The sequence below is a fragment of the Desulfuromonas acetexigens genome (assembly GCF_900111775.1).
GTDB classification, from domain to species: Bacteria; Desulfobacterota; Desulfuromonadia; order Desulfuromonadales; family Trichloromonadaceae; genus Trichloromonas; species Trichloromonas acetexigens.
This window is the reverse complement of record NZ_FOJJ01000023.1, coordinates 287066-344736: the sequence shown is the minus strand read 5'-3', so window position 1 is coordinate 344736 and position 57671 is coordinate 287066. Positions and strand designations below refer to the sequence as shown.

Sequence of the window (57671 nt, the reverse complement as noted above, 5' to 3'; positions counted from 1 at the left end):
CGAGCGCTACCGTTTTCTCTGCGGCCATCTCGGCTACCTCGTCGCTCTTATTGGCCTGCTGCTGCTGGCGCCGCTCCCGCTCCTCCTCGTCTTCCCCGAAGACGCTCCCCTGCTCGGCGGCTTTCTCTTCCCCGGCCTGGGGCTGTTTCTGCTCGGCGGGTTTCTGCGCGTCTGCGCGCGCGTGCCGGAGGACAACCTCCTTTCCCTGGCCGAAGGCTCGTTGCTGGTGGTGCTGGCCTGGTTTGCGGCGATTTTCGCCGGCGCCGTTCCCTTCGTCTGGGCGGGACAGGGCTGGACGGAGGCCGTCTTCGAGTCCACCAGCGGCTGGACCACTACCGGCCTGTCGGTGCTGGATGTGGCACAAACCTCGCCCGTACTCCTCTTTTTCCGCAGTCTCATGCAGTTCGCCGGCGGTGCCGGGCTGGCGATTCTCATGCTCAGCGCCATGGCCGGTCCGGCCGGGGTCGGGCTGAGCGCCGCCGAAGGGCGCTCCGAACAGCTTGTTCCACAGGTGCGCCAGTCGGCGCGGCTGGTCCTGCGTCTCTACTTCGGTTATCTGCTCTTCGGCGTACCGGCCTTGTCTCTGGCCGGGATGGGCTGGTTCGACGCCCTCAATCACGCCTTCTGCGCCCTTTCCACCGGCGGCTTCTCGACGAGGGCCAACTCCATCGCCCACTGGAACAGCCCGGCCATCGAGGCGGTGCTGATGCTGCTGATGGGCCTCGGCACCCTGAATTTTCTCACCGCCTACACCCTGCTCAAGGGGCACTGGCGGGCCGTGCTCGGCAACGGCGAGGTGCGGCTGGCGGTGGTTCTCCTTCCCCTGGCGACGGTGGTTCTCTTCTTCGCCGGAGCCTTCCGGGTCTATCCCGAATTGCCCGAATATCTGCGGGTGCTCCTTTTTCAGGTCGTTTCCGCCCTCTCCACCACCGGCTTTCAGACCATCGCCTTCAGTGGCGGGGAAGACCTCGGCTATCTGGTCCTGATCCTGCTTATGCTCATCGGCGGCGGCGCCAACTCCACCGCCGGCGGCATCAAACAACACCGCATCTACCTTTTGTTAAAGGGCCTGCGCCGGGAAGTCCGGGAAGCCGCCCGTTCCCCCCGGGAGCGCTGCGAGGAGGGGATCTGGATCGGAGGACGGCGCCGCTTTTTAAATGAGAGCGAGATCCGCAAGGCGGCCGCCTATGTCGGGCTCTTTCTTTTCGTCTGGCTGCTCGGCGGCTGTGCTTTGACGGCCTACGGCCATTCCCTGGGCGACAGCCTCTTCGAGTTCGCCAGCACCCTTGGCACCGTCGGCCTATCTGTGGGCATCACCGGCGCCGACGCACCCGACGGTCAGCTCTGGGTGCAGATTTTCGGCATGCTCTTCGGGCGGCTGGAGTTTTTCGTCCTTTTCTGGGGGCTGGCCAAGCTGGCCCGGGACCTGGGAGCGGCGGGAAAAATCCCCCGATGAGATCGGCGGCTGTGATATTCTCATCTTTTAGTTGACGGCCCCATTCGGCGCTCACCCCGTCTTGTCGGATTCGCCATGCCCTTCTCCATGTCTAGCGCTCAAAATGGCCCTTGGGCAAAACGGCTGAAACAATTTTCGCCGGCCCAACTGCTGGCGCTCTTTTACGCCCTGGCGATTTTTCTCGGCGCCGCGCTGCTCGCCACCCCGCTCGCGGTGCGAGGGGAACCCCTCTCTTTTCTCGATGCGCTCTTCACCGCGACTTCGGCCCAATGCGTCACGGGCCTGACGGTGGTCGATACCGGCAGCCGCTTCAGCTTCTTTGGCCAGTCGGTCATTCTCGCGTTGATCCAGGTGGGAGGATTGGGGATCACGACCTTTTCGGTCTACCTCTTCATCTATCTGCGCATCGGCGTCGGTGCCAAGGGACGCTGGATCATCAACGAAACCCTCATGCACACCCCGGTCGGTTCCTGGCGGGAACTGATCCGGGGGATCGTGGTTCTGACCCTGGTCATCGAAGTCCTCGGGGCGGCGTTGCTGGCGGTGGTTCTGGTCCCCCGGCTGGGGCTCTGGCCGGGGCTCTACAGCGCGTTTTTCCATTCGATTTCCGCTTTCTGCAACGCCGGTTTTTCCCTGTTTCCCGACAGTCTGGTCGGTTTTCGCGACGATCCTTTGGTCAACATGACGATCATGGCGCTGATTATTCTCGGGGGGATCGGTTTTCTGGTGATCCGTGAACTCCTGGCCTGGGTTAAGGGCGGGGGGCAAAAAGCCCGGCGGCCTGTCCGTATCTCTCTGCACGGCAAGATGGTGTTGGTGACCTCGGCTTTTTTGATCCTCTACGGCGCTTTGTTCATCGGGTGGCTGGAGAAGGATAATGTTTTGGCCGGCATGTCTTTCATGGAAGGATTCTGGGCCTCTCTCTTCCAGTCGGTTTCCGCCCGCACCGCCGGCTTCAACAGCGTCGACTTGAACGAGTTTCGTGCACCGACCCTGTTTCTGATGATGTTTCTCATGTTCGTCGGCGCTTCCCCGGGATCGGCCGGTGGCGGGGTGAAAACCACCTGTCTGGCGCTCTTTTTCGCCGTTTTTTACAACCGGCTCAAGGGGAATCCCCATGTCAGTCTCTTTCACCGGACCATCCCCGATGAACTGGTGACCAAGGCTCTTTCCCTGGTTCTTCTGGCTGTTATCCTCATCAGTTGTGCGCTTTTTGCCCTCTTGATCGTGCAAAGCCCCGATCCGACGCATGAAAATCCCCGAGAGTTTCTTGCCTGCGCTTTTGAAGCGGTCTCCGCTTTCGGCACGGCCGGCTTGTCCATGGGCATGACCGGAAAACTGAACACAACGGGCAAGTGGATTATTATCGTACTCATGTTTGTCGGGCGGGTGGGCCTGTTGACCTTGGCCTTCGCCATTGCCGGAAGAACCCGGCGCTTTTCCACCCGTTACGCCGAAGAGAACGTCATGATCGGTTGAGTCAGGGAGGTTTTCCTGTGAAGAAAAAAAAGTTTTGTGTTATCGGCCTGGGCAGCTTCGGCTTTCATGTGGCTTCGACCCTCTATGCCGACGGTCACGAGGTGATCGCCATCGACTCCGACCGTGACAAGGTGCAGGCGGTGAAAGATTGCTCCGACCAGGCGATTCTGGGGGATGCCGCCAACAAGGAGTTTCTCGACGCGCAGGGGATACGGGAAGTCGACGCGGCGGTCGTTTCGACCGGTGAGCGCTCGCACCTGTCGACGCTGATCACCCTTTATCTCAAGGAACTGAAGGTTCCACGCATCCTGGTCAAGGCGATCAGCGAGGATCACGGCAAAATTCTGGACAAGGTCGGAGCGACGGAGGTCATCTATCCGGAAAAGGATATGGCGCGGAAGATCGCCCACAGCCTCTCCACCCCCAACATTCTCGAATTTATCCCCCTGGCCGAGGAATATTCCCTCTCGGAAACGGTTCCCCCTCGGCATTTTATCGGCAAGACCCTGGTCGAGCTCGATCTCCGCCGCAAGTTTCACGTCACCGTGATCGCCGTCAAGGATGTTCTGACCGACCAGTTCATCCCCGCGCCGCCCCCCACCCATGTGATTAAGGACAGTGACATTCTCATCCTCATCGGCAAGACCGCCGATGTGGAAAAATCCCTGGGCTGAACAGGTTACGACGATGGCAGATTCCGTCTTTTTCGGCCTGGTTCACAACGCCGTGCTGTTGCTGGCCCTGGCCCTTATCTACGACGTCATGATTTCCCGTGACGCGATCCGCGCCGGTTGGCCGGGGCGTTTGGGCAGCGGCGTGCTGATCGGGCTGCTCGGCGTCGTCCTCATGCTCAACCCCTGGCATTGCCTGCCGGGGATCTTCTTCGACAGTCGCTCGGTGCTCCTGGCGATTTCCGGTCTCTTCTTCGGCGTGGTTCCGACCCTGGTCGCCATGGCTGTGACCGCCGCCTGGCGTTTTATTCAGGGGGGCGCGGCTGGGACCGGGACGGCGGTGATTTTCGCCTCCGGCCTGATCGGGCTGGCCTGGGGGCGTTTTCGGTGCCGCCCTTTGTGGGATTTGAGTCCGCGGGAGCTCTATCTCTTCGGATGGGTGGTGCACGGCGTGATGCTTCTGCTACTGCTGACCCTCCCCGGGGAGGTGGTCTGGCAGGTTCTGGGGCGCGTGGCCCTGCCGGTTTTGGCCATCAACCCCCTGCTGACGATGCTGCTCGGACTGCTGATGGTCAATCGTCTGAAACGGCAGCAAATCGACAGTGAATTGCTGCGCAGCGCCGAGGAGATCCGCCGGCTGAACATCAGCCTCGAAGAACGGGTGCGTGAGCGCACCACCGAGCTCGAAGCCGCCAACCGGGAGCTGGAATCCTTCGCCTATTCCGTCTCCCACGATCTGCGCGCCCCTCTGCGGGCCATCGACGGCTTCACCCGGATTCTGTCCGAGGTGCAAGGGGCGAGACTCACCGACGAGGGGCGGCGACTCTGTGCCCTGGTGCGCGACAACACCCGACGCATGACCGCCATGATCGACGATCTGCTGACCCTTTCCCGCCTGGGGTGGGCCACGCCGCGTTCGACGAAGGTGGATATGACGGCCCTGGCCGGGGAGGCCTTTCGTGAGGTGACCCAGATGGAGCCGACTCAGCGCATCGATTTCCGGCTGGAGGATCTGCCGCCGGCCCTGGGCGATCCTCGCCTGCTGCGCCATCTTTGGAGCAACCTGCTGGCCAATGCCGTAAAATTTTCTTCCCGCCGGGGGCGGGCAAATATTGTCGTGGCCGCCGAGCGCCGGGGGGATGCCGTCGTCTATCGGGTGGAGGATGACGGCGCCGGTTTCGACATGCGCTATGCCGACAAGCTTTTCGGCGTCTTTCAACGCCTGCACGGCGCTGAGGAGTTCGAAGGGACCGGCGTCGGTCTGGCGATCTGCCGGCGCATCGTCGAGCGGCACGGAGGAAGGATCTGGGCCGAAGGGAGGCCGGGGCAGGGGGCGACCTTCTTTTTTACCCTGGGGTCCGAGGTCGCCACGAACGGGAGTGATTCTCTTCCGACTGCAATAGCCTGAAATTAGCGTATAATTTTAAAACCTCGTTCTGGGAGAACGCTTTTGCCGCTCGCTTTACGGATACTGTTGGTGGAGGATTCCTCCGCCGACGCCGAATTCAACGCCTATGAAGTTCGCAAGGTGCTCCCCGCCTGTGAATTCCGGCGGGTGGAGACCCGTGAGGACTATCTGGCGGCGCTGGCGGATTTCACTCCGGATGTGATTCTCTGCGACTACCATCTGCCGCGCTTCGACGGCCTCGCCGCGCTGGATCTGGCCCTGGCCCATTGCCCCGACGTCCCCTTCATTCTGGTGACCGGCGCTCTCGACGAGGCGACGGCGGTTTCCTGCATGAAGGCCGGGGCTTGGGATTACATCCTCAAGGATCATCTCTCGCGCCTGGGGCCGGCGGTGCTGGGGGCGCTGGAACAGCAGCGGCTACGGCTCGAGAACCGGCGGGCGAATGAGGAGCTGCGCCAAAGCGAGGAGCGCTATCGCTGTCTCTTCGAGGACAATCACGCGGTCATGCTGCTGCTCGATCCCGAAAGCTCGGAGATCGTCGATGCCAATCCGTCGGCCGCCGCTTTTTACGGCTACAGTCGCGAACAGCTCCGCAGCAAACGGATTACCGAGATCAACACCCTCGACGCCGACGAGGTGCGCCGGGAAATGGAACTGGCGAAAGCGGCCCAGCGCTATCATTTCAATTTCCGCCATCGCCTGGCCGACGGTTCGATTCGCGACGTCGAGGTCTTCAGCGCGACGATCAGCCTCTCCGGCCGAGCCCTGCTTCTTTCCATCATCCACGACGTTACCGAGCGCAAGACGGCGGAAACGGGCCGGCAGCTGGCGCAATTCTGTATCGATCATGCGGCGATCGGTATGCTGCGCATCGACGCCGACGGACGTATTCTCATGGCCAACGAGCGGGCCTGCCGAAGTCTCGGCTATCCCCACGGGGAACTGCGGGAACGCTCCCTTTACGATCTCGATCCCAATCTGACGGAGAGTCTCTGGCGCGAGCAGCGCCGTGCCCTCGACGGGCAGGAAACCCGCACCTTCGAAAGCGTTCATCGCCGCAAGGACGGAACGCTCTTTCCCGTGGAGGTGACCCTCAGCCGCCTCGATTACGAAGGGCAATTCCTCTATTTCGCCTTTGTCTACGACATCGCCGACCGCAAGCTCTATGAGGAGGAGATGCGCAAGCTCTCCACGGCGGTGGAGCAGAGCCCGGCATCGGTTATCCTCACCGATCCCTGGGGGCGCATCGAATACGTCAACCCCAAGTTTACCCAGATCACCGGCTATGCGGCGGAGGAGGTGCTGGGACGCAATCCGAGTCTGATGAAGTCGGGGGAAACGAGCGAGGAGGAGTATCGGCAGCTGTGGGAAACGATCACCGCCGGCGGTGAATGGCGCGGCGAGTTCCACAACCGGCGCAAGGATGGGTCGCTTTTCTGGGAATCGGCGGCGATCTCCGCCATTCGCAATGAATTCGGCGCGATCAGCCATTTTCTCGCGGTCAAGGAGGATATTACCGAACGCAAGGCCTACGAGGAGCAGTTGCGCCATCTGGCCACCCACGACGAGCTGACCGGTCTGGCCAATCGCACCCTCCTGCTTGACCGGCTGGAGCAGGCGATCCACTACGCCCAGCGGTCCCGGCGGCTGGTTGCGGTGCTGCTGCTCGATCTCGACCGCTTCAAGGTGCTTAACGACAGCCTCGGTCACAGCGTCGGTGACGAACTGCTCTTCAGCGCCGCCCAGCGCCTGCGCACCGTCGTCCGCGAAATGGACAGCGTCGCCCGGCTCGGCGGCGACGAGTTCGTGATTCTGCTCGGGGAATTGGCGGGGGAGGACGATGTCGGACCGGTGGCGCGGAAAGTGCTCGAACATCTGACGTTGCCCTATCAGCTCGGGGCGCGGGATCTCACCGTCACCGCCAGCCTCGGCATCAGTCTCTACCCCCGCGACGGCCAGGATGCCGAGACCCTGCTGCGCAACGCCGATGTCGCCATGTATCGAGCCAAGGAGGAGGGGGGCTGCTTCCGCTTTTACGCGCCGGAGATGAATCTGCGGGTCATGGAGACCCTGGAGATGGAGGCCGACCTGCGCCGGGCCCTGGAGCGGGAGGAATTCTGCCTGCATTATCAGCCCAAGGTGGCGCTGGCGACCGGTAAAATCTACGGGGCCGAGGCGCTCTTGCGCTGGCGCCATCCCGAACGGGGGATGGTGGCGCCGGGGACGTTTATCCCTCTGGCCGAGGAGACCGGGCTGATTTTGCCCATCGGCGAATGGGTTATCGGGGAAGTCTGCGCCCAGCTCCGGCGCTGGCGGGATGCGGGTTTGCCGGTACTGCCGGTGGCGGCCAACCTTTCCGCCCGGCAGTTCCGCCGGGAGGATCTGGCCGAGACTGCTCGGTGCTTTCTGCGAGAACGGGATCTGGAGCCGGGCCTGTTGGAGATGGAGCTGACCGAAAGCATGATCATGCGCGATCCCCAGGCCGCCGTCGCGACCATGCGTCAGTTCAAGGATCTCGGCGTCACCTTGGCCCTGGATGACTTCGGCACCGGCTATTCTTCCCTCAACTATCTGCGCCGCTTTCCCGTGGACAGCCTGAAGATCGACCGCTCCTTCATCAGCGACGCCGCCGACGATCCGAGCGCCGCGGCGGTTGTCACCAGTATCGTCGCCATCGCCCACAGCCTCGGCCTGCAGGCGGTGGCCGAGGGGGTGGAAACCCGTCGGCAGCTTGATTTTCTGCGCCACTGCGGCTGCGACAGCTTTCAGGGTTTTTATTTCAGTCGGCCCCTGCCGGCTGCGGATTTCGCCGCGCTGGCGCGGCAGGGGATCGCGGGCTAGCTACTCGCGGCTGGACCCCCGGCCGCTCCCGACGCCGCGTTTGCTTTCGCGGATGAAGTCGAGCATCAGGCGGACGTCGGCGGTGCAACCGGGATCCTCGGCTACCCGTTGTAGGGCTTCAGCGAGAGGCAGGTTGGCGCGGAAGAGGGTTTTGAAGGCTTCCTTGACGGCGCGGATGCGGCCGGCGTCGAAGCCACTCCGCCTGAGGCCGACAACGTTAATGGCGCGCAGCCAGTTGAGCCCGTCGTTGATGCAATAAGGGGGGACATCCTTGGCGGCGCCGGAGCCGCCGCGCATCATGGCGAAGGGGCCGATGCGCACGAATTGGTGGACCTGGCAGTTGCCGGAGATGATCGCCCGGTCGCCGACTTCCACATGGCCGGCGAGGAGGGCGCCGTTGACCAGGATGACGTGATTGCCGATGACGCAGTTGTGGGCGATGTGGCTGTTGACCATGAAGAAGTTGTGGTTGCCGACCCGGGTCTGGGTGCCGGGACGGTTCCCCCGGTGGATGGTCACCCCTTCGCGGATGATGTTGCCGTCGCCGATCTCGGTCCAGGCCTCTTCCCCTTTGTAGCCGACATCCTGGGGATCGTGGCCGACGACGGCGCCGGGATAGAGGGTATTGTTGGCACCGAGGCGGGTCCAGCGACCGATATGGGCGCCGTGCAGGATGCGGCAGCCGGGACCGATGGTGACGTTGGCATCGATGAAAGCGTGCGGGCCAACCTCGACGTCGTCGGCGAGACGGGCGCCGGGATCGACCACGGCGCTGGGATGAATCTGGGGCATGGGAATCTCCTGGGTTGAATGAGCGCCCATTCTGCAACGCCCATCCCCCTTTCTTCAAGGGAATTTCTTTTAACGCGAAGGAGTCACCGAAAATGCTGACGATCAATCCGGAATCGAAGAGTGAATGGGTCGAACGGGCCGCGGAGCTGCTCTGCGCAGCGGCGCGCACCGCCCCCAAAGGACGGGGGCGGGATCTGCTGGTGACCGCCGTGGTCAGCGGCGTTGAGCTGGGTCGTATGGCCGATACCATGCGCATGATCGCCGAGCGCGACCAGGTGGGTTTTTTCGCCCGGGATGCGGGTAATCTTGCCCTGGCGTCGGCGCTCGTTCTCATCGGCACCCGCATGGAGCCCCTGGGCCTGCCCCATTGCGGCTACTGCGGTTTCGCCGACTGCGCCGCGATGCAGGCGGCCGGTGCTACCTGTGCCTTTGCCACCGGCGACCTGGGGATCGCCGTCGGTTCGGCGGTAAGCCGGGCCGCCGACCTGCGCCTCGATAACCGCGTCATGTACAGCGCCGGCAAGGCCGCCATCGAGATGGGGCTGCTCGGCGAGGGGGTGCGCATCGCTTACGCTATCCCCCTGTCGGTCAGCGGCAAGAGCCCCTTTTTCGATCGGGGTTGAGAGGTTTCAGGGCAGGGCCAGGGGGAGGGTGAAGGCGAAACAACTGCCGGCGCCGTCGGCGATCGGGCTTTCCACCCCGATGTCGCCATGATGCAGACCGACGATCTCCTTGCAGATGGCCAGTCCCAGCCCGGTCCCCTTGCGGTAGACGGTGGCGCTGGGCAGCTGCTCATAGCGGTCGAAGAGGGTTTTTTGCTGTTCGGGCGGAATGCCGCAGCCGCTGTCGCTGATGCTGATTTCCAGGGCTGGTTGTTTCTGGCGGGTGGTGGCGGGAGCGGCGGCGATACGGATATGGCCGCCGTCGGGGGTGAACTTGACGGCGTTGCTGATCAGGTTGGACAGAACCCGGGTCAGCTGTTTTTCGTCGGCCATGACCTGGGGCAGGTTTTCGGGCAGCTCCGTTGCGACCTGCAAACGATGCTCCTGTAGCTGGAGGGAAAAGGAACCGAGAACCTGGGTGAGCAACGGGGCGAGGTCGAGGGGGCGCGGCGACACCTGCATCTTGCCCGCTTCCAGTTTGGAATAGTCGAGAATATCGTCGATCAGCGTTAGCAGCCGGCTGCACCCTTCCTGGATATTTTTCAGGGCCGCCCCCTGGTCGGGGGAGACCTGCCCGAGAATCCCCTCGGCCAGGACATTGGTGAAACCGCTGATGCCGGTCAGCGGCGAGCGCATGTCATGCACCAGCATCGACACCAGATCGGCTTTGACATTTTCGATATCCTTGATTTTTTTCAGGTAGCGCGCGACAATCAGCAGCCGGCCGGCGATTACGTCGAGGGCGTGGCTCATCCCCTCGGTCAGCCGCCGCTGGCCGCTTTCAAAGAGGGTCAGTGACGCCAGGAGCTCGTTGCCGTCGTGGATGGGCAGGGAGCTCAGCACCTGGAAGCTGACCGGCATCGCCCGTCCTCCCCCAGTATCCTGTTCGATCAGAATAAAACGGTACTTGCCTGCGGCTTCGCGGTCGAGTCCGGCCTGGTGCAGCATCTCTTTGCGTGCATGTTCGATGAATCCATCCGAGACCGGCTCCATCAGTTGCAGAAAAATTGAATATTTGTCCGCGCCTTCCCGCAGCAGCAGGCCGGCCGCGCTGTAGCGGCAGATGAGGGCGAGAAAATCGAAGAATTCTCGGGCCAGGGCTTCGCTGTCGTGGGCGAGTCCGGTCAGTTTTAGGATTTCGTTGGAAATCGTCGACTCGTAAAGGAGGCGATCGAGCAGACCGGTAATTTGGTTGCGGATCGCCTTACCGTCAAGCCCCCGGGTGCCTTTCGCTAGGGGCTCCGTCTCTTCCTTGCGCTCTTTGAGCAGGTTCTCGATGGCCGCCAGGATGCGGGGGAACTCGGCGGTCTTCTCCAGGAAGGCATCGGCCCCGGCCTTTTCCCCCCAGAAGCGATTGTGCGGTTCCGCCTGGGAACTGAAGAGAATGATCGGGATGTTCTGGGTCAGGGGGTCGTTTTTGAGGATGCGGCAGAGGTGGTAGCCGTTGAGTTCCGAGATGGGGATGTCCGAAAGGATCAGATCCGGGGGGCGCTGATAGATGGCGACGATCGCTTTCATGCCATTGTCGGCGGTTCGCACCCGATATCCGGCCGCTTCGAGAAAATCCCGCAGGGGGGCGATCTGAGGCAGGTTGTCGTCGACCAGCAAAAGGGTGAAGCGACGGTTCATCAAGGCCTCCTCGCGCCGGTGGCGGAGAACGCCAGGGCAACCGTGCGGAGTCTGTTTCGAAACGGTCTGATCTTAATTATATATTTATTAACAGTCAAGTCTTACGACCGGCTCGCGGCACTCGTTGGCGATTTTACTGGTGCCCCCAGAATCTTTGTGCTGCTTGTGGATTGGGCATCCGTGCCCCTGGGGTGCCTAAAAAATAGGCCGATTTCTTTCGCGGCAGGGAAGGGTCTTTCGGAGGAATCCTTCCCCATGAAATTTCCCCATATAAAATCAGATAGTTGAAGTTTATTTTCGCAGTCGGAAAAAATGGCAGGTTCTTTGCTAAACCGTTTGGTCAAGAACGCTGTCCTTTGTCGATAAGGCGGGTGCGAGGAGCGAAACCCCTCGCGTACTTGACACGCCAGATCCTTTTCGGGAGGTGAAGAGATGAGAAAAGTGGAAGCCGTTATCAAGCCCTTCAAGCTTGACGAGGTTAAGGAGGCTCTGAACGAAATCGGCATTCAGGGCATTACCGTCAGTGAAGTGAAAGGGTTCGGTCGGCAGAAGGGGCACACCGAACTCTATCGTGGTGCCGAATACGTGGTCGATTTCATCCCCAAAATCAAGATGGAGATCATCGTCAGTGACGAGATGGCCGCCAAGGTTGTCGACGTCATCGCCGAGGCCGCCCGCACCGGGCGCATCGGCGACGGCAAGATCTTCGTGACCAGTGTCGACGAAGTGGTGCGGATCCGCACCGGCGAGCGTGGCGACGACGCCCTTTAAAGCGTCGCACGCGAGATCTTTTCCCTTCACGCCGGCCCGCTCGGGGAGGCCGTGGCTTAAAAAATCATCCAGTCAAAGGAGACATCAATGACACCCAGGGAAGTCGTGGCTTTTGCCCAAGAGAACAACTGTCAGATGGTCGATTACAAATTTCTCGACTTCGTCGGCATCTGGCAGCACTTTTCCGTCCCCATGAGCGAATTCGGGGAAGACACCTTCGAGGAAGGCATCGGCTTCGACGGCTCCTCGATTCGTGGTTGGCAGCCGATCCACAACAGCGACATGCTGCTGATCCCCGATCCGACCACCGCCAAGATCGATCCCTTTATCCAGGTCACGACCCTGAGCCTGATCTGCGACATCATCGATCCGATTACCCGCGAGGGCTACACCCGCGACCCCCGTTTCATCGCCAAGAAGGCCGAAGCTTATTTGAAATCGACCGGTCTCGCCGATACCGCTTACTTCGGCCCCGAGCCGGAATTCTTCATCTTCGACGACATCCGCTACGCCTCCAGCGCCAACGAGTCCTTCTATTGCATCGACTCGATCGAAGGCGCCTGGAACAGTGGTCGCGAGGAGTACCCCAACCTTGGCTACAAGCCCCGCCACAAGGAAGGCTATTTCCCCTGCGCGCCCACCGACTCCTTCGTCGATCTGCGCAACGAGATGGTGCAGGTGCTGCAAAGCGTCGGCATGCGCATCGAGGCCTCCCATCATGAAGTTGCCACCGGCGGGCAGAACGAGATCGACATGCGCTTCGACAGCCTGTTGAAGATGGGCGATACCCTGCAGTGGTTCAAGTACATCATCAAGAACGTCGCCTTCCGTAACGGCAAGACCGTGACCTTCATGCCCAAGCCGCTCTACGGTGACAACGGCTCCGGCATGCACTGTCATCAGTCCCTGTGGAAGGACGGTCAGAATCTCTTTGCCGGTGACGGCTACGGTGGCCTCTCGAAGATGGCCATGTACTACATCGGCGGTATCATGAAGCACGCCAAGGCCCTCTGCGCCTTCACCAATCCCAGCGTCAACTCCTACAAGCGTCTGGTTCCCGGCTATGAGGCACCGGTCAATCTCGCTTACTCGAACCGCAACCGTTCCGCTTCGCTGCGAATTCCGGTCACCAACAATCCGAAATCGAAGCGCGTCGAATATCGTACGCCCGACCCGTCCTGTAACGGCTACCTCGCCTTTGCCGCCCAGCTCATGGCCGGTCTCGATGGCATCGAGAACAAGATCGATCCGGGCCAACCGCTGGACAAGGACATCTACGGTCTCTCCCCCGAGGAGCTTAAGGATATCCCCAACGTCGCCCGCAGCCTGGAGGACGCCCTCAACCATCTGCGCGAGGATCACGCCTTCCTGCTCAAGGGGGATGTCTTCACCGAGGACGTCATCGAGAAGTGGATCGAGTACAAGATGGAAGCGGAAGTCAACCCGACCCGCATGCGTCCGACCCCGATGGAGTTCGCCCTCTACTACGACTGCTGATCCGAGCTCTCCGTTCAACGCAAAAAGCCCCCGGTTTCGCCGGGGGCTTTTTGCGTTGATGGGAGCTGAAATCCTGAAGCGTTACAGAGCGTGGGTCGCCAGATAATTTTTGATTGCGGTGGTGTCGGCATCGATGGTCTCGCAGCGCTTTTCACGGTCTTCGATTCCCGCCAGGGAGGCGGGGCGGGTTGGCTCCTGGCCGATCGCCAACTGTACCGCCTCACCGAACTTGGCGGGATGGGCGGTGGCCAGGCAGACCGTCGGGGTTTGCCCGTCGCCGAGGTCGAGAGCGGCGCGGACGCCGACGGCGGTGTGCGGATCGAGCAGGTAGCCGGTCTTGCCGTGGAAGTCGCGGATGGTTTCCAGGGTCTCGGCGTTGGAAACGGCCTGGGCGAAGAAATTCTGAGCGACCTTTTCCCGCTCAGCGGCGGTGAAAGCGAGGCGGCCGGTGCTGGCCAGTTCGCTCATGGCGTCACGCACCCGCCCGCTCTGCTCGTCGTAGAGGTAGAAGAGGTAGCGCTCGAAGTTGCTCGCCAGCTGGATATCCATGGAGGGGGAGTAGGTCTGCGACACTGCGCCGATAGAGTAATCCCCCTGGCGGACGAAACGGGTGAGGATGTTGTTCTCGTTGGTGGCGAGAATCAGGCGACGGATCGGCAGGCCCATCTTCTTGGCGATGAAGCCGGCGAAGATGTCGCCGAAGTTGCCCGTCGGCACCGAAAAACAGATTTCCCGGCAATCGGTCTTTTTACGCACCCGGCCCCAGGCATAGAAATAGTAGACGACCTGGGCCAGCACCCGCGCCCAGTTGATGGAGTTGACCGCGCCCAGGGCATACTTGGCCTTGAAGTCGAGGTCGCCGAAAATCTCTTTGACGATGCGCTGACCGTCGTCGAAGGTGCCGCGAATCGCCAGGTTGAAGACATTGGGGTCGGTGACCGTGGTCATCTGCAATTCCTGGATGGGCGAAACCTTCCGGTGGGGATGAAGGATGAAAATATTGATGTTCTCTTTGCCACGCACACCGTAGATGGCGGCGCTCCCCGTATCGCCGGAGGTGGCGCCGAGAATGTTCATCTTCTCGCCCCGCTCGGCGAGCAGGTATTCGAAGAGATTGCCGAGAAACTGCAGTGCCACATCCTTGAAAGCCAGGGTCGGGCCATGAAAAAGTTCGAGGATGTGCACGCCGTTGTGATGCACCACCGGGGTGATGTCGGGATGGGTGAAGCTGGCGTAGGAACGGTCGATGAGACTCTTGAGGTCGGCCGAGGGGATGTCCCCGACGAAACGGGAGAGGACCTGGAAGGCCAACTCCGGATAGTCGAGCATTTCCAGGGCGGCGATGTCCCCCGGCGTCAGTTGCGGGATCGACTCGGGCAGCAGCAGCCCGCCGTCGTCGGCCAGCCCCATCATCACGGCATCTTTAAAGGACAGACTGCGGACGCGGCCGCGGGTACTGAGGTATTTCATGGGCGCTTCTCCTGAAAAAATATCCACGTATTTTAGCAGGAATGGCCGAGGCAGGGAAGGGGAAAGCGGTGGTAAAAAAACGGGGGCGCCTGGCGCCCCCGTTGCGGTATCTTTCTGAATCGCAGCGATTATCCCTCTTCCTGCACATCGACTACGGCGACAGCGGCCATGTTGACGATGTCGGCGACGTCGTCGCCGCGCTGGAGCACGTGAATCGGCTTCTTCGTCCCCATGAGAATGGGGCCGACCTGCTCGGCGCCACCGAGCTTATGCAGCAGTTTGTAGGAGATGTTGCCCGATTGCAGGTCGGGGAAGATGAAGACGTTGGCGTTCCCCTTGAGTTTGGAAAAGGGGTACTGGCGCTCGACCAGGTCGGGGTCGAGAGCGACGTTGGCCTGCATTTCGCCGTCGATGATCAGCTCGGGGGCGCGCTGCTTGACCAGGGCGGTGGCGCGCTTGACGTTGAGGGTCAGGGGGTGGTCGGCGCTGCCGAAGTTGGAGAAGGAGAGCATCGCCACCCGCGGTTCGATCTCGAAATGGCGGGCCTTCTCGGCCGTCAGGATGGCGGTTTCCGCCAGTTCCTCGGCGGTCGGCTCGATCGTCACGGTGGTGTCGGCGAAGAAAACGACATCCTTCTTGGTGACCATCATGTACATACCGTGAACCCGGGAAAGGCCGTCTTTCTTGCCGATGATTTCCAACGCCGGGCGGATGGTGTCGGGATAATGGGCGTTGATGCCGGAGAGCATGGTGTCGGCGTCCCCCTTTTCAACCATCATGGCGCCGAAGTAGTTGCGGTTGTTGCGCAGCATGCGCCGCGCCTCGGCTAACGTCACCCCCTTGCGCTGGCGGCGGGCGAAGAGTTCATTGGTGTAGCCCGGGGTTTTTTCCGACTGCCGGGGATCGATGATCTCGGTCTCGCCGAGGTCGATGTTCAGTTCCCGGGCACGGGTGCGGATGACCTCGACGTCGCCGAGGAGGATCGGAACAGCGATCCCTTCGTCGAGGATGATCGCCACGGCGCGCAGAATCTTGTCTTCTTCACCCTCAGGAAAGACCACCCGCTTCGGATTGGAGCGGGCCTTGTTGATGAGGACGCGCATGATCTCCTTGGAGCGTCCCTGCAGGGCTTCCAGGCGCTCGCGATACTTGTCGAGATCGTCGATGGGCAAGCGGGCGACGCCGCTCTCCATGGCCGCCTTGGCCACCGCCGGGGCGACGTGCAGCAGGACGCGGGGGTCGAAGGGTTTGGGAATGAGATACTCGCGGCCGAACTTGATGTCGACGCCGCCGTAGGCCTTGCGCACCGAGTCGGGAACGTCTTCCTTGGCCAGTTTGGCCAGGGCCAGGCAGGCCGCCATCTTCATTTCGTCGTTGATGGCGCGGGCGTGGGTGTCGAGGGCGCCGCGGAAGAGGAAGGGGAAGCAGAGGACGTTGTTGACCTGGTTGTTGTAGTCGCTGCGGCCGGTGCCGATGATGACGTCGCCGCGCACCGCCTTGGCCTCGTCGGGGGTGATCTCCGGGTCGGGGTTGGCCATGGCGAAGATGATCGGATCTTTGGCCATCGATTTGACCATGGCCGGGGTCAGGGCGCCTTTGGAGGAGACGCCGAAGAAGACGTCGGCATCGACCATGGCTTCCTCCAGGGTGCGGCAGGGAAGGTCGGTGGCGAAGCGCTGCTTGTAGGGGTTCATCCCCTCGCCGCGGCCGTTGAAGATGACCCCTTTGGTGTCGCAGAGAATCATCTTTTTCGGATCGGCGCCGAGGGTCAGGGCCATCTGGGCGCAGGCGATGCCGGCGGCGCCGGCGCCGTTGACGACGATCTTGATCTCCTCGATCTTCTTGCCGACGGTCTCCAGGGCGTTGAGCAACCCGGCGTTGGCGATGATCGCGGTGCCGTGCTGGTCGTCGTGGAAGACCGGGATGTCCATGATCTCCTTGAGCTTCTCCTCGATGTAGAAGCACTCGGGGCCTTTGATGTCTTCCAGGTTGATGCCGCCGAAGGTCGGTTCGAGGATCTTCACGGTGCGGATGATCTCGTCCGAATCCTTGGTGTTGAGTTCGATATCGAAGACGTCGACGTCGGCAAAGCGCTTGAAGAGAACCCCCTTGCCTTCCATGACCGGCTTGCCGGCGAGGGCGCCGATATCCCCCAGGCCGAGAACGGCGGTGCCGTTGGAAACGACCGCCACCAGATTGCCCTTGGCGGTATACTTGTAGGCGTCATCGGGGTTTTTCTCGATTTCCAGGCAAGGTTCGGCGACCCCGGGGCTGTAGGCCAGCGACAGGTCGCGGCTGGTGGCGCAGGGTTTGGTGGTGATGACTTCGATCTTGCCTTTGCGGCCGGAGCTGTGGTAATCCAGCGCCTCTTGTTTTTTCGACATGGTGATCTGTCTCCCTGGTGGTAGATGGCGGGTTGTTTAATAAGAGTAGCCTGACGAAACGGGCTTTTCCAGTCGGACGGGAGTTTTTCCCCGCACGTTTCGGGCGGGGGGCTAAACGCTTGTTGCTTTTCTTGAAATTTTAGTCAAAGTAAAGGTAAAAATAGAGCCGACCGGTTCGGCCTGTCAAGGGGAAACGGCCAAATTCAAACCCTGTTTGCTTTTTTCTGGCGTATCCCTTCGGTTTTTCTTCGTATCGTTTCTTGTCTTTTTTCCGGCTTCGGCAACTCGGCAGGTTTTGGCGAGGCGCATGACGTTCAATTCAGGATTTTAATAATGCTGAAAGTTGGCGTGATTTCCGATACCCACATCCGTAACCTGGCCCAGGGGGCGCGGCTGGCCGAGAAGCTCTGCGCCGGCTGCTTCGCCGACGTGACGACGATCATTCACGCCGGGGATGTCGGCCTCCCCGAATTTCTCGACCTTTTCGGTGATCGGGAAATGCATGCCGTACGCGGTAATATGGATGCTCCGGTGGCCGGCGTTCCCATCAAGAAAATCCTCACCCTGGGGGGCTTCCGCATCGGTCTGGTCCACGGTTGGGGCTCACCCTTTCAGCTTGAAGAGCGCCTGCGCCGCGAGTTCCAGGGGCTTTCCCTCGACTGCCTGATTTATGGTCACAGCCATCTCCCGGCCTGCCATCGGGTTGGGGAGCTGCTGCTCTTCAACCCCGGCAGCGCCACCGACCGTCGGGACGCCCCCCGTCACACCGTCGGTCTATTGGAAATCGGCGAGCGCATCGCAGGGTCGATCATTCCCATCGACTGACAGGCATGCGCCGACACGCCCGACCGCCGTCACGTCAGGTTGACCCCGGGACTTTTTTTCGCGGTTTCGTCCTGCCATCGCCGCCTGCCCTTGGCTTTGTGCCCCTTTTTCGCCCGATTTGTCTGCACGGGTGCCACGCTTTTCTTGATTCCCCGTCTGAAACATCCTAATATTAACTGGTTTTTGAATTTATCTGCGGCCTTGAAAGGATATTTTCGGCATGTTGGAATTGTTTCAAAAGGGCGGCCCCCTGATGTACCCGATCCTGCTCTGTTCGGTCATGGCGCTGGCCATTTTTCTCGAACGGATCTGGACTTTCCGTCAGGCCCGGCGCGGTATCGAACAGCTTTCCCGCGAGATCGAGAGCCTGGCCCATCGTGGGCACATCGATGAGGCGTTGGTGGTTTGTCAGCGTCACGACTCGTCCCTGGCGCGTATCTTTATCGCCGCTCTGCGCGCCGCCGGCCGTACCCGCGACCACCTCAAGACCGTGGTCGAAGAGGTCGGCAGCCGGGAAACGGCCCCCCTGGAAAAATATCTGGGACTGATGGGGACCATCGCCACCATCGCGCCGCTCCTCGGTCTGCTCGGCACGGTCTTCGGCATGATCGAGGCCTTCACCGTCATTTCCGTGCAAGGGGCCGGCACCCCGGCGACCCTCGGCGGCGGCATTTCCGAGGCGCTGATCACCACGGCGGCCGGGCTCTCCGTCGCCATTCCGACGATCCTGCTGCACAAGTATCTGACCAGCCGGGTGGAGCGCATCGCCCTGGAGCTGGAAGAATACAGCCTGCGCCTTGTCGACCTTTTGGGTAACTGACATGGGTTTTCTCCGTAAACGCCGGGGGCGGGAGGAGCCGAAAGTCGACATGACGCCAATGGTCGACTGTGTCTTCCTGCTGCTCATCTTCTTCATGATCTCCACCACCTTCATCGAAACCCCGGGTCTTTCCATCAAACTCCCCGAGGCCTCGACCCAGCGCGACAAGGATGAGGCCGAGGAGGTCAAGATTTACCTCTCCAAGGAGGGGGAGATCTTTCTTGCCGACACCCAGGTGACCACGGCCGCGTTGCGCCGCCATCTCGAAGGGTTCAAGGAGCGCACCGAGCAGATGACCTTCCTCCTTCTCGCCGACAAGGAGGCGCGCCATGGGCAGGTGGTCGAGTTGATGGATCTGGCCAAGGTCACCGGTTTCGCCCGTCTCGCCATCGCTACGGAACAGCGGGGGCCGAAGTGACACCGGCGGCTGTCGGCATCGATCTCGGCGGCACCAACTGCCGGGCTGCCCTGGTCGGCCCGCAGGGGCGCATCGGTGAGCTGCTTCGCCGTCCGACCCGGATGGGGGCCGACTATGCCGCCTGGTTGGAGGACTTCGCCGGGGGGATCGACGAACTGCTGCGGCAAGGCCAAGCCCTGGGGCTGAAGGTCACGGCGGTCGGCATGGGAGCGCCGGGGCTGATCGCTCTTGACGGCACGGTGACGACCTCCCCCAATCTCCCCGCCCTCGATGGTCGTCCCTTGGCGGCCGATCTCGCCGAGCGGCTACAGTTGCCGGTCGTGGTGGCCAACGACGCCAACGCCATCGCCTGGGGGGAAGCCCTTTTCGGCGCGGGCCGGGATTTTTCCTCTTTTATCGGGCTGACCCTGGGTACCGGTGTCGGCGGTGGGCTGGTGCTCGACCGGCGGCTCTGGCTCGGAGCCGATGGCGCTGCCGGGGAAGTGGGGCACTGGACCGTCGTTCCCGATGGCCGTCCCTGTGGCTGCGGCAATCGCGGCTGTCTCGAACAGTATGCCTCGGCTCGGGCGCTGGCGGTGCTGGCGCGGGAGCGGATCGCCGCCGGGGAGCCGAGTGCGCTGGCGCAAATCGCCGCTGGCGAACTGACCAGCCGCCAAGTGGGGGATGCGGCCCGTCAGGGGGACGCCCTGGCCCTGGCGGTGCTGGAAGAAGCCGGGGGGTATCTGGGGCAGGTGTTAGGCGGGATCGCCAATCTGCTCAATCTCGATGGCGCGGTGATTGCCGGTGGTGCCGTCGACAGTTTCGATCTCATGCATCCGGCCATCCTGCGGGAGCTGCGGCGGCATGTCTTCGCCGTGCCCGGCCGGCGGCTGGTTGTGGTCCCCGGACAACTCGCCGACGAGGCCGGAATCCTCGGCGCGGCGGCCTTGACCGGCTTTTCCGAACAACTTTAACCTGAGGAGGATAACTCCATGAAAACCATTGCGATTTTGACCGGCGGCGGCGACTGCCCAGGACTGAATGCGGTCATCCGCGGCGTCGTGCGGGCGGCGGTACTCAAGCGGAACTGGAAGGTGCTGGGGATTGCCGACGGTTTTGACGGGCTGGTCGACGGGCCGCGCATCATTCCCCTGGATATGGCGGCGGTCAAAGGGATTCTCCCCCGGGGGGGAACCATCCTCGGCACCAGTAATCGCGGCAACCCCTTCGCCTATCCAGTCGAGGAAGGGGGCGAGGTCAAGCTCATGGATGTCTCCCGACGGGTGGTGGAGAACTTCCGCAAGGTCGGGGCCGAAGCCCTGATTGCCGTCGGCGGCGACGGCACCCTGAAGATAGCCCGGCAGCTGAACGACCAGGGGATGCCCGTGGTCGGGGTGCCGAAGACGATCGATAACGACCTGCGCGGCACCGACGTCACCTTCGGCTACAACACCGCCGTCGGCGTTGTGACCGAAGCCCTTGACCGCTTGCATACCACGGCGGAAAGCCACAACCGGGTGATGGTCGTTGAGGTCATGGGCCGGGACGCCGGCTGGATCGCTCTCGAATCGGGGATCGCCGGCAGCGCCGACGTCATCCTCATCCCGGAAATCCCTTTCGACATGGAGAAGGTCTGCCAGGCGATTCTTGCCCGCAAGGAGCGGGGGAGCCGTTTCTCCATCGTCGTCGTCTCCGAGGGGGCCTTTCCCGCCGGCGGAGGGAAGATCGTCCAACTCACGGCGGATCAGAACCTGGGAGTGGAACGGCTTGGCGGTATGGGCCAATGGGTCGCTGCCGAGATTGCCCGGCGCCTGGAGATCGAAACCCGCACCGTCGTCCTCGGCCATGTCCAGCGCGGCGGCACACCGTCCCCCTTCGACCGGATTCTCGGCTCCCGTTTCGGCACCAAGGCCGTGGAGTTGGTGGAGCAGGGATCTTTCGGCCAGATGGTCGCCCTGCGCGGTCGGCGGGTGGAAGCGGTCGCCATTGAGGAAGCGGTGGGGGAACTGAACCGGGTCGATCCCGAGGGGGAACTCATCCGTACCGCCGAAGATCTCGGCGTCATGGTCGGGCGCTAGCCCCTTTCGGGCGGGACGAAATCACCGAAGCATCCGGTTATGGTTGACGCCCGGCTGGCGGCTGGCTAGGCTGTTTTTGCAGACGCAGACAAACGGAAGGGCATTCACAAGGGGGGTAGGGCATGAGTAAGGAAAACGCGGCGACGGGAATCGACCGGTCCTGGCTGTTCGGCATCTGCGGCCTGTGCCTCGGGATCAGCGCGCCGATCGGCTGGCAGTTGTTGCGCCTGTTGCTCTTCTGGCAGGACGGCCAGGGGGTCTGGGCACAGGTGCGCGAAGGGGTGGCCGGCAGCAGCGAGCAATTGGCGCTCTTTCTCTACATGGGAGCGGGGACCGCCGTCGTTCTCGGCGTCACCGGTTTTCTTATCGGCCGGGGCGCCCAGCAGGTGCTGGAGCGGGCGCATAGCCTCGACCAGCTCAACCGCACGGTGGCCGAGCAGAAAGCGAACTTCGAGCGGCGTTTTCTCGATCTGAACAACAGCCTCAAGAATTTCCACACCATCAACACCCATATCCAGAAGTCGGTCAACGTCACCGAAATCCTCCGCCTGGCCGCCAACGGCCTGCACGAGATCCTCGGTTATGACCGGGTCAACATCCTCATGGTCAACGAGCGCCGCGACGGCCTCGATTTTCTCGCCAGTCGCGGGGCCGGCGATGTTCTCCCCGGCGTCAGCCTGCCCCTCGACGAGCGGGCCGGGGCTCTGTATAAGTCGGTGGAGGAAAAGCGCGTAATTTTGATCGACGATATCGCCCGGATGCCTTCCGAGTTTCATCTGCATCCCCCCTGTTCCGAGATCCCCCAACTGCGCTCGAAAAATTTCATCCTCTGCCCCATCATCGTGCGCGACGAGGTGATCGGCCTTTTCGGCGTCGACAACAAGCTCAAGCGCAAGGCCCTCGACGATACCGATGTCGATACGGTCAAGCTCTTCGCCGACCAGGTCGCCTCGAGCCTGAACAAGCTCAATCTGCTCGATGCGGTGGAAAGCCTCACCGGCGAGCTGGAGCATACCTTCGCCGAATTCAGCAAGTACCGCACCGAACATGAACGGCTCGACCGCTCCCTGAAGGATGCCACCGAGTCGACCAGCGAGGCGATCGTCGATATTTCCAGCGCCGCCGATGTGGTGCGTGAGGCGGTCGATGCTACCCGCAGCGCCGCCGGGGAGATTTCCGTCTCCATCGACCAGGTTTCCGGCAATCTCGCCCAGCTCTCCGATTTTATGGAGAATTCCATCGCCGCCATGACCGAGATCGCCGCCACCATCAAGTCGGTGGAGGAGAGCGGCGCCCGTTCCCACGAAATGTCCGAAACGGTCAAGGCCAAGGCGGAAAGCGGCGCCCGTGCCGTCACCGGGGTGATCGCTGGTCTGCAGGGGATTTCCCAGGCGGTCGAGGAGGCGGTCAAGACCATCGAACTGCTGTCCCTCAAGGGGGAGGAGATCAACACCATCACCACGGTGATTACCGAAGTGACGCAAAAGACCAATCTGCTCGCTCTCAATGCCGCTATCATCGCCGCCCAGGCCGGCGAACATGGTCGTTCCTTCGGTGTGGTCGCCGACGAGGTGCGCGCCCTTTCCCAGGAAACCGCCCAATCGACCGGCGCCATCACCCGCATCATCGAGGAACTGCAGGACTATACCCGCGAGTCGGTGGCGCACATCACCAAGACCCGCACTCTGGTGCAGGAGGGGATGGTGCTCGGGGAAGGGATGGACGAGTCCCTCGGGCAGATTCTCTCCAGCGCCGGGACGGCCATGGCCATGACCCGGGACATCCGCGGCGCGACCCAGGAAGTGTCACGCAGCGTCGAGTCGGTTACCGCCTCCATCGAACGGGTCGGCGAGATGTCCAGCCATATCTCCACGGCCTCGCGGGAACAGGCCGACGGCACCCGTAACATCGTTCATTCCATCGAGGAAGTGAAGAACATGACGGACGACATGGCGCTGGCCACCGACCGTCAGAAGAGTAATACCCAGAACATCGAAGAGGCGGTCGCCTCGGTCAGTGACATGATCCGGCGCATCTTCGATGCCATGGAGCAGCGCCGCGAGGCGAGCCGCAAGGTGATCGAGGATCTGCGGCGACTGAAGGGCTAGGAGTCGTCGCCCTGTTTCGTCGGTCTTCAGAAAACGAAAAAACCCGCCGGGAGTTCCCGGCGGGTTTTTTCGTCAAGCGGATTTTGCGGACTAGCGCTTGCGCAGGTTGTAGAAAACGTCCTTGCCGCTGAAGAGGGCGACGTCGTCCAGTTCGTCCTCGATGCGCAGCAGCTGGTTGTATTTGCAGATGCGGTCGGTGCGGCAGAGGGAACCGGTCTTGATCTGGCCGGCGTTGGTCGCGACCGCCAGGTCGGCGATGGTGGTGTCCTCGGTTTCGCCGCTGCGGTGGGAAATGACGCAGGTGTAGCCGGCCCGTTTGGCCATTTCGATGGCTTCCAGGGTCTCGGTGAGGGTGCCGATCTGGTTGACCTTGATCAGGATCGAATTGGCGATCCCTTTTTCGATGCCCTGCTTGAGGATTTTGGTGTTGGTAACGAAGAGGTCGTCGCCGACGATCTGGATTCTGTTGCCGAGGCGGTCGGTCATCAGCTTCCAGCCATCCCAGTCGTTCTCCGCCATGCCGTCTTCGATGGAGATGATCGGATAGCGGTTGACCAGATCCTCGTAGAAATCGACCAACTCCTGGGCGGTCTTGACCGGCTGTTTCTCGTTTTCGAGGCGGTATTTACCATCCTTGAAAAGTTCGGAGGAAGCCACGTCCAGCGCCAGCAGCACGTCTTCTCCCGGCTTGTAGCCGGCGGCCTTGATCGCCTCCATGATCACCTGTAGGGCTTCCTCGTTGCTCTTCAGGTTGGGGGCGAAGCCGCCCTCGTCGCCGACGGCGGTATTGTAGCCCTTGGCCTTGAGCACATTTTTGAGGGCATGGAAGATTTCCGCGCCCATGCGCAGCGCTTCCTTGAAGGAGTCGGCGCCGGCGGGCATGATCATGAATTCCTGGATGTCGACGTTGTTGTCGGCGTGGGCGCCGCCGTTGATGATGTTCATCATCGGCAGGGGGAGTTCCTTGGCGTTGGCGCCGCCGATGTACTGATAGAGGGGCAGCCCCGCGTCTTCGGCGGCGGCCTTGGCACAGGCCATGGAGACGCCGAGCAGGGCGTTGGCGCCGAGGTTGCTTTTGACTTCGGTGCCGTCCAGCTCGAGGAGCTTGCGATCGATGCCGGCCTGATCGGAGGCTTCCCAGCCGATCAACGCCTCGGCGATGACTTCGTTGACGTTCTCCACCGCCTTGAGTACGCCTTTGCCCAGGTAGCGGGACTTGTCGCCGTCGCGCAGCTCCAGGGCCTCGCGCTCGCCGGTGGAAGCGCCGCTCGGCACCGCCGCGCGACCCATAACGCCGCTTTCGAGGAAGACTTCGACTTCAACCGTCGGATTGCCCCGCGAATCGAGAATTTCCCGGGCGTAGATGTCAATGATTTCGCTCATGTAAGACCCCCTTGCAAGGAATGAAAGGTTGCGTTAAAACGCCTCGCCCCCGGCGGGCGGGTTACTTATAGCACAAGATGCCAAAATTGAAACCCTCTTTTCCTTCGCCGTGGTGCGGGCGCAAGAGCACAGGCCGGGAAAGAGGCCGGGAAAGAAATTGCTTTGCCTTGGGGAAGATGTTAAAGTCTGCCTCTATTTTCAGGCATTCCGCTATTGTGGCAAGGGTTGATTCAGGAGCGCATGCGCGACAACTTTCAGGCTGAAGACACGCAATTGGCCAATCTGCTGTTCGGTCAGCAGAACCGCAATCTTAAACTCGTTGAGCGGATGCTCGGGGTGCGCGTCGGCTCCCGCGGGAGCGAGTTGACCATCGAAGGGGACGATGCCCAGGTGCTTCTCGCCCGGCGCCTCTTCGAAGAAGTCCACGGCCTGCTCAAGGCCGGGTATATGGTGTCGCCTGCCGACCTCGATTACGCGACACGCATCCTTTCTGCCGATTCCCGGGCTCATCTACGCGACATCTTTCTCGACACCATCTTCGTTTCCACCCGCAAGAAGGTCATAGCTCCCAAGAGCCTGGCGCAGAAGGCCTACGTCGACGCCATTCGCAAACATGACGTGGTCTTCGGCATCGGTCCGGCGGGGACCGGCAAGACCTATCTGGCCATGGCCATGGCCGTCTCTTTTCTGGCCAAAAAAGAAGTCAGCCGCATCGTGCTGGTGCGGCCGGCGGTGGAGGCGGGGGAGAAGCTCGGTTTTCTCCCTGGCGACCTGGCCGAAAAGGTCAACCCCTATCTGCGCCCCCTCTATGACGCCCTTTACGATATGATGGATTTCGACAAGGGGCAGGCCCTGATCGCCAACGGCGTGGTCGAGGTCGCTCCCCTGGCCTTCATGCGCGGCCGTACCCTCAATGACGCCTTCGTCATTCTCGACGAGGCGCAGAACACCACCACCGAACAGATGAAGATGTTCCTGACCCGTCTCGGCTTCGGCAGCCGGGCGGTAATCACCGGCGATGTCACCCAGATCGACCTGCCGACCGGCCGCCGCTCCGGGCTGGTCGAGGCGACCGAGGTGCTGCGCGGCGTCGAGGGGATCGTCTTCAACTATTTCAGTGACCGCGACGTGGTCCGCCATCCCATCGTACAAACCATCATCCAGGCTTATGAGCGTCACCGGCCCGCCGCCGGCGAGAGTCTCACGCCTTCATCGAGCAATTCTCCGACATGAGTAAAAACGATAGCAAATCCGATAGTCCTAGTCGCAAGACGAAAGGCGCCGCCAAGTCTTTTTGGCGGGAAGAGCGGAGTCAGCGTTACCTGATGCTGGTTTTGCTGGCGCTTTTTCTGACCCTGATCATCGTCCCCAAGGGGGGCTTCATCCCTGATTATTATTCCCCGGGGGATATCGCTACCCGGGATGTGAAGGCTCCCCGCGATCTCCTCATCCCTGACCTGGTGCTCACGGAGAACAAGCGGATCGAGGCCGAAGGGGCGGTGTTGCCCCTTTACGACTACGATTCCCGAGCGGGGCAGTCGGCCGCCGAGAAGCTGGCGCAGGGCCTGGAGCTTATCCAGCAGACGGTTTTGGATGCGCCGGGGGCGGAGACTCTGGTCGACGATCTGGAGGATTTTCTCGAAATCGAACTGACCCCGGAGGATCAGGACGTCCTGAGGGCCTTCAGGGATGAGTTGGCCGTGCGGGAAACGGTGGAACCTCTCGACCTGGCCCCCGTCCGCAAAGCGGTGATCGCCGCCCTGGAGGGGCGGGTTGTTGGCAACCTGCAACTTTTTCAGGGGGAGGCCAAGCACGGCATCCTCGTTCGCGATCTCCACTCCCGTCAGGAGCAGGTGGTAGCCCAACCGCAGCAGGTGCTCGGGGTGGGCAACGCCCAGGACCGCATGCGTGAAGAAATTCGTCCCCTTGAGCTGTCCCGTGTCCAGCGGCGGCTGATCCAGGCGCTGGCGATCAAACTGGTCAGCCCCAACCTGACCTTCAACAAGAACGAGACCGAGACACGCAAGCAGATGGCCCGTGAAGAGGTCAAGCCGGTGCTCTTTCAGGTCAAGAAGGGGGAGATGGTCGTTCGCGAGGGGGAGCGGGTTACCGAAGAGCAGATCAAGAAGCTGCGCGGTCTCAGCGAACTCGGCAGCCACTCCAACACCCTGGTCACCGGGGTCGGGTTCTTCCTGTCGATCGTCGTCCTCTTTTTCGCTACCCACCGCTTCGCCCGGGTCAATATTCGCAAGTATGCACCGAACAATCGTGATCTGCTCTTTCTGGTGGTGAACTTCATTGTTCTCTTCGTGCTGGTGAAGCTCGGGGTTTTCGTTTCCTCGGCGCTGGAAAGTGCCTTTCCCTACATCGATTCGAACAGCTACTATTATGTGCTGCCCTTCGCCTTCGGGGCGATGCTGGCGCGTATCGTCCTCAACTCCGAAGTGGCCTTTGTCTTCGCCATCCTCTCGTCGCTGCTGCTCGGGGCACTCTTTGGCTACAGCCTCTATATCAGCGTCTACGCCCTCGCCGGCAGCGTTACCGCCGCCCACTGGGTGCGGCACTGTAAACAGCGCACGACCCTCTACCGCGCCGGTTTCCATCTGTCGCTGGTCAATATGCTGATGATTGTCGGCCTCTATCTGATCAGCGGGCAAGCCTTCGATGTACAGATTCTCTACAAGCTCGGCTTCGGCCTGGCCAGCGGATTTCTCTGCGCGGTGCTCGTCACCGGGACCATCCCCCTGGTGGAACATCTCTTCGAATACACCACCGACATCAAGCTGCTGGAGTTGGCGAATATGAATACGCCGGTGCTGCGCGAGCTGATGATTCAGGCGCCCGGCACCTATCACCATTCGGTGATCGTCGGCAACCTGGTCGAGGCCGCCGCCGAGTCGATCAACGCCAATCCCCTGCTGGCGCGGGTGGCGGCCTACTATCACGACATCGGCAAGATCCGCAAGCCCCTCTATTTTGTTGAGAACATGAACGGCCAGGAGAACAAACACGACAAACTTGCCCCCTCCATGAGCGCGCTGATCCTCATGTCCCACGTCAAGGACGCGGTGGAACTGGCCCGGGAAAACAAGCTCGGTGCACCGCTCATCGACATCATCCGCCAGCATCACGGCACGGCGCTGATGAAATTCTTTTATGACAAAGCCAAGAATAAGGTCGAGCCGGGGATGCCTGCGATTGACGAACGGGATTACCGCTATCCCGGGCCGAAGCCGCAGACCCGCGAGGCGGCGCTGATCATGCTCGCCGATGCCGTTGAGGCAGCCAGCCGCACCCTCGCCGAGCCGACCCCGGCACGGATTCAGGGGATGGTGCAGAAAATCATCAACAACATTTTTATCGACGGTCAGCTCGACGAGTGTGAGTTGACCTTGAAAGACCTGCATGGCATCGCCAGAAGTTTCAACCGGATTCTGGCAGGGATTTTCCACCATCGCATCGATTACCCGGAACCGGCTTACAAGGAACGGGACAAGGATGCCGCCAAGAGGAAGAACGGTGAAGATTCAGATCGAGACCCGGCAAAAGAAGCAAAAGGTAAGGAAGCTGTTCCTGCGAAAAGTAGCACGGAGGATCTTAAGCGTCTCGGGATGTCCTGAGGCCGAACTGTCGATCCTGGTCGTTGACGATGCCGAAATCCGGATTATCAATCGCGACTACCTGCAGCGGGACAAGCCGACCAACGTCATCTCCTTTGCCATGCGCGAGGGGGAGGGAGGGGATCTCTGCCCCGAGCTGCTTGGCGACGTCGTGATTTCCGCCGAGACGGCAGCGAGGGACGCCGCCGAAGCCGGCATTCCCTACGAGCATGAGCTGGTCTTTCTGCTGCTGCACGGCATTCTCCATCTGCTTGGCTATGATCATGAGCGCAGCGGTGCCGCCGAGGCCGAGCGCATGGAAGCACGGGAGCGGGAAATCTTCGCCCTCTTGCACGAGGAATTCCTCGCGCCATGAGCGAGGCGCCGCGTGATCCGATCAAGCCCGCGAACTGGCTGCAGAGCGTCAACTGCGCCATCGAGGGGATTCTCTGGACCGCACGCACCCAGCGCCACATGCGCTGGCATTTCCTGGCGGCGCTGGCGGTCCTGCTCTTCGCCCATTGTCTGGGCCTGTCGGCCCTCGAATTCATCCTTCTGGCCTTTGCCGTCACCCTGGTGCTCTTCGCCGAACTGGTCAACACCGCTCTGGAAGTAGTGGTTGACCTGGTCTCGCCCGGCTACCATCCCCTGGCCAAGCAGGCCAAGGATGTCGCCGCCGGCGCGGTGTTGGTGGCCAGTATCGGCGCGGTAGTGATGGGTTTTTTCGCCCTGTCCCGCTACATTTTGCCGGTGCTGGGCGGGCAGCTCGACCAGTTGGGTCGCCCGCCCGGAGAGTTTCCGGTCATCTCGGTGCTGATCACGACCATCGTCGTGGTGCTGCTCAAGGCCCTTTTCGGACGGGGGACGCCGCTGCACGGCGGCTTGCCGAGCGGCCACGCGGCGGTTTCCTTCGCCATCGCCACCGCCATTATCCTCTCCGGGGTCGGCGCCCTTTTGTCCCTGCTGACCCTGGCTTTGGCGGTCATGGTCAGCCACAGTCGACTGCTGCTGGGGATTCACAGCGCCGGGGAAGTGGTGGCTGGCGGCGCCCTCGGTGTGGCGATGACGCTTCTCGTCTATCTGTTGATGTAGGGGAACTCGCGCGGCATCCTTTGGCTGGATGGCCTGTCCGGCCGCGGGGAGCGCCGCGTTTTACTTTATTTTATCCAGGGAGGAACGGATTTTTGGACGACGACAGTGCGAGTGACAGACGGTCTTCATGGTTCGGGGGGATCGCGCGGCTGCTGAGTGGCCGGCGTCGGGTCATGAGCGAGAAGGATTTGCAGGATCTGATCGAGGAGTCGGAGGAAGAGGGGATCATCAACGAGGACGAGGGGGAGATGCTCCACTCGATCTTCGAATTCGGCGAGACGATCGTGCGTGAAGTCATGGTCTCGCGCATCGACATGGTCTGCTGCAGCATGAGCACCAGCCTCAGCGAGCTGCTGGCGGCGATCATCTCTTCGGGGCATTCCCGCCTGCCCATTTACGAGGGGACCGCCGACCGCATCGTCGGCATCATCTACGCCAAGGATCTGCTGCGTATCTGGGGTTGTCGGGATGAGGATTTCCATATCGAGCAGATCATGCGCACCCCTTATTTCGTCCCGGAAACGAAGCAGATCGAAGAGTTGTTGCAGGAATTCCGCACCCAACGGGTGCACATGGCCATCGCCATCGACGAATACGGCGGCACGTCGGGGCTGATTACCATTGAGGACCTGATCGAGGAGATCGTCGGCGACATCCAGGACGAATACGATCTCGAAGAGGATGAATTGGTGGAGGAATCTCCTGGTGTCGTCCTGGTCGACGGCCGTCTCAATATCGAGGAGCTGGAGGATTATTTCGATATCGAAATCCCCCGGGAGAAGTTCGATACGGTCGGTGGCTACCTCTTCAACCTCTTCGGTCATGTGCCCCAGGCCAACGAGGAGATCCGCGACGGCGGGCTGCGCATGACGGTGGTGGAGTGTGACTCCCGCAAGATCCGCAAGGTGCGGGTGCGTCGCGCCGAGCCCGAGGCGCCCGAGGAAGATGCTTCCTGATGAAACGGCTGTCCTGGGGGAAAACTGCCGCCTTGCCCTTGCTTTCCGGGCTGCTCTTGGCGCTGGCCTTTCCCCGCCCGGATTTTTCCTGGTTGGCCTGGGTCGGCCTGGTGCCGCTGCTGACGGTGATGCACCGGCATCCTTTTCGTTCCGGCTTCGTGGCCGGTTGTGCCTTTTTCGCTCTGGTGCTCTACTGGCTGAACATCGTCATGACCACCTACGGCCGGATGCACCCGCTCTTTTCCCTCGTCGCCTATGTGTTGTTGGTGGCCTATCTGGCCCTCTACTTTGGTGTCGCCACCTGGGCGGTTTGCCGTTTTCGCGAGCAGCTCGGCCTCTCGTATCTGCTGACCCTGCCGGTCGTCTGGGTCGTCCTCGAATTCCTGCGCTCCTTTTTGCTGAGCGGATTCCCCTGGGCGAGTCTCGGCTATTCCCAGCAGAACCGGGAGGTTCTGCTGCAAGTTGCCGACCTCTTCGGCGTCCACGGCCTCAGCTTTCTGCTCGTCTTCGTCAATGTCCTGGTCTTTCAGCTCGGGTCGGCCCTGCGCCAGCGCAGTTCGGCCCCCATTTCCCGCAGCGGCGGGGTCGTCGGGATCCTGCTGCTGGCCGGCGCTTTCGCCTACGGTTCCTGGCGCCTGCGCGAGCCCCTCGACGCTTCCGCTCCGACGTTGGAAGTGGCGCTGATCCAGGGGAATATCGACCAGTCGGTGAAATGGGATCCGGACAATCAACAGAAGACCGTCGATATCTACCGGGAGCTGTCCCGGGAGGCGGCCGCCGGCGGCGTTCCCGATCTGATCGTCTGGCCCGAGAGCGCCACCCCTTTCTATTTTCAGGAGCCCAGTCCGCTTTCCACCCAGGTGACGGAGGTGGCCCGTGCCGCCGGCGGCTATCTGCTCTTCGGCAGCCCCGCCTACGAGGCGGGATTGGGTTCCTACCGCTACCTGAACAGCGCCTTTCTCCTCTCCCCCGAAGGTGCGGTTCTTGGCCGCAGCGACAAGGTCCACCTCGTCCCCTTTGGCGAGTATGTTCCCCTCGGGCGTTTTCTCCCCTTTATCGACAAGCTGGTTTCGGGGATCGGCGACTTCTCCCCGGGGACGGTCAACCCTCTGCCGATGGGAGATGCCAAACTCGGCGTGCTCGTCTGCTTCGAGGCGATCTTTCCCGAGCTGGCGCGGGATTACGCCCGCAGTGGCAGCGGCCTGCTGGTGAACATCACTAACGACGCCTGGTTCGGGCGCTCTTCGGCTCCTTACCAGCATCTGGCCATGACCCGCTTCCGCGCCGTAGAGAATCGTCTGTGGGTGGCGCGGGCGGCCAATACCGGGATCTCCGCTCTGATCGATCCGCAAGGCAGGATTGTTGCCCAGTCGGAACTTTTTACCCCGGCTGTGGTCCGCGGCAAGGTTGTTCTCGGCGGGGAACCGACCCTCTACCAGCGCATCGGCGAATTGCCGGCCCTTTTGCTCTGCGCGCTGGCTACTTACTGGCTGCTTCGCACCCGTCGGCGCTATCCCTGAACCGTGCGGCCGCAGCAAGAAAACTTGAGGAACGGCGGGGATCTCGTTATACTCCCCGCCCATTTATTATTTAACCGTTCAAGGAGACCGCATACATGTTTCGTGATGAAAAAGAGTCCTTGACCCTTCTCCAAGACAAGCTCAATGAGCTGAGGGGGTATCTTTGACGTTGAGGTCAAAGAGGAGCGGGTTGCCGAACTGGAGGCGGAAATCGCCAAGCCGGAGTTCTGGAATCAGGGAGAACGCACCCAGGACATCCTGAAGGAGCGAAATTCCCTGCAAAAAATCGTCGGGGATTACCGTCAGGCCCGCCAGGAACTGGAGGACCTTCAGGTTCTCGTCGAATTGGGCGAGGAAGGGCAGGACGAGGCGACCCGTGACGAGGTGCGTGAGCTGCTGCCGGTTCTGGAACAGCGCATCGGCCGGATGGAGTTTGCCCGCATGCTCTCCGGCCAGCACGACGCCAATAACGCCATTTTCAGCATCAATGCCGGCGCCGGTGGTACCGAGGCCCAGGATTGGGCGGAGATGCTGTTGCGCATGTATCTGCGTTACTGTGAGCGTAAGGGCTTCAAGACCGAGATCACCGATTATCAGCCCGGGGATGAGGCGGGAGTCAAGGGGGTGACCTTTAACGTCGAGGGGGATTACGCCTACGGTTTCCTGCGCGCCGAAAACGGCATTCACCGGCTGGTGCGGATTTCTCCCTTCGACACCAACGCCCGCCGCCATACCTCTTTTTGCTCGGTCTTCGTCTTTCCCGAACTGTCGGACGATATCGAAGTGGAGATCAACGAGAAGGATCTCAAGGTCGACACCTATCGCTCCAGCGGCGCCGGGGGCCAGCACGTCAACAAGACCGAATCGGCGATCCGCATCACCCACATGCCGACCGGCATCGTCGTCGCCTGCCAGAACGAGCGTTCCCAGCACAAGAACCGGGCGGTGGCGATGAAACAGCTCAAGGCCCGCCTCTACGAACTGGAGGTGAGCAAGAAGGAAGAGGAGTCGGCGGCTATTTCCGGCGAGAAGAAGGAGATCGGCTGGGGTAGCCAGATCCGTTCCTACGTGCTCCACCCTTACCGGCTGGTCAAGGACCATCGCACCGGCTACGAGGTGGGCAATACCGATGCCGTCCTCGACGGCGATATCGATGCTTTTATCGAGGCTTATTTGCTGAGTCGCAACTAGCCGAATCCGCCCCTTGCGGGCGGGATTGCCCTTGACTTGCCCGGGTGCGGGGTATAAGGTAGCCCGCTTGTGAAGTCGGGATGAAAGGTATGAATATTATGGAAGATCTGAACGATATTTTGTTGCAGCGGCGGGCCAAGCTCGATGAGTTGCGGGGCGCGGGGATCAACCCCTACGCCAACGATTTTCCCGTGGCGCATACCTCGGAAGAGGTGGCTGCCGCCCACGAAGAAGATGATGCCGCCGCCCTGGAAGGCTGCGATAAGCGCTACGTCGTTGCCGGCCGGATTATGGCCCGGCGCGATTTCGGCAAGGCCGCCTTTATCCAGATTCAGGACCGCAAGGGGCGCCTGCAGGTCTACGTCGGTCGGGATAATATCGGCGAAGAGGCCTTCGCGATCTTTCGCAAGCTCGATCTCGGCGATGTCGTCGGCCTCTCCGGTACCCCTTTCCGGACCAAGACCGGCGAGCTTTCCCTGCGCGCCGATGCCCTGCGTCTGCTGACCAAGTCGTTACAGGTGCTGCCGGAGAAGTGGCACGGCCTCACCGACGTGGAGACCCGATATCGCCAGCGCTATCTTGATATGATCGTCAATCCCGGCGTGCGCGAGGTTTTTCTCAAGCGCAGCCGGATTATCAGCCTGATCCGCGAATTCATGGTCCGCCACGACTTTCTTGAAGTCGAGACGCCGATGATGCAGCCCATCGCCGGCGGCGCCACCGCCAAGCCCTTCGTCACCCACCACAACACCCTGAAGATGGATCTTTTCCTGCGCATCGCGCCGGAGCTCTATCTCAAACGACTGGTGGTCGGCGGCTTCGAGCGGGTCTTTGAGATCAACCGCAATTTCCGCAACGAGGGGATTTCCATTCAGCACAACCCCGAATTCACCATGATGGAATTCTACCGGGCCTACTCCACCTACCACGACCTGATGAATTTCACCGAGGAGCTGATCTGTCATGTCGCCAAGCAGGTCTGCGGCGACCTGGTCATCCCCTACGGCGGCAAGAGCGTCGACCTGACTCCCCCCTGGGACCGGCTCACGGTTAAGGAAGCGATCATCAAGTACGGCCAGGTCGATCCGGCAGTGCTGGAAGACCGCGACCGCGCCTACGCTTACGCCCAGTCCCTCGGCCTGGAATTTGACAAAAACATCGGCTACGGCAAACTGCTCACCGAACTCTTCGACGCGGTAGCCGAGCCCAGGCTCTGGCAGCCGACCTTTATCACCGAGTACCCCACGGAAGTTTCCCCCCTGTCGCGGAAGAACGAGGCCAATCCCGAGGTAGTGGACCGCTTCGAGCTTTTCATTGTCGGGCGCGAACTGGCCAACGCCTTCTCCGAACTCAACGATCCCCTCGACCAGAAGGAGCGCTTCATCAAGCAGTTGGCCGAGAAGGAGGCTGGCGACGAGGAGGCCCACGCCATGGACGAGGACTACATCCGCGCCCTCGAATACGGCATGCCCCCTACGGCCGGGGAGGGGATCGGCATCGACCGGTTGGTCATGCTGCTCACCGACTCCGCTTCGATCCGCGACGTGATCCTCTTTCCCCAACTGCGTCCGGAAAGCAAGTAATTACAGTGAGGGGTGAGGCGTGAGGGGAAGGGGGTGACCCTTTTCCTGTCGCCTCACCCCTTACTCCTCACCCTTCACGGAAATATTCATGGGTTACGAGTGGTTCGTCAGTCTGCGCTACCTGCGGGCCAAGCGCAAGCAGACCTTTATCTCGGTCATTTCATTCATTTCCATTGCCGGCGTGACCCTCGGGGTGGCGGCTCTGATCGTCGTTCTCGCGGTCATGACCGGCTTCCACGACGGCGTCCGTCAGCAGATTCTCGGCAACATCCCTCACATCCTCGTCCAGAAGCACGGCGAGGAGATCTCCGGCTATCCGCAGTTGATCGAGCAGGCGCTGGCCGCCTCGCCGCGGATCAAGGAGGCCCGCCCCTACGTCTCGAAGGAGGCGATGCTCCTGTCGCGCAACAACGTGGCGGCGGTGAGCGTCAAAGGGGTGGAACGGGGCAATAAGGTCTTCGATCAGCCTTTTCTCACCGTCGATGCCCGGGATGTGCAGGACCTGGTCTTCACGGAAGGGGAGGGGCTGCCCGGGTTGGTCATCGGTATCGATACGGCGGCCACTCTTGCCGTGGCGGTGGGGGATGTGATCAACGTCATTCCGCCCATGTTCACCATCACCCCCTTCGGCATGATCCCCAAAATGAAACCCTTCCGGGTGGTGGCCATCACCAGCCGGCGCGGCGGTTTTCTCGATACCTATTACGCCTATATGGCTTTGCCCCAGGCGCAACTGCTGATCGACGCCGGGGAACGGGTTTCCGGGATCGAGATCGAGGTCGATTCCTTCGACCACGCCACGTCGGTGGCTCAGGAGCTGCGCGGCGTCTTCGCCTATCCGCATGTGGTGCGTTCCTGGGAGGATCTCTTCGGTTCTTTCCTCTCGGCTCTCAAGCTGGAGAAGCTTGGCCTGTTCATCGTTCTCGGCATCATCGTGCTCGTAGCGGCCTTCAACATCGCCACCACCCTGATCATGGTGGTCATGGAAAAACATAAGGATATCGCCATACTACGTTCGGTTGGGGCGACCTCGCGGAGCATTATGGCCATCTTCGTACTCGAAGGCTGCATCATCGGCACCCTCGGCACCTCCCTGGGGACCGCCCTCGGTCTGCTGCTGGCGAAGAATGCCGACCCGATCATCAAGTGGATCGAGGGGACCTTCGGCCTGCGTATTTTCGACCAGGCGGTCTACGGCATGGATCACTTCCCTTCGGTGGTCAATTCCCAGGATGTGATCGCTGTGGTCATCGTCGCCATGAGTATCTCCCTGTTGGCTACCATTTACCCGGCCTGGCGGGCGGCGCGCATGGACCCCGCCGAGGCGCTGCGTTATGAGTGAGCGAGAACTGACGTGATAGAAGCGCAAGGACTGAACAAAAGTTTCGGTACCATCGACGGGCGCGTCGAGGTCTTACGCGGCATCGACCTCCGTATCGAGCGAGGGGAGCGGGTCGGCGTGGTCGGCACCTCGGGAGCCGGCAAGACCACCCTCATGCACATCCTCGGTGCCCTCGACCGGCCGACCTCGGGGACGGTACGGTTCGACGGGGAGGATATCTTCGCTCTCAAGGGGGCGCCCCTCGACGGTTTCCGCAACCGCACCGTCGGCTTCGTCTTCCAGTTCCATCAGCTCCTCCCCGAGTTCACCGCCCTGGAAAACGTCATGATGCCGGCATTGGTGGCGCGCAAGAGTTTCCGCGAAGCCATCCCCATGGCGACGAAATTGCTCGGGGAGGTCGGCCTCGGCCACCGGCTCAAGCACAAGCCGGGGCAGCTTTCCGGTGGCGAGCAGCAACGCGTGGCCATTGCCCGCGCCCTGGTCATGTCGCCGCGGGTGCTGTTGGCCGACGAACCGACGGGCAACCTGGACAGCGGCACTTCCGGCGATATCTTTCGCCTGCTCGACGAGATCCACCAGGCCCGGGAATTGACCATGGTGGTGGTGACCCACAGCGAAACCCTGGCCGGCCGTCTCGACCGGGTGCTGCACATGGTCGACGGGCGTCTGGCTTCTTGAGCTCCCGCTAACGGCGCCGATGATCTTGCCGGTTTTTGGTTTGCACGGCGCCATGGATTAACTTATAATACCGCGATTTTTATCTTGCTACGCTTCTCCTGGAGATCTTGAATGCTGTTACGACTGCTGACAATCCTGCTGCTGTTGCCATCCCTTGCCTGGTCCGCCGCGACGACCATCGGCGAGGTTCGCATCGAGGGAGCCGTTCGGGTCGAACAGTCGGCAATCCGAGCACTGCTTGCGGCCAAGGCCGGCGCGGCCTATGAGCCAGAGACGGTCGACCGGGACTTGCGGGCCATCTTCGGCATGGGCCGGTTCAAGGATGTCGGCGCCGAGATCGAAGAGCAAGAGGGCGCGGTTCTGCTCATCTACCGCGTGGTGGAACGCCCCCTGGTGCGCAAAGTCGAATTCGCCGGCAACGACGAGTTCTCGGTGGACAAGCTGCGCGGCCTGGCGGTAGTGAAAACCCCGGACATCTACGATCCGGCGCTGGTCGACAAAAGCGTCGAAGCTTTGCGCGGAGCCTATCGCGAGGAAGGCTACCACGCCGCGGAAATCACCTCCCGGGTCGAGATCGACGACCGCAACGAGGCGACCGTCACCTTTGACGTCAAGGAGGGGGACAAGGTTCTGGTCGATCTCATCCGCTTCGAAGGCAACACCGTCTTCACCGACAAAGAGTTGCGCAAGGCCATGGAAACCCGGGAGCGCTGGTTTCTGTCCTGGATGACCGGGCGCGGCAAGTTCAACGAGGACGTGCTCAAGGACGACCTGGAACGGGTCGCCGATCTCTACTACAATGTCGGCCATGTGCGGGTGAAGGTGCGGCAGCGCCATGCCAAGCTCACGGACGACAACAAGCACATGGATATCCTCATCGAGGTCGAGGAAGGACCCCAGTTCAAGGTCGGCAAACTCGATGTCAATGGGGATCTGCTCAAGGACAAGGCGGATATCCTCAACCTGTCCCTGCTCAAGGAGGAGGAGGTTTTCAGCCGCAAGCTGCTGCGCGAAAGCGTGACGGCTATCAGCGATCTCTATGCTGATCAGGGCTATGCCTACGTTAACGTGACGCCGGTGACCAAAGTTGATGGCGAGCGCCTGCTCATCGATGTCGCCTACGATGTCGAGCAGGGTTCCCAGGTTACCATCGATCGCATCAACATCGCCGGCAACACCAAGACCCGCGACAAGGTCATCCGCCGTGAGCTGAAGGTTACCGAAGGTGAGCTTTACAGCGCCTCCAAGCTCAAGGACAGTCGGCGCCGGGTGAACAATCTCGGTTTCTTCGAGGAGGTCAACCTCACCAACAAAAAGGGGACGGATGATTCTCATATGGAGGTGAATGTCGACGTCAAGGAGCGTCCGACCGGAACCTTCAGTCTCGGCGCCGGTTATTCCTCGGTGGACGGCGTCATCGGCCAGGGCTCCATCTCCCAGGACAACTTCCTGGGTAAATCCTGGAAACTTAACCTGGCCGGCTCCTTCGGCGGCAAGAGCACGACCTATCAGATCGGCCTGCTCGACCCCTATTTTCTCGACATGAACCTGGCGCTCGGTTTCGATCTCTATCGGACCAACCGCGAATGGAACGACTTCACCCGCGATGCGACCGGCGGCGCGGTCAAGCTCGGTTTTCCGGTGGGGGAGGACAATCGCGCCTTCTTCACCTATCGTCTTGAGCAGAAGGAAATCTCCGACGTCGACGATACGGCGACTCAGACCCTCAAGGACGAGGAAGCCAAAGGCAAGGTCCTGGTTTCTTCGTTACTCTCTTCCTTCACCCGCAACACCACCGATTACCACATGGACCCGACGACCGGTTATGTCGCGGAAGGTTCCGTCGAATTCGCCGGACTCGGCGGCGACGAGAAGTTCGTGAAGTACATCGCCGACTACCGCCATTTCTGGCCGGTTTTCTGGAGCACGGTCTTTTCCGTCCACGGCCAGGTCGGCTATATCTCGCAACTCGGCGGCGAGGAGATCCCCGTCGACGAACGCTTTTACCTCGGCGGCCTCAACTCCCTGCGCGGCTTCAAGAGCCGCGAAGTCGGTCCCTACGATTTGGCCAACGACGAGTTCACCGGTGGCGACAAGGCCGCTTTTTTCAACATCGAATATCTTTTTCCGATTCTCAAGGATGCGGGGCTCAAGGGGGTGGTGTTCTTCGATGGCGGCAACGCCTGGGGTGAGGATGAGGAATATTTTTCCGAAATGCGTTACAGTGTCGGCGCGGGGCTGCGCTGGATGAGTCCGATGGGACCGCTGCGCCTGGAGTGGGGGTATAACCTCGACCCCATGGACTACGAAGATACCTCGGAATTCGAGTTTTCAATTGGCAAATTCTATTAAAGAGCAAGGAGATCTGGTATGAAAAAAATGGTTGGGTTGATTCTGGTTGGCCTCCTGGCAATGGCGACTTCCTCTTTCGCGGCTGGCGACAAGATCGGCTTTGTCGATCTGCAGAAGGCTTTGAACTTCTCCCAGGCGGGCAAGGCGGCCAAGGAGACGATTTCGAAGAAGGTCAAGGATTACGAAGGGACCATCGAAGGAAAGAAGTCCGAGTTGCAGAAGCTCAAGGATGAACTGGAGAAGCAGGCGGTCCTTCTTTCCGAGCAGGCGCGCGCCGAGAAAGAGCGGGACTACCAGCAGAAACTGAAGGATTTCCAGCGTTTCACCAAGGATATTCAAGAAGAGCTGCAACGTTCCGACGCGGATTACACCCGCCAGATCCTGGAGAAGGTTCTCAAGCTGATCGCTGAAATGGGTAAGGCGCAGGGCTACACCGTGATCCTGGAAAAATCGGAAAGCTCCCTGCTCTATGCCGACGACCAGATCGATCTGACCGACGCGGTGATCAAGGCCTACGATGAGCAATACAAGAAGGGCGGCAACTAGAAAGGGGAGGCTGTATTGGCTACGCTGAAGGAACTGGCCGCGCTGGTCGGCGGCAAGGTCGTGGGCGACGAGCAGCTTGAAGTGACCCGGGTGGCGCCCTTGGGCGCCGCCCGTCCCGGGGATGTCACCTTTGTGGCCTCCCCGAAGCATCTCGCCGGACTCAAGGGAACTCAGGCTTCCGCCGTGATTCTCTTTCCCGGGGCGGATTCCGGTCCTCTTCCCGCGATCGTCTGTGACAATCCCTATCTGGCTTTTGCCAAGGTTCTGACCCATTTGCAGGTCCGTCGCCCCGCTCCCCGGGGGATTCTTCCCGGAGCGCAGGTCGCCGGCAGCGCGCAACTGGCCGCCGATGTGACGATTCATCCTGGCTGCGTGGTCGGCGAGCGGGTATGCGTCGGCGCCGGCACCATTCTCTATCCCAATGTCGTTATTTATGACGATGTCGTTATCGGCGATGACTGTACCCTCCATGCCGGGGTCATTGTCCGCGAAGGTTGCCGCATCGGCCACCGGGTGATTCTCCAACCAGGCGCCATCATCGGCTCGGACGGCTTCGGTTTCGCTCCCGATGGTGAACGCTATTTCAAGATTCCCCAGGTCGGTATCGTCGAGATTGAGGACGACGTGGAGATCGGCTCGGCCACCTGCGTCGATCGCGCCGCCTTGGGCGTCACTCGCATCCGTCGGGGGGTAAAGATCGACAACCTGGTGCAGATCGCCCACAACGTGGTGGTCGGCGAGGACACGGTGATCGTCGCCCAGGTCGGGATCGCCGGCAGCACCGAGATTGGCCGTCACTGCACCTTCGGTGGGCAATCGGGAACGGCGGGGCATCTGAAAATCGGCGATCATGTCACTGTTGGCGGGCGCGGCGCCGTCGCCGGCCATGTGCAGTCCAAAAAGATCATTTCCGGAACCCCGGCGATCGACCATCAGGACTGGCTGAAAGCCTCCCTGGTCTTCGCCAAGCTTCCGGAACTGCGCCGGGAAATCAATCGGCTCAAACGTCAGCTTGATGAGCTCACGGATAAAATGAAGGAGAGTTGAAGCAGATGGTTCTGAATACCGTGGAAATCATGAAGCACCTGCCCCACCGTTACCCCTTTCTGCTGGTCGACAAGATCATTGAAGTCGAAGCGGGCAAGCGGATCGTCGGGGTCAAGAACGTCACCATCAACGAACCTTTCTTCCAGGGGCATTTCCCCGGGCACCCGATCATGCCGGGCGTTCTCATCATTGAAGCGATGGCCCAGGTCGGCGGTCTCTTTGCCCTGATCAGCGGGGAGGTTGGGGAAGACAAGGTGACCTATTTCGTCGGCATCGACAATGCCAAGTTTCGCAAGCCCGTGGTTCCCGGAGATACCCTGCGCTTCGAGCTGGAGAAGGTCAGTTGCCGGCGCGGGATCTACTGTTTTGCCGGCAAAGCCTATGTGGAAGGCGTTCTCGTGGCCGAGGCGGAACTGAAGGCGACCTTCGCTGATCGTTAGGGAGAGGGCCGTTCTCCGTCCTTTCCCTGGTTACCGCTTCCCGCCGTCCCGCTGTTTCGTTTTCTTCTCACGCCCAGGATCGTCATGATACATTCCACAGCTATTGTTCATCCCGGAGCGCGTATTGCCGAAGGTGTCGGCATCGGCCCTTATTCGGTCATCGGTGAGCATGTCGTCATCGGTGCCGGAACCGTCGTCGGTCCCCATGTGGTGATCGAAGGCTTCACCGAAATCGGTCGCGACAACCATATTTTCCAGTTCGCTTCGGTCGGTGCCGCCCCCCAGGATCTCAAATTTCGCGGCGGCGAAACCCGCCTGCGCATCGGTGACCGCAATACTGTGCGCGAGTTCGTGACCCTGCACTGCGGCACCGAGGACGGCGGTGGTGAAACGACCATCGGTAACGACAATCTTTTTCTGGCCTATTCCCACGTCGCGCACGATTGCCATGTGGCGAACCGGGTCATCCTTTCCAACGGCGCCACCCTCGCCGGCCATGTCCGAGTTGACGAATTCGCCATTCTCAGCGGCTTGTGCGCCGTTCATCAGTTCACCCGCATCGGTTGTCACGTCATGGTCGCCGGCGGTTCCATGGTGGCGCAAGATGTCGCTCCCTATACCATGGTTCAGGGGGATCGGGCCAAGACCGTCGGGCTCAACCTCGTCGGCCTGAAGCGGCGGGGCTTTTCCGAGGAAACTCTGCGGGTCATCAAGAAGGCCTATCGTCTGGTCTTCCGTTCGGGACTCAAGGTGGAAGAGGCTTTGGCCCGCATTGATGCCGAACTGGAGAACATTCCCGAACTCGAGGTCTTCGTCGAGTTTATCCGGCAGAGCGAACGGGGCGTTGCCCGTTAGTCGGCTGATGAAAAACGCCCATCTCCGGCGTTGCCCTCAACCTCGAAAAAAGGGTTTTTCAACAAGCGTCACGAGGTAGTCATCATGGGTAAATTGCGTGCGGCGGTCATCGGGGTTGGTTATCTGGGTCGGTTCCATGCCCAGAAATTTGCCATGCTCGACGATGTGGAGCTGGTCGGCGTGGTCGATGCCAGTGCCGAGCGGGCCGCCGAGGTTGCTGCCGAGGTAGGGACAAGGGCCTTCACCGATCATCGGGAGGTGCTGCCGCTGGTCGATATGGTCTCGGTGGTGGTGCCGACCCAGTTCCATTTCGAGGTGGCCCGCGACGCTTTCGACGCCGGCTGCCATGTCCTTTTGGAAAAGCCGGTGACCCGGACCGTCGAGGAGGCCGACCGGCTTGTCACCTTGGCCCGGGAAAAGAACCGGATCTTCCAGGTTGGTCATCTCGAACGCTTCAATCCGGCGATTCTGGCCTTACGCGGGGTGATCAACAATCCCCGTTTCATCGAATCCCACCGTCTGGCGCCCTTCAAACCGCGTGGGACCGATGTCAACGTGGTCCTCGATCTGATGATCCACGATATCGACATCATCCTGAGCATTGTCGGCTGTCCGATCAAGACCGTGAATTCCGTGGGCGTTCCCGTTCTTTCCTCGGAGGTCGACATCGCCAACGCCCGCCTGCAGTTCGAGAACGGCTGCGTAGCCAACGTCACCGCCAGCCGGGTCAGCCGGGAGGCGATGCGCAAGGTCCGGATTTTCCAGCCCGACGCCTACATTTCCATCGACTACCAGGAGCGTAAGATCGCCATTTACCGCAAGCTGGAAGGGGAGTCGATGATTCCCGGACTGCCCAACATCACCATGGAGCAGAAGAGTTTCGAGCAGAGCGATGCCCTGCTTGAAGAAGTCCGTTCCTTTATTGAAGTGGTGAAGACAGGCGGTCGGCCGTTGGTCTCCGGCGAGGATGGGCGGCGGGCTCTGGAAGTCGCTCTGCAGATCAACACCCGCCTCTGATCGCGGATTCGAATTTGCGAAAGAATGCGACGGCGATGCTCCCACCGATGGGCCTCGCTGTTCGTTTTTGAAGCCATCCACCTTGATGTTTTTTGCGAAAGCATCAACCGAAATAAAGGGATAAACACATGAACATACCGATGGTCGATCTCAAGGGGCAGTTTCGGGAGTTGCAGGCACAGATCGAGGCGGGATTCCGCGAGGTCTGCGAAACCACCCAGTTCATCCTCGGGCCGCGCGCCAAGGCCTTCGAGGAGGAAGTCGCCGCCTACTGCGGGGTCAAGCACGCCATCGGCGTCGCCTCCGGTACCGACGCCCTGCATCTGGCCCTGCGCGCCGCCGGCATCGGCCCCGGAGACGAGGTCATCACCACCCCCTTTACCTTCATCGCCACCGCCGAGGCGATCTCCTATGTGGGGGGGACACCGATTTTCGTCGATATCGACCCGGCGACCTTCAATATCGACGTCAACCTCATCGAAGCGGCGATCACCGACAAAACCCGCGCCATCCTGCCGGTGCATCTCTTCGGCCAGCCCGCTGACCTGGCACCGATGGCCGCCCTCTGTGAAAAATATTCCCTGAAACTGATCGAGGATTGCGCCCAGTCCTTTGGCGCCGAGTATGGCGGCAAGAAATCTGGCGCCTTCGGCGACCTCGGTTGTTTTTCCTTCTTTCCCAGCAAGAATCTCGGCGGCTACGGCGACGGCGGCATGGTCGTCACCGACAACGATGCCTTCGCCAATAAAGTGCAGGTGCTGCGCAATCACGGCAGCCGGGTGCGCTACCATCACTCGACTATCGGCTACAACAGCCGTCTCGACGAGATGCAGGCGGTGGTCCTGCGCGCCAAGCTTCCCCATCTCGACGACTACAACCGCAAGCGGCGCCGTAACGCCCACCTCTACAGCGAGCGCCTCAAGGGGAGCCCGATTCTTCCTCCCGCCGAGGACGGCAAGGGGTCGCACGTCTACCACCAGTACACCGTGCTCAGTCCCCGTCGCGACGAACTGCAACAGGTTCTGACCGCCGCCGGCATCGCCTGTGCCGTCTATTACCCCATTCCCCTGCATCGCCAGGAGGTTTATGGCGAACTTTGGGCGGGTCGGAACTTCCCCGTGGCCGAGCAGGTCGCGGAGCAGGTTCTCTCCCTGCCCATGTATCCCGAGTTGACTGCGGACCAAGTGCATCGGGTCTGTGATGTTCTGCTCGACGCGGTGAAGTGATTTCGTGTATTTCGGTGATAAAAAACGCAAAGCCCTGATCGTCACCGGCGAGGCTTCGGGCGATCTGCACGGCGCCAACCTCATCCGGGCGGCGGCCGCCATCGATCCGGATCTGACCTTTTTCGGGGTTGGCGGCTCGCGGATGCAGGCGGCGGGGTGCGAGATCCTGATCCCCGGCGACAGCATCTCGGTAATGGGTCTGGTCGAGGTGATCGGGCATTTCCCGGTGATCTATCGGGCCTTTCAGCGCCTCAAGGGGGTTCTGCACGGTGCCGATCGCCCCGATGTGCTGATCTGCATCGACTTCCCCGATTTCAACCTGCGCCTGGCCCGCGAAGCGAAACGGGTGGGGATTCCCGTCCTCTATTACGTCAGCCCGCAGGTCTGGGCCTGGCGGCGAGGGCGGGTGAAGAAGATCGCGCGGCTGGTCGACCGCCTGGCGTCGATCCTTCCCTTCGAACCGGACTACTACCGGGGGTTGGATATTGAGGTCGAATATGTCGGCAATCCGCTCTTGGACGAGGCCCAGGTCCGGCAGGGGCGGGAAACGTTTCGCGCCGAGCATGGGCTGATCGGGGAGGGGCCGGTGCTTGGACTTTTTCCCGGCAGCCGCCGCAACGAGCTGCGCTACAACCTGGAAACCATCCTGGCAACGGCCGCGGCGGTGCTGCGCGAGGAACCGGGAGCCCGTTTTCTTTTGCCGGTCGCCCCCTCCCTGGGACGGCCCCTCATCGCCGAGCGCCTCTCGGGCTCGGCCCTGCCCGTGACCCTGGTCGAAGAGAGCATCTACGACGTGGCCAACGCCTGTGATGCGGTCCTCTGTGTCTCCGGCACCGTGACCTTGCAGGTCGCCTTGGTCGGTACGCCTTTGGCCATCCTCTACAAAATGGCGCCGCTGACCTATGCCATCGGTCGACGGCTGGTCAAGGTGCCCTTCATCGGGCTGGTCAACATCGTTGCCGGCGAGAGCGTGGCGCGGGAGTTCATCCAGCATGAGGCCTCGCCGGAAAACCTGAGTGCCGAACTGCTGCGCCTGCTCAGGGACGGGGATTATGCCGCGCGCATGCGCGAGCAACTCTCCCGGGTGCGGGAAAAAATGGGGGAGCCGGGTTGTTCCGGCCGGGTGGCGCTGATGGCATCGGAGATGAGTCGCGGGATTGTTCGCCGGGGGCGCGTCAAGTGAAAGAACGACAGTACCACTCTTATCGCCGGCTGCTGCGCTATTCCCGGCCCTACGTCTGGCGCATCGCCCTGGCCATGGTCGCTTCCCTCGGCGTCGCCGGTTCGGATGTCGCCCTGGCCAAGCTGGTGGAGCCCTTCATCGATCAGGTGATTGGCGCCCGGGACTACGCCCTGGTCAACCTCGCCCCCTTTATCGTCATCGGTCTCGCGGTGATCAAGGGGGGATCCCGCTATGTGCAGGAATATTACATCAAGACCGCCGGCCTGTTGGTGGTGCAGGATATTCGTAACGACCTTTACCAGCATTCACTTTCGTTGTCCCTCGGCTTTTACTCGCGCTCCTCTACCGGCTCGCTGATGTCCTGCGTGCTCAACGATGTGGGGATTCTGCAGCGTTCCGCCGCCGATGTGCTGGTGGAAATCGTCCGCGAAGGCTCGACCCTCATCGGCCTGACCGCCCTGGCCTTCTATCAGGACTGGCGGCTGGCGCTTCTCGCCTTCTCCGTGCTCCCCCTCTCCGTCGTCCCCGCGACCGTCATCGGTCGGCGGATCAAGGACAATACCCGCAAGAGCCAGGGGGCCATGGGTAATCTCACCGGGGTCTTGCAGGAGAGTTTTTCCGGGGTTAAGGTGATCAAGGCTTTTGGCAGCGAAAAGGTCGAAGAAAAACGTTTCTACGATGAAAATCTCCGCTTCTACCATTTCATGCGTAAGGCTTTGAAATACGATTCAGCCTCGGCACCGATGATCGAGATCCTCGCCGCTTTCGGCGTCGCCGCCGTCGTCTGGTACGGGCTGCACCGCGTCCTTTCCGGGGAAACGAGCCAGGGGGAATTGCTCTCTTTTGTCGCGGCCATCGGCATGATGTACGGCCCTCTGAAAAAGCTCACCAAGATCAACAATAACGTGCAGCGGGCGGTCGGCGCGGCGGAACGGGTCTTCGACGTCCTCGATGAAAAGGTCGAGATCAAGGATGCTCCCGATGCCGTCGATCTGGGCCGGGCCCGGGGCGAGGTCGTCTTCGACCATGTCGATTTTGCCTACGGCGACGAGCCGGTCCTGAAGGACTTTTCCGTCACCGCTTCCCCCGGCGAGGTGGTCGCCATCGTCGGCCCGAGCGGCGCGGGCAAATCGACCCTGGTCGGGCTTTTGGCCCGTTTCTACGACCCCCGCGCGGGGCGGATTCTCATCGATGGGATCGATCTGCGACGGCTGTCGCAGAAGTCCCTCAAGGCGAATATCGCCTATGTCGATCAGGAGACCTTCCTTTTCAATCGTTCCATCGCTGAAAATATCCGCTACGGTCGGCCGGAGGCGACCGATGCGGAAGTTGCCTATGCCTCCCGCATGGCCTTTGCCGAGGACTTTATCGGCCAGGCCCCCGACGGTTACCGGACGGAGATCGGCGATCGCGGGGCGCGCCTTTCCGGCGGGCAACGGCAGCGGATCTGCATCGCTCGCGCCCTGCTCAAGGATGCGCCGATTCTGATTCTCGACGAGGCGACCAGCGCCCTCGATACGGAGAGCGAAGCCATGGTGCAGAAGGCGTTGCTCAACCTGATGGAGAATCGCACGACCTTCGTCATCGCCCACCGTCTGTCCACGGTCATGCATGCCGACAAAATCGTGGTCATGGCCGACGGCGAGATTCAGCAGGTCGGCACCCACGCCGAACTGCTGCGTCAGGGCGGACTTTACAAACGACTTTACGACATGCAGTTTCAGGAGCAGCCCGAGCCTTGACCGCCCTGCGCGAAAAATATCTGAAGCCCGCCCTCGACGGGCTGTTGCTCAACGTCGCGCCCCGGCTCGCCGCCGTCGTCATCCGCTTGTTACGCCGCAGCCTGCGCATCGACTTCGTTGGCGAGGAACATCCCCGGGCCTACTGGGACAAAGGGGAAGCGGTGATTCTCGCCTTCTGGCACGACCAGTTGCTGCTCATGGTCGAGGGCTATCGCGGGCCCGGCGCGCGGATTCTCATCAGCGCCTCCAAGGATGGCGAGCTCATCGCCCGGACCATGGAGCAGTTCGGTCAGGGAGCGGTGCGGGGCTCCTCCAATCGCGGCGGCCGCCAGGCCTTTCGCGAACTGGTGGAGTTGGCCCGGCAGCCCTTTGATCTGGTCTTTACCCCGGATGGCCCGAAAGGCCCCCGCCATCAGGTCAAAGAAGGGGTGGTGCAGCTGGCGCGGATCTCCGGACGGCCGGTCGTTCCCATGGCCTTTGTTGCCAGTTCCGGCCATCGCTTCGCTTCCTGGGACCGGTTTCTGCTCCCTTATCCCTTCGGTCGCGGGGTCTTTGCTTTCGGCCCGGCCCTGCTTTTCGAAAAAGGGGAGGAGCCCGAGGCGTTCCGCCTGCGTCTGCAGGCGGCGCTGGAGGACAACCATCGCCGGGCCCGAGCCCGTCTGGAGGAATACGGTGTATCTGCTGTATGACCTGGTGCTGCTGGCTTCGGCGGCGGTTCTGATTCCCTACTACCTCTTCCGGGGTTGGCGCCAGGGCAAGGTGCGGCGCGGCATCCGCGAGCGCCTCGGCTTCTATACGGCGGGGCAGCTCGCCCAGGTTGCCGGGCGCAAGGTGCTCTGGGTGCATGCCGTCTCCGTCGGCGAGACGCGGGCGGCGGTCCCCCTGCTGAAGCGGCTCAAGAGCCTTTATCCCGAGCATCTGCTCGTTCTTTCCAACGTCACCGAAACCGGCCATCAGATCGCCCGGGATCTGCGCGAAGTCGATCTCTGTCTCTTCTTCCCCTTTGACCTTTCCTGGGTGGTCCAGCGGGTGCTGCGTCAGGTGCGCCCCGATGCCGTCATTATCGTCGAAACGGAAATCTGGCCCAACTTCATCCACGGCGCCAGCCGAGCGGGAATTCCGGTGATTCTGGTGAACGGACGGATTTCCGACCGCTCCTTTCCCCGCTACCGCCTCGCCCGCAAACTTATCGCGCCGATCCTCGACCAGATCGACGCCTTTTGCATGCAGACCGAACTCGACGGGGAGCGGATCGTCGCCATGGGCGCCCGGTCGGAACGGGTTTCGGTCACCGGCAATCTCAAGTTCGACATGCAGGTCCATCCCGTCGACAGTGCCGAGCGGGAGCGGTTGCGGGGCGCTTTTCGTCTCCCCGAAGGGGCTGTCATCTGGGTCGCCGGCAGTACCCACGCCGGTGAGGAAGAGATCGTCACCGCCGTCTATCGGGATCTGGTCGCTGCGGGCGAATCGCTCTTTCTGATACTGGTTCCCCGCCATCCCGAGCGTTGTCGCCCCGTCCGGGAGATGCTCGCCGGCCAGGGGATCGATGTCGGTCTGCGCAGTGCCCTGGAGGAGAGGCAAAGCCCCTTTTCTCCCGGCGAGATCCTGCTGGTCGACACCCTGGGCGAGATGCTCACCTTTTACGCTTTGGCCGACCTGGTTTTCGTCGGCGGTAGCCTGGTGCCGGTCGGTGGGCACAACGTTCTCGAAGCTTCACTTGTTGAAAAGCCCGTTGTTTTCGGAAGTTACATGCATAACTTCAAGGAGATCTCAAGCCTGCTGCTGAATGAGGGGGCGGGGCTGATGGTCAACGACCGACTGGAGCTGCTGGGCGCGATGCGGCAACTGCTCGGGGACGCGGCGCGGCGCACGGCCATGGGCCGGTCCGGGGCCGGGCTGCTCGAACGCAACGCCGGTGCCACGGATAAAACCATCGCGGTCATCGACCGTCTGGTGCGCTGAGCCGATGCCGTCCCTTTTCCAGTGGTATCGACCGGTATGGACGGAGGGGCCGCGCACCCAGGCGCAGCATCTGCTCTATCGAGTCCTTTCCCCCTTCAGTGAGCTTTACGGCCGGGTAGGGCAGGTACGGGTCGCGTTGTATCAGCGCGGCCTTTTACGGTCCCACAATTTTCCCGTCCCGGTCATTTCCATCGGCAATCTCGCCGTCGGCGGGACCGGCAAAACCCCGACCGTCGACTGGGTCGCCCGTTACTGCCAGGGGCGGGGACGGCGGGTGGCGGTGGTCAGTCGCGGCTACGGCGGTCGTGGCGCCAGTGATGTCGCCGTGGTCAGCGATGGGCGGCAACTCCGCCTTTCCCCCGAGGTCGCCGGTGACGAGCCGGTGCTCCTCGCCCGGCGCAATCCGCAACTGATCGTGGTCGCCGCCCCCCGGCGCGCGCAAGGGGTGTGGACGGCCATCTTGGAACTCGGCGCCGATTTGATTATCCTCGATGACGGCTTTCAGCATCTGGCGGTTAGGCGCGATCTTGATATCGTCCTGCTCGACGCGAAACGTCCCTTGGGCAACGGTCGGGTTCTGCCGGCCGGACTGCTGCGGGAGTTCCCCGAGGCGCTCGCGCGCGGCGACCTCTTCATTCTGACCCGGGCCGATGAGGAGACCGTTCCCCCGGATCTTCCGGGGCCGGTCCTGACCAGTCGCCATCGCCTTGCCGACCGGGTGACGGCCCTGGACGGTAAATCCCTTTCCTTCGATTCCCTGCAGGGGAAACGGCTGGTCGCCTTCGCCGGCATCGCTGATCCAGAGGCGTTTTTCAGCGATCTCCGGGGTAAGGGGTTGACCGTGAGTGAAACCTTGGCTTTTCCCGACCATGTGACGTACAATCGGGCGGAACTGGCCAGTATTAATGCCGCTGGTGGCGATCTTCTGCTGACCACGGAAAAGGACGCGGTCAAGTTGCGCGCCGCCGACTTTACCGTCCCCTGCTGCCAGGTGCCGCTGGAATTGACTTTTGATCGCCCCGAGCTGTTGACCGCCCATCTCGACCGCTTGACGGCCAAGGAGAGAACCATGCCGATTAAACAGGAACTGCTCGATATCCTCGCCTGCCCCCAATGCAAAGGGCCGGTGCGGCTGCGTGACGACCAGCAGGCGCTGGTCTGCAACGCCTGCCGTCTGGCCTACCCGATCCGCGATGACATCCCGGTGATGCTCATCGATGAGGCGACTAAAATCGGTGAGGAGTAGGGAGTAGGGAGTAGGGAGTAGGGAGTAGGGAGTAGGGAGTAGGGAGTAGGGAGTAGGGAGTAGGGAGTAGGGAGTAGGGAGTAGGGAGTAGGGAGTAGGGAGTGCTGCGAGGATTTTTTGAAACCTTTGAACCGACTTGAAATAAAACGGATTCTGCTCCGTTCCACCAACTGGATCGGCGATGCGGTCATGACCACTCCGGCGATGGGTGTGGTCCGTCGCTACTTTCCCGATGCCGAGATCGTGGTGGCGGCCAATCCGCTGGTGGCGCAGCTCTTCAGCCATCATCCCGATTGCGACCGGGTGTTGGTCTACGACCGCAAAGGGGCCCATCAGGGTCCGGGGGGATTTTTCAAGTTCGTCGGCGAACTACGGCGCGAGCGCTTCGATCTCGCTATCCTCCTGCAGAATGCCGTCGAGGCGGCGATTCTCGCCACCCTGGCCGGGATTCCCCGTCGCGCCGGCTATCGCAGTGACGGCCGGGGACTGCTCCTTAGCCACGGTGTTCCCGTCGGCGCGGCAGAAAAACGCCTGCATCACACCGACTATTACCTGCGTATGCTCAGCGGCGTGGGGATCGTGGGCGAGACCGGCCCCCTGCAGCTGGCCTGCACCGCCGAGGAAATTGCCGAGGCCGAGGCGCGGCTCGGCGGGGGCCAATGGCTCGCCGTCAATCCCGGTGCCGCCTACGGTTCGGCCAAACGCTGGATACCGCAACGCTTCGCCGAGGTCGCCGACCGGCTGGCCGAGACCCACGGCTTGCGAGTGCTGCTCACCGGCGGCCCCGGCGAGATCGAGATTGGCCGCGACATCGCGCAGGCGATGACGCACCAGCCCCTGAATCTCATCGGCCAGACCCAGGTACGGGAGATGATGGCCTTGCTCTCCCGCTGTCGGCTGATGATCACCAACGATTCCGGGCCGATGCATGTCGCCGCCGCTTTCGGCGTGCCGCTGGTGGCGGTCTTCGGTCCCACTGATCACACCACCACTTCGCCTCTGTCCGAGCGGTCGCGCATCGTGTGCAAGCCGGTCGATTGCGCCCCCTGCTTGTTGCGTCAGTGTCCCACCGACCACCGTTGCATGGAAGCGATCGAGGTGGCTGACGTGCTCGCCGCCGCCGAGGAGTTGCTGAAGGGATGAAGGTGCTTATCGTCAAGATCAGTGCCCTCGGCGATGTGGTCCATGCCCTGCCGGTTCTGGCCTACCTCAAGAGCGCCGATCCCGCTGTGGAAATCGACTGGCTGGTGGAAAAATCCTTCGCCCCGCTGCTGGAGGGGCATCCCCTGATTCGCCGGGTGCATGCGCTGGAGATGAAATCCTGGCGGCGGCAAGGCTGGAAGCAGGCCGTTGTCGGCACCCTGGGAGTGATCCGCACCTTGCGCCGGGAGCGCTACGATCTCGTTCTCGACCTGCAAGGCAACAGCAAGAGCGGCCTCTTTACCCTCCTTTCCGGCGCGCCGCTGCGGGTCGGTTTTGACCGGGACGGGGTGCGCGAGTGGCCCAATCTCCTCGCCAGCAACCGCCGCGTTCCCCTGACCGCCGCCGACCATCACGTCGGCGCCCGCGCCCTGGCCCTGGCCCGGGCCGGTCTTCCCGGCGGCAATGCCGCCCCCCTGGCCGGGCCGCTCCCCGTCGATGCGCAAGCCCTGGCGAAGATCGAGGCGCTGCTGACGGAAGAGGGTCTGACTGGGAATCCGCTGGTCGTGCTGCATTACGGCACCACCTGGAAAACCAAGCTCTGGCCGCAGGACTCCTGGGAGCAACTGGTCGCCTTGTTGGCTGAAAAGGGTCTCCGGCCGATTCTGACCTGGGGGAACGCCGAGGAAGAGACGGCGGCCCGGGCGATTTTCGCGGCCAGCGAAGGGCAGGCGGTGATCTGGCCCCGTGGCAGCCTCAAGGAACTGGTCGCCCTGTTGAGCCGGGTCGATCTGGTCGTCGGCGCCGATACCGGCCCCGTGCATATCGCCGCGGCCGTCGACACCCCGACCGTTTCCATCTACCGCGTCACCGACGCCAAACGCAACGGCCCACGCGGCGAGAAGCACATCCGCCTGCAAGTCGATCTGCCCTGTTCCCCCTGCCTCAAAAAAACCTGCGAGCGCGATAATGAATGCGGCGCGAGGATCACTGTCGAGCAGGTGCTTGACGCCATGGCGACTCTTTGTCCGGCTTTGAGTTCCGACCCATGATCAATGTCCTGCATCTGATCCATAAATACCGGGGGGATTACCCTCTGCTCAACCAGCAGGTGAATCTCGATCCGGCCCGGTTTCGCACCGTTGTCTGTTATCTGAGCGGCGAAGACGATGGTCGCAACAGCCTTCCTGCAGCCGGCATCAAGACGCTCTATCTGGGTTTTAAACCGAAAAGTTTGCGATTGCATAACCTGTCCCTGCTCTGGCGTCTGAAAAGACTCATGGACAAGAACGACATCCATGTGGTGAACTGCCAGCAGCACCGCACCACTCCCCTCGGGGTGATTGCCGCGGGCATGGCCGGGAATAAACCCGCGGTCGTTTCCACTCTGCATGGGTTGGGGACAGCCAGTTCTATTCGTCGGAAATTGCTGAATTGGTTTCTTTATCGCTCATTGCATCGCGTCATTGCCATATCCAGAGGGGTTTCTGAGGATATTCGCCGTTCCAACTGGGGGGTGTCTGCTGACAAAGTGGTGACAGTACAAAATGGCTTGAATTATGATCGTTTCCTGGTGCCTCTTGCACGGGAAGAGGCCCGTCGGCAGCTGCTTCCCGAGATGTCGGACGGTTTTTGGTTCGGCACCGTCGGGCGTCTTTCTCCGGTGAAAAATCATACGACGATGCTTCACGCTTTTCAGCGCGTGACGCACGAACTTCCGAACAGTTTTTTGCTTGTCGTCGGAGATGGCGAATTGCGGGAGGAACTGGCGGCTCAGTGTGAGTCTCTGGGGATTGCCCGGCATGTACGTTTTCTCGGTTGGCGTCAGGATATCCCAAAGGTTTTGAAGTCTCTTGATGCCTTTCTTTTGCCTTCCCTGCGGGAAGGGTTACCTCTGGCGCTTCTGGAGGCCATGGCCTGTGGCCTCCCCGTGGTGGCTTCAGCCGTCGGCGGCATTCCCGAAGTTGTCGAGGATGAGGATTTCGCGCAGCTGGTCGATCCCGATGACAGTCGCGGGATGGCTGAAGCCATGCTACGACTGGCTCGTCTTTCCAACAGGGAATTACACATGCGTGGTGAAGCTGGCCGGCGGCGAGCATTGACCACATTTTCCGCTGAACGCATGATCGCCGGTTACGAACAGGTCTACCAGGAGGCCTATGAAGACTGGCTGAGACGTAATCCGGGGACAACTCGATGAGGCTGGCCTTCTGTCTCTTCAGATATTTCCCCTTCGGTGGGCTGCAGCGGGATTTTCTGCGTATCGCCCAAGCCTGTCGGGAGCGGGGCCACCAGGTCGACGTCTATACCATGGCTTGGGAAGGCGAGGTCCCCGAGGGCCTCAACCTGCATCTTCTGCAAACCACAGGTCTGACCAACCATGGACGGGCGCGGGCTTTTGCCCGGAAACTCTCCGAACGGCTAGCCGTTGGAGCCTACGCTGCCGTGGTCGGCTTCAATAAATTGCCGGGGCTGGATATTTATTTCGCCGCCGATCCCTGTTTCGCAGCCAGAGCGGAACAACGCGGCCCTCTGTACCGGCTGAGCGGCCGTTATCGAACGTACGCCGCCCTGGAGAAGGCGGTCTTCGATGTCCGGGCGCGCACTGAAATCCTTCTGATTTCCGAGGTCGAAAAGCCGAATTTCATCCGCCATTACGGCACTGACGAGGCGCGCTTCCACTTTCTGCCGCCGGGGATCTCCCGCGACCGCATGGCGCCGCCCGACGCCGAGGAGCGGCGGAAGCGTTTTCGCCAGGAACGGAACTTTGCCTCCGACGAACGGCTGCTGCTGATGGTCGGTTCAGGCTATCAGACCAAGGGGCTCGATCGGTCCATCCGTGCCTTGGCCGCTCTCCCCGAGGCCTTGCGCGTAACGACCCGGCTGCTGGTGGTCGGCAAAGGGAAGGGCGCTCCCTTCCTGCGCCTGGCCCGACAACTGGGGGTCGCAGAACGGGTGCATCTCTATGGGGGGCGCGACGACGTGCCCGACTTCCTGCTCGGCTCCGATCTGCTTATGCAACCGTCCTATTACGAGAATACCGGCACTGCCATCGTCGAGGCCCTGGCTTCCGGGCTGCCGGTTCTGGCCACCGCCAACTGCGGTTATGCCCACTATGTCGAGGATGCCGATGCCGGCAGGCTGGTCCCCATGCCCTTCGATCAGACGACGATGAACGCACTGCTTCTGGACCTTCTCACTTCCGGCGAACTCCCCCGCTGGCGGGAAAATGCCCTGGATTTCGCGACCCGCACCGATCTTTACAGCCTGCCGGAACGGGCCGCGGAGATCATCGAAGCGGTGGCTGACCGGAGGGGGGCATGATCTGGCTGCGTGACGACATGCGGGCGCTCTTTCCCGGGGAGGACGCCTTCGACCGCATACTCGATCTGCAGGGTGAAGTCTTCCGTGAGTTGGCCGGACGCCGGACGCTGCGGTTTTGCGTTGGCGAACGGAGCTATTTCGCTAAGCTGCATTTCGGTGTCGGCTGGCGTGAAATTTTCAAGAACCTTTGGCGCTTGCGCCAACCGGTTCTGGGCGCCGGTCAAGAGTGGCGGGCCATTCAGCGGTTCGAGGCGCTGGGGGTCGCGACCATGACTCTCGCCGCCTATGGGGAGCGGGGGGGTAATCCGGCCCAGCGGGAATCCTTTGTGATCACCGACGAACTGGTCAACACCATCAGCCTGGAAGACCTCAGCCGGAATTGGCGGAGCGTCCCTCCCGCACCGGGTTTCAAGCGGGCGCTGATTGCCAAGGTCGCGGAAATTGCCCGGACCCTCCATGAAAACGGGGTCAACCATCGGGATTTTTACCTCTGCCATTTTCTGCTGGAGCAAACCAGCGGCAGAGCCGGGCAGGGTAGGGTATCGCCCAGACTCCACGTAATCGATTTGCATCGGGTGCAGATTCGCCGCCGCACGCCAATGCGTTGGGTGATCAAGGATTTGGCCGGACTCTTCTTCTCAAGTCTGGATATCGGCCTGACCTCTCGGGATGTTTATCGTTTTCTGCGACACTACCGGCAGCGCAGCTTGCGGGAGATCTTTTCAGAAGAATCCCCGTTCTGGTCCCGGGTGGTGCGCCGCGCCGTGCGCCTCTACCAGCGGGACTTCAAACGCCCACCCAGGTTACCGAAGGGGCTGGGGAGCCCGGGTTAAGGAATGGCGATGCTCTTTTCCGTTGTGATACCGGCCTACAATTATGAGGCCTATCTGCCCCGGGCCATCGACTCGGTGCTGGCTCAGTCCGGCGACGATTTCGAAATCATTGTCGTCGATGACGGGTCCACGGACGACACCCCCACCGTCGCCGCCCGTTATCAGCAACTGCACCCGGGGCGGGTGCGCTATTTGCGTCAAGACAACGGCGGTCCGGCCAAGGCCCGCAATCGCGGAGTCGAGGAGTCGCGGGGGGCTTTTCTGATTTTTCTCGACGCCGACGACCGCCTGCTGCCGGATGCCTTGGAACGTTTTCGTTTCTGGACACAAGAAAACCGCTGGGGGATGGTCTGCGGAGGCCATCAATCCCGGCATCCCGACGGCAAGGTCCGCCGGCATGCTCCCGCCGTCCTGACCGACGACCGCCTGGCCAATTTTACCGCCTATATCCGCCGCGAATTCGGGATCTCCAACGGGGCGACACTGGTTTCCCGAGACGTCTTCGAGGTCATCCGCTATCCGGAAAGCTTGCGCAACAGCGAGGATCTCCCCGTATTCGCCCAGACTCTGGCCCTGTTCGACTGCCGGTCCTTTCCCGAGCCGGTCCTTGAGGTTTTCAAGCACGATGACAGCCTGCGTAATAATATCGACCTGATCCTGCAAGCAGGTTCGGCATTGACCGATATCCTCTTCGACGAGGCCCTCCTGCCCCCCCGGTTTCTGGCCTTGCGTGGGGAATTCGAGGGACGTAACGCTCTCTCGGTCTTTCGCTCCCTGTATCTCGCCGGGCGCTATGACGAGGCACGTCAGTGGTACCACCGGGCTTTGCGGCTTGCCCCCAGGTTGTTGAAGGAGTGGCCCTATCTGACTAAATATGTACGAAGCTATTTCAAAGGATAAGGCGATGCCCGGTACCCGAGAAGCGATGTTTTTTTCATGACGGGATCTTTGGGGAAGAGTTTGAAAATTATTCTGGAACCGGCACCAGAGGTTTGTGAAATTCATGGACCGTTTCGGGTGTTCCAGCGAAACAACCGATCGGTGACCGATCTGCTTGACGGTTTGCTGCCCGACCCCGATCAGGTTATTGCCGGGGGCGAGGTTTTTAAAGAGGGATCGCGTAACCATTCGGTGCGTGTTGAGCTGGCGGGGCTGCCATATTTTCTCAAGCGCTATAATTGTCGAGGCTGGGGTTACCGTTTAGGGAATCTGCTCCGCCAGTCGCGGGCGGTACGGACCTGGCGGGTGCATCTGGAGTTTCTCCGGCGGGGTATTCCCATTCAGGACCCTTTGCTTTGTCTGGAAGAGCGCAAATTTCGCCTGCTCGGCCGTTCCTACCTGTTGACCGGGTTTGTCGAGGGGGCTTCCTCCTTGATGGAGCTTTGGCCAACCCTGACGGTGGAAGAAAAGCCTTCTCTCTTGAGGTGCCTGGCCGAGCAACTGGGGCACATGCATCGCTTTGCCGCCCTGCATGGGGATCTCAAGTGGTACAACATTCTGATTCGGTGTGAAGCGGCAACTTGGCAGCCAAAGTTGGTGGATTTGGATGGCAGCCGTGTTTTACGACGCGTCTCGGCGCGAAAAGCTCGGGAGGACATCGGAAGATTCCTGCGGGACTTGGAAGCGCATGAAAGCGATCCTCGATTGAAAACACTTTTCGAGGAGATATGGCGGGAACGGGCGGGGTTGGAATGAGCGGACTCGTAGCATTCGATGGTGTGGCGATCCGGCGTTGTAACCGGTTGGCGAGGGAGTCGCTGCGCAATGGTGCACATTTTATCGTCGACCGCAGCCATGGGTTTTGCACGTATCGCCGGCGAACTGCCCAGGCTGAAGAGTTGTGTGCCGAGTTGCTCCCCGATCCCGACAGGTTTCTCGAAGAAGGCGAGCTATTGGCGGGGCGCGGCAACAGCTGTCGCATCGCCCGGGTCGAGATCGCCGGTAACACCTATGTCCTGAAACGCTACGACCGGCGCGGCTGGGTTTACAGTTTTCGCCACGTTTTCAAACGTTCCCGGGCCCTGCGGACCTGGCTGGCGGCCTGGAATTTCCGGGCGCGAGGGATCGCCGTGCCCGAACCTCTGGTCTGTCTCGAAGAGCGGAGCTGGCGTTTTCTCGGCCGTTCC

The 57671-nt window shown here is 61.5% G+C and carries 49 protein-coding genes (2 of these 49 running past the window's edge); 44 read left to right on the top strand and 5 right to left on the bottom strand.

The window, feature by feature from the left end; genetic code table 11:
• The 5 genes from BQ4888_RS10555 to BQ4888_RS10535 form a co-directional block, all read left to right on the top strand.
• Positions 1-1456, top strand: the 3' portion of a protein-coding gene (locus BQ4888_RS10555) for a TrkH family potassium uptake protein (protein ID WP_092057077.1). 32 nt of this gene lie to the left of the window's left edge; only the last 1456 of its 1488 coding nucleotides appear in the window; the start codon falls outside the window, past its left edge; it ends in the stop codon at positions 1454-1456.
• Between the two features lie 75 nt (positions 1457-1531).
• The gene (locus BQ4888_RS10550) at positions 1532-2935 is read left to right on the top strand and encodes a TrkH family potassium uptake protein (RefSeq protein WP_240746327.1); all 1404 of its coding nucleotides are present in this window, start codon (positions 1532-1534) and stop codon (positions 2933-2935) included.
• Between the two features lie 17 nt (positions 2936-2952).
• Entirely contained in the window at positions 2953-3609 is a 657-nt protein-coding gene (locus tag BQ4888_RS10545) for a potassium channel family protein (RefSeq protein WP_092057075.1), read from the top strand.
• Between the two features lie 13 nt (positions 3610-3622).
• Positions 3623-5014 (top strand): ATP-binding protein, encoded by a 1392-nt coding sequence (locus BQ4888_RS10540; RefSeq protein ID WP_170232824.1) that lies wholly within the window; start codon positions 3623-3625, stop codon positions 5012-5014.
• Positions 5015-5056: 42 nt separating this feature from the next.
• Positions 5057-7855 carry an EAL domain-containing protein gene (locus tag BQ4888_RS10535; RefSeq protein ID WP_092057072.1) on the top strand — a complete coding sequence of 933 codons (2799 nt, stop codon included), beginning with the start codon at positions 5057-5059 and terminating at the stop codon, positions 7853-7855.
• On the opposite strand, the gene lpxA (BQ4888_RS10530) is transcribed toward BQ4888_RS10535, so the two are convergent.
• Entirely contained in the window at positions 7856-8647 is a 792-nt protein-coding gene (lpxA, locus tag BQ4888_RS10530) for an acyl-ACP--UDP-N-acetylglucosamine O-acyltransferase (protein WP_092057070.1), read from the bottom strand.
• 92 nt (positions 8648-8739) lie between these two features.
• Between lpxA (BQ4888_RS10530) and BQ4888_RS10525 the strand changes: the two genes are divergently transcribed.
• Positions 8740-9270: a ferredoxin domain-containing protein gene (locus tag BQ4888_RS10525; RefSeq protein WP_092057069.1), complete on the top strand. Its 531-nt coding sequence runs from the start codon at positions 8740-8742 to the stop codon at positions 9268-9270.
• 6 nt (positions 9271-9276) lie between these two features.
• Here the strand turns inward: BQ4888_RS10525 and BQ4888_RS10520 are convergent, their stop codons facing one another.
• Positions 9277-10938, bottom strand: coding sequence for a hybrid sensor histidine kinase/response regulator (locus tag BQ4888_RS10520; RefSeq protein WP_092057067.1), 1662 nt, complete (start codon positions 10936-10938; stop codon positions 9277-9279).
• Between the two features lie 432 nt (positions 10939-11370).
• Here BQ4888_RS10520 and BQ4888_RS10515 point away from each other — a divergent pair, with 432 nt between their 5' ends.
• Positions 11371-11709 (top strand): P-II family nitrogen regulator, encoded by a 339-nt coding sequence (locus tag BQ4888_RS10515; protein ID WP_092057065.1) that lies wholly within the window; start codon positions 11371-11373, stop codon positions 11707-11709.
• Between the two features lie 87 nt (positions 11710-11796).
• Positions 11797-13206: a type I glutamate--ammonia ligase gene (gene glnA / locus BQ4888_RS10510; RefSeq protein WP_092057063.1), complete on the top strand. Its 1410-nt coding sequence runs from the start codon at positions 11797-11799 to the stop codon at positions 13204-13206.
• Positions 13207-13287: 81 nt separating this feature from the next.
• Here the strand turns inward: glnA and thrC are convergent, their stop codons facing one another.
• Both thrC and BQ4888_RS10500 read right to left on the bottom strand, forming a co-directional pair.
• Entirely contained in the window at positions 13288-14676 is a 1389-nt protein-coding gene (thrC, locus tag BQ4888_RS10505; protein ID WP_092057061.1) for a threonine synthase, read from the bottom strand.
• Between the two features lie 128 nt (positions 14677-14804).
• On the bottom strand, positions 14805-17060 hold the full coding sequence (locus BQ4888_RS10500) for an NADP-dependent malic enzyme (protein WP_092057060.1): 2256 nt from the start codon (positions 17058-17060) through the stop codon (positions 14805-14807).
• Positions 17061-17393: 333 nt separating this feature from the next.
• On the opposite strand from BQ4888_RS10500, the gene BQ4888_RS10495 reads away from it, so the two are divergent.
• From BQ4888_RS10495 to BQ4888_RS10470, 6 genes are all read left to right on the top strand, one after another.
• Positions 17394-17885, top strand: a complete 492-nt coding sequence (locus tag BQ4888_RS10495; RefSeq protein WP_092057058.1) for a metallophosphoesterase family protein — start codon at positions 17394-17396, stop codon at positions 17883-17885.
• A 220-nt stretch (positions 17886-18105) separates the two neighbouring features.
• Positions 18106-18705 (top strand): MotA/TolQ/ExbB proton channel family protein, encoded by a 600-nt coding sequence (locus BQ4888_RS10490; RefSeq protein ID WP_092057057.1) that lies wholly within the window; start codon positions 18106-18108, stop codon positions 18703-18705.
• 1 nt (position 18706) lies between these two features.
• On the top strand, positions 18707-19123 hold the full coding sequence (locus BQ4888_RS10485) for an ExbD/TolR family protein (RefSeq protein WP_092057055.1): 417 nt from the start codon (positions 18707-18709) through the stop codon (positions 19121-19123).
• Positions 19120-20076: an ROK family protein gene (locus BQ4888_RS10480; protein ID WP_092057054.1), complete on the top strand. Its 957-nt coding sequence runs from the start codon at positions 19120-19122 to the stop codon at positions 20074-20076. The genes BQ4888_RS10485 and BQ4888_RS10480 overlap by 4 nt, the downstream gene beginning before the upstream one ends.
• Positions 20077-20094: 18 nt before the next feature.
• Positions 20095-21180: a 6-phosphofructokinase gene (locus BQ4888_RS10475; protein ID WP_092057053.1), complete on the top strand. Its 1086-nt coding sequence runs from the start codon at positions 20095-20097 to the stop codon at positions 21178-21180.
• Positions 21181-21302: 122 nt separating this feature from the next.
• Positions 21303-23288, top strand: coding sequence for a methyl-accepting chemotaxis protein (locus tag BQ4888_RS10470; RefSeq protein WP_092057050.1), 1986 nt, complete (start codon positions 21303-21305; stop codon positions 23286-23288).
• A gap of 90 nt (positions 23289-23378) precedes the next feature.
• Here BQ4888_RS10470 and eno read toward each other — a convergent pair whose 3' ends face one another.
• Complete coding sequence (eno, locus tag BQ4888_RS10465) at positions 23379-24671, bottom strand: phosphopyruvate hydratase (protein ID WP_092057049.1); 1293 nt, start codon at positions 24669-24671, stop codon at positions 23379-23381.
• Positions 24672-24911: 240 nt separating this feature from the next.
• Between eno and BQ4888_RS10460 the strand changes: the two genes are divergently transcribed.
• From BQ4888_RS10460 to BQ4888_RS10310, 30 genes are all read left to right on the top strand, one after another.
• Positions 24912-25904 (top strand): PhoH family protein, encoded by a 993-nt coding sequence (locus BQ4888_RS10460; protein WP_092057047.1) that lies wholly within the window; start codon positions 24912-24914, stop codon positions 25902-25904.
• Positions 25901-28291, top strand: a complete 2391-nt coding sequence (locus BQ4888_RS10455) for an HD family phosphohydrolase (RefSeq protein ID WP_170232823.1) — start codon at positions 25901-25903, stop codon at positions 28289-28291. The genes BQ4888_RS10460 and BQ4888_RS10455 overlap by 4 nt, the downstream gene beginning before the upstream one ends.
• On the top strand, positions 28191-28646 hold the full coding sequence (gene ybeY / locus BQ4888_RS10450; protein WP_170232822.1) for an rRNA maturation RNase YbeY: 456 nt from the start codon (positions 28191-28193) through the stop codon (positions 28644-28646). The genes BQ4888_RS10455 and ybeY overlap by 101 nt, the downstream gene beginning before the upstream one ends.
• On the top strand, positions 28643-29362 hold the full coding sequence (locus BQ4888_RS10445; protein ID WP_092057044.1) for a diacylglycerol kinase: 720 nt from the start codon (positions 28643-28645) through the stop codon (positions 29360-29362). Before ybeY ends, BQ4888_RS10445 begins: the two co-directional genes overlap by 4 nt.
• A gap of 173 nt (positions 29363-29535) precedes the next feature.
• Positions 29536-30318, top strand: a complete 783-nt coding sequence (locus BQ4888_RS10440) for a hemolysin family protein (RefSeq protein WP_092057041.1) — start codon at positions 29536-29538, stop codon at positions 30316-30318.
• Complete coding sequence (lnt, locus tag BQ4888_RS10435; RefSeq protein WP_092057039.1) at positions 30318-31838, top strand: apolipoprotein N-acyltransferase; 1521 nt, start codon at positions 30318-30320, stop codon at positions 31836-31838. Before BQ4888_RS10440 ends, lnt begins: the two co-directional genes overlap by 1 nt.
• 95 nt (positions 31839-31933) lie before the next feature.
• A protein-coding gene (gene prfB, locus BQ4888_RS10430; RefSeq protein ID WP_205747997.1) for a peptide chain release factor 2 occupies positions 31934-33029 on the top strand; the annotation gives its coding sequence in 2 pieces (ribosomal slippage) (positions 31934-32002 and positions 32004-33029; 1095 coding nt in all).
• Positions 33030-33127: 98 nt separating this feature from the next.
• Positions 33128-34612 carry a lysine--tRNA ligase gene (lysS, locus tag BQ4888_RS10425; protein ID WP_092057166.1) on the top strand — a complete coding sequence of 495 codons (1485 nt, stop codon included), beginning with the start codon at positions 33128-33130 and terminating at the stop codon, positions 34610-34612.
• Between the two features lie 88 nt (positions 34613-34700).
• Positions 34701-35954 carry a lipoprotein-releasing ABC transporter permease subunit gene (locus BQ4888_RS10420; RefSeq protein ID WP_092057035.1) on the top strand — a complete coding sequence of 418 codons (1254 nt, stop codon included), beginning with the start codon at positions 34701-34703 and terminating at the stop codon, positions 35952-35954.
• 12 nt (positions 35955-35966) lie between these two features.
• Positions 35967-36632, top strand: coding sequence for an ABC transporter ATP-binding protein (locus tag BQ4888_RS10415; protein ID WP_092057033.1), 666 nt, complete (start codon positions 35967-35969; stop codon positions 36630-36632).
• 111 nt (positions 36633-36743) lie between these two features.
• Entirely contained in the window at positions 36744-38984 is a 2241-nt protein-coding gene (gene bamA / locus BQ4888_RS10410) for an outer membrane protein assembly factor BamA (RefSeq protein WP_092057032.1), read from the top strand.
• A gap of 18 nt (positions 38985-39002) precedes the next feature.
• The gene (locus BQ4888_RS10405; protein WP_092057030.1) at positions 39003-39530 is read left to right on the top strand and encodes an OmpH/Skp family outer membrane protein; all 528 of its coding nucleotides are present in this window, start codon (positions 39003-39005) and stop codon (positions 39528-39530) included.
• 15 nt (positions 39531-39545) lie between these two features.
• Positions 39546-40577 (top strand): UDP-3-O-(3-hydroxymyristoyl)glucosamine N-acyltransferase, encoded by a 1032-nt coding sequence (gene lpxD / locus BQ4888_RS10400; RefSeq protein WP_092057028.1) that lies wholly within the window; start codon positions 39546-39548, stop codon positions 40575-40577.
• Between the two features lie 5 nt (positions 40578-40582).
• Positions 40583-41017 (top strand): 3-hydroxyacyl-ACP dehydratase FabZ, encoded by a 435-nt coding sequence (gene fabZ, locus BQ4888_RS10395; protein WP_092057026.1) that lies wholly within the window; start codon positions 40583-40585, stop codon positions 41015-41017.
• An 84-nt stretch (positions 41018-41101) separates the two neighbouring features.
• A complete protein-coding gene (gene lpxA, locus BQ4888_RS10390) occupies positions 41102-41872 on the top strand; it encodes an acyl-ACP--UDP-N-acetylglucosamine O-acyltransferase (protein WP_092057023.1) in 771 nt (256 codons plus the stop codon).
• Positions 41873-41956: 84 nt separating this feature from the next.
• The gene (locus BQ4888_RS10385) at positions 41957-42889 is read left to right on the top strand and encodes a Gfo/Idh/MocA family protein (protein WP_176374250.1); all 933 of its coding nucleotides are present in this window, start codon (positions 41957-41959) and stop codon (positions 42887-42889) included.
• 128 nt (positions 42890-43017) lie between these two features.
• The gene (locus BQ4888_RS10380) at positions 43018-44115 is read left to right on the top strand and encodes a DegT/DnrJ/EryC1/StrS family aminotransferase (protein ID WP_092057021.1); all 1098 of its coding nucleotides are present in this window, start codon (positions 43018-43020) and stop codon (positions 44113-44115) included.
• Positions 44116-44119: 4 nt separating this feature from the next.
• Positions 44120-45298 carry a lipid-A-disaccharide synthase gene (gene lpxB / locus BQ4888_RS10375; protein ID WP_092057019.1) on the top strand — a complete coding sequence of 393 codons (1179 nt, stop codon included), beginning with the start codon at positions 44120-44122 and terminating at the stop codon, positions 45296-45298.
• Entirely contained in the window at positions 45295-47040 is a 1746-nt protein-coding gene (locus BQ4888_RS10370; RefSeq protein WP_240746326.1) for an ABC transporter ATP-binding protein, read from the top strand. Before lpxB ends, BQ4888_RS10370 begins: the two co-directional genes overlap by 4 nt.
• Positions 47037-47729: a lysophospholipid acyltransferase family protein gene (locus tag BQ4888_RS10365; protein ID WP_240746325.1), complete on the top strand. Its 693-nt coding sequence runs from the start codon at positions 47037-47039 to the stop codon at positions 47727-47729. The genes BQ4888_RS10370 and BQ4888_RS10365 overlap by 4 nt, the downstream gene beginning before the upstream one ends.
• Positions 47713-49002 (top strand): 3-deoxy-D-manno-octulosonic acid transferase, encoded by a 1290-nt coding sequence (locus BQ4888_RS10360; RefSeq protein ID WP_092057017.1) that lies wholly within the window; start codon positions 47713-47715, stop codon positions 49000-49002. The genes BQ4888_RS10365 and BQ4888_RS10360 overlap by 17 nt, the downstream gene beginning before the upstream one ends.
• Before the next feature lie 4 nt (positions 49003-49006).
• A complete protein-coding gene (gene lpxK / locus BQ4888_RS10355; RefSeq protein ID WP_092057015.1) occupies positions 49007-50248 on the top strand; it encodes a tetraacyldisaccharide 4'-kinase in 1242 nt (413 codons plus the stop codon).
• Positions 50249-50374: 126 nt separating this feature from the next.
• On the top strand, positions 50375-51391 hold the full coding sequence (gene waaF, locus BQ4888_RS10345; RefSeq protein ID WP_276609549.1) for a lipopolysaccharide heptosyltransferase II: 1017 nt from the start codon (positions 50375-50377) through the stop codon (positions 51389-51391).
• The gene (gene waaC / locus BQ4888_RS10340) at positions 51388-52440 is read left to right on the top strand and encodes a lipopolysaccharide heptosyltransferase I (RefSeq protein ID WP_092057009.1); all 1053 of its coding nucleotides are present in this window, start codon (positions 51388-51390) and stop codon (positions 52438-52440) included. The genes waaF and waaC overlap by 4 nt, the downstream gene beginning before the upstream one ends.
• The gene (locus tag BQ4888_RS10335) at positions 52437-53588 is read left to right on the top strand and encodes a glycosyltransferase (RefSeq protein WP_092057007.1); all 1152 of its coding nucleotides are present in this window, start codon (positions 52437-52439) and stop codon (positions 53586-53588) included. Before waaC ends, BQ4888_RS10335 begins: the two co-directional genes overlap by 4 nt.
• Positions 53585-54712, top strand: coding sequence for a glycosyltransferase family 4 protein (locus BQ4888_RS10330; protein WP_092057005.1), 1128 nt, complete (start codon positions 53585-53587; stop codon positions 54710-54712). The genes BQ4888_RS10335 and BQ4888_RS10330 overlap by 4 nt, the downstream gene beginning before the upstream one ends.
• Positions 54709-55545 (top strand): lipopolysaccharide core heptose(I) kinase RfaP, encoded by an 837-nt coding sequence (rfaP, locus tag BQ4888_RS10325; protein ID WP_092057002.1) that lies wholly within the window; start codon positions 54709-54711, stop codon positions 55543-55545. Before BQ4888_RS10330 ends, rfaP begins: the two co-directional genes overlap by 4 nt.
• A 9-nt stretch (positions 55546-55554) precedes the next feature.
• The gene (locus tag BQ4888_RS10320) at positions 55555-56445 is read left to right on the top strand and encodes a glycosyltransferase family 2 protein (protein WP_170232820.1); all 891 of its coding nucleotides are present in this window, start codon (positions 55555-55557) and stop codon (positions 56443-56445) included.
• A 141-nt stretch (positions 56446-56586) separates the two neighbouring features.
• Positions 56587-57240 (top strand): lipopolysaccharide kinase InaA family protein, encoded by a 654-nt coding sequence (locus BQ4888_RS10315; protein WP_170232819.1) that lies wholly within the window; start codon positions 56587-56589, stop codon positions 57238-57240.
• Positions 57237-57671 carry the 5' portion of a lipopolysaccharide kinase InaA family protein gene (locus BQ4888_RS10310; protein ID WP_170232818.1) on the top strand. The gene runs 369 nt beyond the window's last position, so only the first 435 of its 804 coding nucleotides appear in the window; its start codon is at positions 57237-57239; the stop codon falls past the right edge of the window. The genes BQ4888_RS10315 and BQ4888_RS10310 overlap by 4 nt, the downstream gene beginning before the upstream one ends.

Excerpts from the sequence above, each read along its gene's own strand:
- BQ4888_RS10550 (WP_240746327.1), top strand. The coding sequence starts at position 1,532 with ATGCCCTTCTCCATGTCTAGCGCTCAAAATGGCCCTTGGGCAAAACGG.
- BQ4888_RS10540 (WP_170232824.1), top strand. The coding sequence starts at position 3,623 with ATGGCAGATTCCGTCTTTTTCGGCCTGGTTCACAACGCCGTGCTGTTG.
- lpxA (WP_092057070.1), bottom strand. The coding sequence starts at position 8,647 with ATGCCCCAGATTCATCCCAGCGCCGTGGTCGATCCCGGCGCCCGTCTC.
- BQ4888_RS10525 (WP_092057069.1), top strand. The coding sequence starts at position 8,740 with ATGCTGACGATCAATCCGGAATCGAAGAGTGAATGGGTCGAACGGGCC.
- BQ4888_RS10520 (WP_092057067.1), bottom strand. The coding sequence starts at position 10,938 with ATGAACCGTCGCTTCACCCTTTTGCTGGTCGACGACAACCTGCCTCAG.
- BQ4888_RS10515 (WP_092057065.1), top strand. The coding sequence starts at position 11,371 with ATGAGAAAAGTGGAAGCCGTTATCAAGCCCTTCAAGCTTGACGAGGTT.
- glnA (WP_092057063.1), top strand. The coding sequence starts at position 11,797 with ATGACACCCAGGGAAGTCGTGGCTTTTGCCCAAGAGAACAACTGTCAG.
- thrC (WP_092057061.1), bottom strand. The coding sequence starts at position 14,676 with ATGAAATACCTCAGTACCCGCGGCCGCGTCCGCAGTCTGTCCTTTAAA.
- BQ4888_RS10500 (WP_092057060.1), bottom strand. The coding sequence starts at position 17,060 with ATGTCGAAAAAACAAGAGGCGCTGGATTACCACAGCTCCGGCCGCAAA.
- BQ4888_RS10495 (WP_092057058.1), top strand. The coding sequence starts at position 17,394 with ATGCTGAAAGTTGGCGTGATTTCCGATACCCACATCCGTAACCTGGCC.
- BQ4888_RS10490 (WP_092057057.1), top strand. The coding sequence starts at position 18,106 with ATGTTGGAATTGTTTCAAAAGGGCGGCCCCCTGATGTACCCGATCCTG.
- BQ4888_RS10485 (WP_092057055.1), top strand. The coding sequence starts at position 18,707 with ATGGGTTTTCTCCGTAAACGCCGGGGGCGGGAGGAGCCGAAAGTCGAC.
- BQ4888_RS10475 (WP_092057053.1), top strand. The coding sequence starts at position 20,095 with ATGAAAACCATTGCGATTTTGACCGGCGGCGGCGACTGCCCAGGACTG.
- BQ4888_RS10470 (WP_092057050.1), top strand. The coding sequence starts at position 21,303 with ATGAGTAAGGAAAACGCGGCGACGGGAATCGACCGGTCCTGGCTGTTC.
- eno (WP_092057049.1), bottom strand. The coding sequence starts at position 24,671 with ATGAGCGAAATCATTGACATCTACGCCCGGGAAATTCTCGATTCGCGG.
- BQ4888_RS10460 (WP_092057047.1), top strand. The coding sequence starts at position 24,912 with ATGCGCGACAACTTTCAGGCTGAAGACACGCAATTGGCCAATCTGCTG.
- BQ4888_RS10455 (WP_170232823.1), top strand. The coding sequence starts at position 25,901 with ATGAGTAAAAACGATAGCAAATCCGATAGTCCTAGTCGCAAGACGAAA.
- BQ4888_RS10445 (WP_092057044.1), top strand. The coding sequence starts at position 28,643 with ATGAGCGAGGCGCCGCGTGATCCGATCAAGCCCGCGAACTGGCTGCAG.
- BQ4888_RS10440 (WP_092057041.1), top strand. The coding sequence starts at position 29,536 with ATGAGCGAGAAGGATTTGCAGGATCTGATCGAGGAGTCGGAGGAAGAG.
- lnt (WP_092057039.1), top strand. The coding sequence starts at position 30,318 with ATGAAACGGCTGTCCTGGGGGAAAACTGCCGCCTTGCCCTTGCTTTCC.
- lysS (WP_092057166.1), top strand. The coding sequence starts at position 33,128 with ATGGAAGATCTGAACGATATTTTGTTGCAGCGGCGGGCCAAGCTCGAT.
- BQ4888_RS10420 (WP_092057035.1), top strand. The coding sequence starts at position 34,701 with ATGGGTTACGAGTGGTTCGTCAGTCTGCGCTACCTGCGGGCCAAGCGC.
- bamA (WP_092057032.1), top strand. The coding sequence starts at position 36,744 with ATGCTGTTACGACTGCTGACAATCCTGCTGCTGTTGCCATCCCTTGCC.
- BQ4888_RS10405 (WP_092057030.1), top strand. The coding sequence starts at position 39,003 with ATGAAAAAAATGGTTGGGTTGATTCTGGTTGGCCTCCTGGCAATGGCG.
- fabZ (WP_092057026.1), top strand. The coding sequence starts at position 40,583 with ATGGTTCTGAATACCGTGGAAATCATGAAGCACCTGCCCCACCGTTAC.
- lpxA (WP_092057023.1), top strand. The coding sequence starts at position 41,102 with ATGATACATTCCACAGCTATTGTTCATCCCGGAGCGCGTATTGCCGAA.
- BQ4888_RS10385 (WP_176374250.1), top strand. The coding sequence starts at position 41,957 with ATGGGTAAATTGCGTGCGGCGGTCATCGGGGTTGGTTATCTGGGTCGG.
- BQ4888_RS10380 (WP_092057021.1), top strand. The coding sequence starts at position 43,018 with ATGAACATACCGATGGTCGATCTCAAGGGGCAGTTTCGGGAGTTGCAG.
- lpxK (WP_092057015.1), top strand. The coding sequence starts at position 49,007 with ATGCCGTCCCTTTTCCAGTGGTATCGACCGGTATGGACGGAGGGGCCG.
- waaC (WP_092057009.1), top strand. The coding sequence starts at position 51,388 with ATGAAGGTGCTTATCGTCAAGATCAGTGCCCTCGGCGATGTGGTCCAT.
- BQ4888_RS10335 (WP_092057007.1), top strand. The coding sequence starts at position 52,437 with ATGATCAATGTCCTGCATCTGATCCATAAATACCGGGGGGATTACCCT.
- BQ4888_RS10330 (WP_092057005.1), top strand. The coding sequence starts at position 53,585 with ATGAGGCTGGCCTTCTGTCTCTTCAGATATTTCCCCTTCGGTGGGCTG.
- rfaP (WP_092057002.1), top strand. The coding sequence starts at position 54,709 with ATGATCTGGCTGCGTGACGACATGCGGGCGCTCTTTCCCGGGGAGGAC.
- BQ4888_RS10320 (WP_170232820.1), top strand. The coding sequence starts at position 55,555 with ATGCTCTTTTCCGTTGTGATACCGGCCTACAATTATGAGGCCTATCTG.